Here is a 56839-nt window from a genome sequence, read left to right as displayed (position 1 = left end):
ACGCTATTTGGTAACAGATGCAGTTACTAGACAGCTAGTGTCAGATGTTCCACTATCTACCTTCTTATCAGGCGGTCTTGATTCAAGTATCATAACTGCCATTGCAGCGCAAGGCTTTAAAGAACAAGGTAAGGGTCAACTTCATACTTATTCTATCGACTATGAAGGAAACGATCTCTTTTTTAAAGCAAATGAATTTCAACCAAACGCGGATGAGAAATGGATTAATATTGTGACAAAAGAGTTTGCGACTAAGCATCATTTTAAAACAATTTCTCAGCAGCAATTAGTGAAAGACTTAACAGAAGCTGTTCATGTACGTGATTGTCCTGGTATGGCCGACATTGATTCATCCTTACTTTGGTTTTGTAAGGAAATAAAGAAGGACTTTGTTGTTAGTCTTTCAGGAGAATGTGCCGATGAGATTTTTGGAGGGTATCCTTGGTTCCACCGCAAGGAAGATTTAGAGAGACCTAGTTTCCCATGGATGCGTTCTGTAAATGAAAGAAATAATTTACTACGAGCCGATTGGCAGCAAAAACTGAAGTTAAAGGATTATGTTATTGAAAAATATAATCAAGCCATCCAGGAAACACCCAAATTGGATGGAGAGGGCATGGAAGAAGCAAAACGGAGAGAGCTTTTTTATATTAATATGACACATTTTATGACAACGTTGCTCGACCGAAAAGATAGAATGAGTATGGGAGCAAGTCTTGAAGTTAGAGTCCCCTTTGCGGATCACCGTCTTGTAGAATACGTTTGGAACATACCTTGGGATATAAAAATGGTTGATGGCAGGGAAAAGGGGATCTTAAGAAAAGCATTTAAAGGGATTCTTCCTGAGGAAGTACTTTATCGAAAGAAAAGTCCTTATCCAAAAACCCATAATCCAGAATATACTCTGGCTGTTCAACACCAATTGAAGGAGATATTAACAGATAAGACCTCAGTACTATACGAATTATTCAATCGTGATTTACTAAATGAACTTGTTGAATCTGCTGGTAATTCGTTCGAAGAACCTTGGTTTGGTCAGTTGATGTCGGGTCCACAGCTACTAGCCTATTTTATTCAACTAGATATTTGGTTTAAAGATTACAATATTAACATAGTAAATGGATAGAAGTTAATAGTTGGATTCACACCTTTATTCGATTAAAATGAGTGTATGGAAGGGGATTGAAGATGAAAAAAACCTGGATTACACTCATTTTAATTTTTACTTTTGTTATTTCATCAGTACCAGCATATGCAGAGATAGAAAGGGAGACCCGGGAATGGCAGGATGAAACGGTTTATTCTATAATGGTTGACCGTTTCTTTAATGCGAATACGAAAAATGATAAGGAAGTTAATACACTTGATCCATTAGCCTATAATGGCGGTGATTTTCAAGGTGTCATTGATAAGTTGGATTATCTAAAGGATATGGGCTTTACTACAATCCGGCTAACATCGATATTTGATAACACTGCAGGTGGATACCATGGCTATTGGGTAAATGATTTTTATCAACCTGATGAGCATTTTGGCTCATTAAAAACATTTAAGAAACTTGTTCAAGAAGCGCATAAACGAGATATGAAGGTGGTTATTGATTTTGTAACCAATAATGTCTCTACAGAGCACCCATGGGTAAAGGATTCCTCGAAGCAAAATTGGTTCCATGAGAAACGAGATATTAGCAACTTGAATGACCAGGATGAAATAGAAAATGGATGGGTGAATGGTTTGCCTGACCTTAATCAGGACAACCCTGAGGTGAGAAATTACTTATTGGATGCCGCTAAGTGGTGGATCAACAAAACCGATATTGACGGTTATAGTCTTCCAGAAGTAAATCATGTACCTGTGTCCTTTTGGAGTGATTTTTCAAAAGAAGTAAAGTCGGAAAAGGAAAACTTTTTTCTATTAGGGATAACCTCTCCCAACAGTTCAGTAGACCTTGATAAATATGAAAATGCAGGAATTGATAGCCTTACTGATTATCAACATAGTGAAGATTTAAGAAAAGTCTTTGCTGCCACCAATCAAACTTTTAGTAGTATGAATGATATTAAGGTTCAAAAACCGGAATTACAGCCACAATTTTTTGATAACGAATTTACGCATAGATTTACTAGAGATATTGTTACAAATAAACATTTTCCAGGGGCACGCTGGAAGACGGCATTAACTTATATTTACTCAACTCCGGGTATCCCTGTTGTTTTTTATGGCAGTGAAATAGCATTAAATGGGGGAGAAATTCCAGATAATCGCCAGCCAATGAATTTTCGAACAGAAAAGGAGCTCATTGATTTTATTACGAAGCTTGGTGAATTGAGAAATCAACTGCCTTCGTTGACTCGCGGAAGCATGGAAATGCTTTATGAAAAAGATGGGATGGCTGTTTATAAACGTGTCTACGAGAATGAAACAACGATTATCGCCATTAATAATACAAGTGAATCTCAAAACGTTTCTTTAAACAATGAGCAAATTGAAGGTGGTAAAGAATTACGAGGGTTGCTAAACGGAGATCTGGTTCGCAGCAATGATGATCAATATGATCTTATCATCGATCGTGATGAAGCAGAAGTTTATGTGTTAACCAAAAAAAGCGGCATTAATCTACCTTTAGTCGGGTCCTTAGTAGCAGTTTACATCTTGTTCACTGTTTTCATTTTAAAGGTTAGGAAAAGAAGTAAGTAAATCTTTGAAAAGTGCGATACTTCCAAATAGAAGTATCGCATTTTTAATTACGATTTTGAGATTGTATTATCCGTTTACAATTTTCCCTCCGTTTACGTGGATGATTTGACCACTTACGTAGGAAGAATCATCAGAAGCAAGATATACATAGCTTGGGGCAAGTTCATATGGCTGACCGGCTCTGCCCATTGGAGTATCTGTTCCAAAGCTTACGACTTGGTCTTCAGTGAATGTTGAAGGAATTAGCGGTGTCCAAATAGGACCCGGTGCGACACCATTTACTCTAATTCCTTGTGGTGCAAGGGATTTGGCGAGCGAACGTGTGAAGGTTACAATGGCACCTTTTGTGGCAGAGTAATCCAATAATTGTTCATGCCCAGCATAGGCAGTGATAGAGGCCGTATTGATAATAGTTGCACCTTTTTTTAGGTAGGGCAGGACCATTTTAGACATATAAAAGAAGGAGAAAATATTAGTCCGAAACGTTTTTTCAAGCTGTGCTGAAGTAATATTTAGCAAACTTTGCTGAGGGTGCTGCTCTGCTGCATTATTTACTAACACATCAATCTTTCCGAAATGTTCGATCGTTGTATTGACAGTTTCCTTACAAAAATCTTCATTGCCTATGTCACCTGCAAAGAGCAGGCATTTACGCCCCTCTGCTTCAACAAGTGCCTTTGTTTCTTCAGCATCCTGATGTTCCTCTAAGTAGACAATGGCAACATCTGCACCTTCTTTTGCAAAATAAATGGAAACGGATTTACCAATGCCACTATCCCCGCCTGTTATAATAGCTGTTTTTCCAGCTAATTTTCCAGCACTTTTATAGTTTGGATCCACTGAAACAGGACGAGGATTCATTTCACTTTCGATACCAGGCTGATGATTTTGATGCTGCGGTGGGAAAGCCTTCTTTTGCTGCTGTTGTTTGTTGTTGGTCATTCATTTTCTACCTCCCAGGTTATTTACCGTATTAGTTTGAGATAAAAGAACGAAAATATGACCAAATAAAAGGCGAAAAGGAATTCTTCCTTTTCGCTTGTAGATAAAAATCATCTATAGTTAATAAATTGAACATCGATGGTAAGGTCTGCTTCTCGTACCAACGAAATAATCTTTTGTAAATCATCACGGTTTTTGCCACTTACTCGAACCTGGTCGTCTTGAACTTGGCTTTTTACCTTTAGACCGCTATTTTTAATAATCGTGTTAATTTTTTTTGCATTTTCTTTATCGATGCCTTGAACAAGTTTTGCTCTTTGGCGAACAGTCCCACCAGAAGCTTTTTCCATTTTTCCATAATCGAGATTTTTAATTGGGACACCTCTTTTGATTAACCTGCCGAGCAAGACATCCTTAAGCTGATCCATTTTATATTCATCATCTGAAACTAGAACAAGCTCTTCTTTATCAAGTGTAACCTCACTTTTGCTTCCTTTAAAATCATAACGTGTTTTTATTTCCTTCATCGTTGCGGTAATTGCATTTGTAACTTCAGTAAATTCGACTTTGGATACAATATCAAATGATTCATCTTTGGCCATAGTAATAATACCTCCAATATATTTTTAATAACGTTATGTAATCCTGCTAAAGTTTCCCTTTATGGCTACATTATAGTAAAATATAGCAGTTCAAACAACCCTATGGAAAACGATAGGAAAGAAAAGGTGAGTTAATATGTCTTTACAAGAACTTATAGGTCAAACAGTTACCTTAACGGTAGCACGAAAAGCAGATTTCGGCTATTTTTTAACTGATGGAAATGAAGATGTTTTGTTGCATATAAATGAGGCAGACCGGGATTATGAAGAAGATGAAACCGTTGAGGTATTCCTTTATGTCGATTCCGAAGGCAGAACGTCTGCCTCTACAACCATACCTGAAATTGCAATTGGAAAATATGCTTGGCTTAAAGTTGTTGATACCAACCCTAATATCGGTGTGTTTTTAGACATTGGGATTAAAAAGGATTTATTATTAGGGATTGACGATCTTCCAGTCCATAAGTCAGTCTGGCCTAAGGCAGGCGATTTGGTTTATGTTACTTTAAGGGTGAATAACAACTATCTTTTATATGCAAGGCTTGCAACGGACCCTATTATAGAAACGATTTCAACAAAAGCAACTAGAAAAGATTTTAACAAAAATATTCAAGGACATATCTATCGGACAGCAAAGGTTGGAAGTTGGATTTATACCATCGAGGGCTTTAAAGGATTTATTCATGAGTCTCAAAGACAAAAAGAGCCACGATTAGGACAAATGGTGGAAGGCAGGATTATAGATGTTAAGGAAGATGGCACAGTAAATGTATCTTTACTGCCAAGGAAAGAGGCATCGCAGGATTTGGATGCTGAGCGTGTTTTTGAATATTTAATGAGTAGAAATGGAGCGATGCCTTTCAATGATAAGAGCATGCCTGAGGAAATACAAGAACGATTTCAGTTAAGTAAAGGAGCGTTTAAGCGAGCACTTGGGAAACTCATGAAAGACGGCAGAGTGTACCAAGAAGGCAGCTGGACTTACTTGAAAAAAGATTAATTTACAATACATACTCTACTCTAAATGACGGACACTAAACATTGAAGGAATTTTGAAAGGGGTATGGAAATGCCACATACATCTGATAATGATAAAAAAGCACAAGACAATAATGCATTTAGACATGAGAAGAATATGATGCGAGAAAAAAACCGTCAAGCTGGTAAAAATCAGTATTCTAAAAAAACAGACCATAAATAAAAATAAGCGGGCAACATCCCGCTTATTTTTTATTTTATTCTGATGGCAGTTTGCTGAGAAAGAAAATAGCAATTGCACCAGGTCCTGTATGGGCTCCAATTACTGAGCCTATATTAGAAATATAGGTCTCTTTAGGATGTAATTCTTCCTCAATTAATGATTTGACTTCTAATAGTGTATCCTCTGAATCAGCATGGCTAATTCCTACAACTTGATGACTGAAGTCTTCTCCACGTTCCTTCATGAGTTCAACTAAGCGTCGATACACTTTCTTTTTTCCACGTATTTTTTCAATCGGAACAAGTTTACCATCTTCAACATTCAAGATCGGCTTGATGTTTAGTAATCCACCTAGAAAAGCTGACGCTTTCGAAACCCGACCGCCCTTTGCTAAGTAATCTAAGTCTTCAACAGTAAAAAGCTGTTCCATATGCTGACTGCGGAATAAAACATCTTTTAAAATTTCTTCCTTTGAGACGTTTTCTACAGCAAGCCTTGCTGCTTCTTTCACGACTAGTCCGAATCCAAGCGAAGCACACTTAGTATCCACAATGGTTAAATTAAAGTTTGGATATTTTTCCTTCACTTGGTCAAGAATCATAACAGATGTCTGATATGTACCAGATAATTCTGAAGAGAAAGCAATATATATTCCATCTTCATTATTTTCAGCCATTTTTGTAAAGACTTCCTCAAATAATAAAGGAGAAACCTGGGAGGTTTTAGGAAGATCGCCGCCACGAATGGAGTCGTAAACAGTTTTAGGATCAATCGTTATAATATCCTCATATTCTTGTCCATTCACCTGCACCTTTAATGGAAACAATGTCACGTTATGATCAGAGTAAAAATTTTTCGGTAAATCGCTTGCGCTGTCAGCTAGTATTTTTACCGGCATGAAGCTCACCTGCTTTCAAGCTAATATAGTTAGTTTCAGTTTACCGGTTTCATCCAAAAAATACAATTATCTACATTGAAATGACTCTAAAAATGAAGGAGATGGTGCTTTTGTTTTGGCTCCAAACTAAAAAAACGGTAATAGTGATTATCGGTGCATTCTTAAATGCACTTGCAATTAATTTATTTTTAGTTCCGGCAAATATTTATTCCAGTGGATTTACAGGATTAGCACAACTGCTCTCGAAAGTAATAAGTGATCAAACACCAATTAACGTTTCAATGGGTCTTTTATTGCTATTGTTAAACATTCCAGTAGCAATTTTAGGTTGGTTGAAGGTTGGGAAGTCCTTTACTATTTATAGTTTTTTTAGTGTTGCCTTATCATCTTTATTTTTAGAATTAATCCCGATTACACAGGTATCAAAAGATATTCTCCTTAATGCTGTATTTGGAGGGGTAATATTAGCAGTTGGTGTCGGAATTACCTTAAAATGGGGGGCATCAACTGGGGGTTTAGACATTATTGCGATGGTTTTATCTAGAATGAAAGATAAACCGATTGGCAGTTATATGTTTATTTTAAATGCATTTATTATTATTACCGCTGGCTTTTTATACGGCTGGGAAAAAGCTTTATATACGATTGTTTCCTTATATGCCACAACGAGGGTGATAGACGCTATCCATACTAGGCATGCCAAGCTTACAGCGATGATTATTACAAAAAAAGCAGATGAACTAAAGAAAGCGATTCATTCAAAGCTAGTAAGAGGTATCACCATGATTCCTGCTAAGGGAGCTTTTTCTAATGAAGCAAGAGACATGCTGATGATTGTTATAACCCGCTATGAGTTATATGATTTAGAACGAATTCTTGCTGAGGTTGACCCAAATGCATTCACTAATATCATTCAAACAACTGAGATTTATGGATTCTTTAGGCGTGAATAAGGAGGAGGGGGTAAATCGTGAGAGGTGTTTTATGTGTGATTTTGTTTCTTTTTCCCTTTAGTTTAAAAGGGGAAGCAATTTATGGTGAAAACGATCACCGATTTCAGTTTTCAGTAATTCCCGTTGCTGGGCAGGAGAAGGTAGAATTTGAGCTCCTTATCAAGAATAACGAGGATACTCCATTGTATTTTGAGTTTCCTACCTCACAATATTTTGAGATTTCTGTTACAGATCCATCTGGGCATGAGGTATATCGATATTCAAAAGGGCGCTTTTTTTTACAGGCATTGCAAACCATTAAAATTGACCCTCATCAAACCTATAGAAAAGTAGAAAGTTGGGATTACAGAGTGAATGGTAAAAGAGCTCCTGCAGGGCAATATACTGTTACAGCCACTCTATTACCAAGAAAACTAAATGATCAACCATTAAGTAACAAACAAACAATTGTCAGCAAAATGAAATTTAATCTTCCAGCAGAAAATCCTGTTATTAGGAATGTGAAGGTGGAAGGGAGTAGTGGCAAATATTTAATAACTGGCGATACTAAGGGGTCAAATGGAACTCTTTATTATATCGTAGAAGATGGACATGTTGAATATATTGCAGAAAAACCTATTAAAACAACCGGTGGTCAGGATTGGGAGCACTTCAAAATTGAAGTTGATATTCCTAAAGAGAAACTTTCTACCAATGGTACATTACTTTTAAATGTGTATGAGCGCAGCAGTGAAAATCAAATAAGAAATAACTATCCAGTTATATTAGAAAAGTTTTATTAAAAAGGCAATGTTACCTCTGATGATATATTGCGATTAGAACCGTGTCAAGGGCTATTGGTGACCGAGATCTGGTTTGGAATAGAGAAACTGGTCACCAATGAGAGCTATTGGTGCCCGGGATCTAGTTGGAATGGAGAAACCGGTAAACAATGAAACATCATGATTACCGAAATCAGAAGAAAAATGAAAAAGAGGTAACCATAAAGTCTTCATGTTGACCGTAATCAAACACTTTATGAATTATCGTGAGCCGTCTCATTTATTTAATACCATATTTTCACTATAAAAACTCTACAATAGTAGTTAACAGAGCCATTAAAAAAGAAAAGCTGGCACGTTTCAGTAACGTGCCAGCTTTTCCGATTATTTTAGTTGTTCAAGCTCATTTTGCATTTCTTGGAGCTGACTTTGTTCTGCGAATGTAGAATTAGCGAATGCAGAACTTAATGCATTCTTTGCCTTCGAAACCACAGAATCACGATCAGCAGGGTCGGCGGATTTCGCCATCTCAACAAATCTTCTTGCTTCTTGGAACAACAGGTTTCCCATTGTTATATTCCTCCAAGCGAGGAGTCACGCACATTGGACATTTTCTGGGCTTCCGCTTCAGCATAGGTCATGTGGTAAGGAATACGTTCATCATGCTTACTGACAGTATCCACCCCTTGCTGGACAAAGCGTTTTGATTTGTTTCGTTTACCCATTGTAATCCCTCCAATTTGGTGAGCTTGGTGTGAAGCAGCGATAGTGCCTCACAGAAATAGTATGCTCTATTGAGAGTATTTCATTTAGGTAAACAATGGTGAAATATTGCACTTATTTTAAGTTTAACAAATCTGACAAATAAATTCCGATTCCATCTTCCTCATTGGTCAGGGTTACTTCGTTTGCGATATTTTTGACTTTATCAATCGCATTACCCATTGCAATTCCATGACCTGCATATTCAAGCATTTCTAAATCATTATCTTCATCGCCAAAAGCAATAATTCTTTCAGGCGGTATGTTGAAGTACTCTGAGGCTTTTTTTAAACCAACAGCCTTGCTTAATCCAGTCTTAATAATTTCAATTACATGCCATGGTGCCGCCCAGCTGCGGTGGTCAATTACTTCTGCATGAACTTCTGACAAATGTTTACGAATATTCTTTAATTCATCTTCCTCTGTATGAATTAACAAACTTGTAGGAGAATCATTTAAATAATTTCGCAAATCACCCGTGGTTACTTTTGGATTTCCCATACTAAAAATATCTAACAGTTTTTCATCATGATAGTGTAAATAAACATCATCAATGACTTCGGCAATAATATTGTGAAAGTGAAATGAACGGCACGCTTCCACAATCTCTTTGGCCACTTTTACATCGAGAGGATCATGAAAGAAACCCCAGCTTGAATCGAGCGGGTGATGCATGAAGGCACCATTAAAATTAACAATAGGAGTGTCTAATCCAAGTTCGTGATAATATGGTTCACTGGAACGATAGGGTCTTCCCGTCGCAATCATCACGACGTGTCCTTCTTCTCTCGCTTTACTTATAACTTTTTTTGTTTTCTCGGAAATCGTTTTATCATCTTTCAATAAAGTTCCATCTAAGTCCAATGCAATTAAATGTTTTTCTGCCATATTGACTCCTTTTTGAATTGTTTTCTAAACAATAAGTCTAAGCTTTAGATAAATGGTTAATGAAATGATACACTACAACTATGAAATTTCTTTTAATGTTGAAAAGTCAAACCATTATAATTACTATGTTAACAATTTTATACCTTACCTGTAAAAAAATTCACTTCATAAGATTTTGATTTCAGATATAATTAATTTGCCCAGGAGGATTTACCTAAATGATTATCGTGGAAAAAAGTTTTCTAAATAATATTCCCTTTCTACATATAGTAAATAAAAATGTACAACAAAAGAAACTTCCGCTCGTTATTTTTACCCATGGTTTTACCAGTGCAAAGGAGCATAATCTTCATTATGCGTATTTATTAGCGGAAAAGGGATTTCGAGTCATCCTGCCAGAGGCTATGTATCATGGTGAAAGGGAGCAAGGCTTAACGGAAAAAGATCTATATAGTCATTTTTGGGGAATTGTCATCAAGACTATCCATGAATTAAACGATTTTAAGGAATACTATGTAAATGAAGGCTTAGTAGACCAGGAGCAAATTGGACTTGCGGGTACTTCTATGGGCGGTATTGTGACCTTGGGTGCTTTGACCAAATATAAATGGGTCAAGGCAGCTGTCAGCTTAATGGGGATGCCAGCTTATGAGAAATTCTCACATTGGCAGTTAGAACAATTACAAAGCCTGGGAGTTAAACTTCCTTTTACTGATGAGCAAATTGCTGAGCAATTATCTGTACTTCGTCAATATGATTTGAGTCTGCAGCCAGAAAAGCTTGAAAATAGACCATTATTATTTTGGCATGGAAAAAGAGATCCAGTGGTACCTTATCCGTTAACGTATCAATGTTATCAATCCATTAAGGATGAGTATGAAAAATCACCAGGAAATATTCAGTTCATAACCGATGAACAGGCTGATCACAAGGTTAGCAGAGAAGGTTTAAAAGCAACGGTTGAATGGTTCGAGAAACATTTATTAAAATAAGAAAGAGGAGTGATTATAGATGAATGAAGAATTAAAAGAGAATATTATGGGTGCGTTAGAACTTGTAATAGATCCAGAATTAGGTGTAGATATTGTAAATTTAGGGTTGGTATATGATGCTGAGATGGATGATGAAGGAAATGTAACCATAACCATGACTTTAACATCAATGGGCTGCCCTCTTGCTGGAACAATTGTCGACCAAGTAAAAAGAGCGTTAGCAGATATTCCTGAAATAAAAGAGGTCGAGGTTAATATCGTGTTTAACCCGCCATGGAACAAGGAAATGATGTCTCGTTATGCAAAAATTGCATTAGGAATTCGGTAAGGAATGATGAAAAACAAGATAATTTTAGTTAGTTCAAACCAACTAGGCCGTGGTGACCAAGTTCTAGGTGAAAACATACTTGAAACCTATTTTACCTTAATGAAACAAAGAGAAGAACTTCCTGCAGCTGTATTTTGTATGAACAGCGGTGTGCTGACTATGACCGAAGATTCCTTCGTATCTGTTCATTTAAAAGAGCTTGAAGAAAAAGGTGTAGAAATCTTAGCCTGTAAAACTTGTGTTGACCATTATAAAGTGGAAGAAAAATTAACGGTCGGTAAAATTAGCGGAATGGCTGATTTTATTAACTTATCAGCTAAATATGAGGTTATAACTATATCCTAGAACAGCAGAATTTCTGCTGTTTTTTTTGACTTCACAAAGTGGACATATAATTTTGTAGGTAATGTGAGGTAGTTCACTTATCCATAGTGGAATCCCCTATATAATACAGGTAATAAGGCTGTTTGGTTTTGAAATGGCCGTTTTAGGAGGCGTTTCATATGGCTTTTGGCCGAGATTTTAATAAAGATCCATTTATTGTAATTTGGGAACTTACACGTGCATGTCAGTTAAAGTGTTTGCACTGTCGTGCAGAAGCCCAATATAAAAGGGACCCACGCGAGCTATCATTTGATGAAGGAAAGAACTTAATTGATCAAATATACGAAATGAATAATCCCATGCTTGTCTTTACTGGTGGAGACCCATTAATGAGACAAGATGTTTTTGATATTGCAAAATATGCAGTAGAAAAAGGCGTTAGAGTTTCCATGACACCAAGTGCGACACCAAATGTTACAAAAGAAGCAATTGAAAAGGCGAAAGAAGTTGGTCTTTCCCGCTGGGCATTTAGTATCGACGGGCCAACAGCTGCGGTTCACGATCACTTCCGGGGAACAGCAGGTTCCTTTGACCTTACAATGGAAAGAATAAAATATTTGCATGAACTAGAAATACCGATTCAGATTAATACGGTAATTTCTAGATATAATATTGAATACCTTGATGAAATGGCAAAAATGGTTGAAAACCTGGGCTGTGTACTGTGGAGTGTCTTTTTCCTTGTCCCAACAGGAAGAGGCCAAGAATCTGATATGATATCTCCAGTTGAGCATGAGAAGGTATTTAGATGGTTGTATGACCTAAGTAAACGAGTTTCTTTCGATATAAAAACCACTGCTGCTCAGCATTACCGTCGTGTAGTTATTCAGCAAAAAATGCGTGAAGCAAAAGAGAAGACGGATGAAATCAATTATTTAAGTGCCTTAACAGAACAAGGCTTAACAGGATCGATTGATGGACTTGGACGAGCACCAAAAGGTGTTAATGATGGAAATGGTTTTGTATTCATCTCACATATAGGAGATGTTTACCCAAGCGGATTATTACCAGTTAAAGCTGGAAATGTCCGCGAACAGCCGTTAGCAGAAATTTATCGTGAATCACCAATTTTCCAATCACTAAGGAATCCAGATCTCTACAAAGGGAAATGCGGTGTATGTGAATTTCGTCATGTATGTGGCGGTTCTAGGTCAAGAGCTTATGCGATGACAGGGGATTACTTAGAAAGTGAGCCGTTCTGCGTTTATATCCCAAAAGCATTAAGAGAAAAACAAGTTCAGTAAATAAAATAAAAATGGAAGCAATCATGATTGATTGCTTCCATTCTATTATTCAATGCTGCAATATACAGCTGGACAATTTTCACAGCCGATTTCATCTTTTAAAAACTGAAGATCTAAAATAGAGATTTTCCCTTTTTTAATATTGATGATCTTATCTTTTTTCAACTCACTTAGGATACGGTTTGTGCTTTCTCTCGAAGTTCCGCAAAAGTTTGCAAGTTCCTGGTTGGTTAACGGTAAATCAATTAATATTTCATTTTCCTTATGAATACCATAGCTATTAGACATTCGAATTAACGTAGAGAAAAGTGCTCCTCGTTTTCCATTTAAGACTAGGTCACGAAATTTTGTCTGTGTTTTACGGAAATGGTCACTCATCCATTTCATAAACTCGAAAGCAAGCTTACTATTTTGGAAAATTTCACTTTCAATCACATCTTTTTTGATGGCAACGATCTCACCTTCCTCTAAGATTTTTGCACTTAATAAATATCTTGGATTGTCAGTAAAAAGCGTTAATTCTCCACAAATATCATTTTCTCCACATATTCTTAACGAAAGTTCACGTCCATCTGAAGTAATTTTACTGATTTGAACTTTACCAGAAACAATAATATAAAGTTCTTCGGCGAGCATTCCTTCTTGAAATAAATAGGTTCCTCTTTCACTTTTAATTTTCCGATCTGCGAATTTGAGTAATTCTTTTATTTCTATTGAATGGGTAGGTTTTATTTTAGCTAACATTTTTTTCACCTCAAAGCCATAGTTTGTCTTAGACTCTTTTTCTGGATTCGTTAGTCTTATTTTAACTTAGGTTTTGACATTAGATAGGAGTAAACAATGACAATACAGTGAAAACTTATCGGAATATCTTAAATGAGGTATAGAAATATATTATAATTCGTTTATCTTGTGACGATATTTTTTTAGTGAATTTCTAACTTTTAATAAATCTACAATAGGTACGTTAAAAAATGTCAAAAGAAATGTTAAGATAGTGAATAAAGTAACAGTATTTTTTACAAATAGTTGGTACACTTGTTATATAATTCGCTTTTGAAAATAATGGAGTTGATATTAATGGAAAAGACCATTATTAAAGATAAACTGGATCGTCCTTTACGTGATTTAAGAATTTCGGTAATTGACCGTTGTAATTTCCGTTGTCAATATTGCATGCCTGCAGATCAATTTGGTGATGATTTTGAATTTCTGCCAAGAAGTGCGCTGCTGACATATGAGGAAATTGAAAGAGTAGCAAATGCTTTTGTTAGTGTAGGTGTGGAGAAAATACGTCTTACGGGCGGTGAACCACTACTTCGCAAAGATCTTCCGATTTTGGTTAAAAAGCTCTCTGATATTGATGGGTTAAAAGACATAGCTTTAACGACAAATGGAGTCCTTCTTCCCAAACTCGCGGATAGATTAAAAGAATCTGGTCTGAAAAGAGTGAATATAAGCCTTGATACCTTAAATGATGAACTGTTTGGTAAAATCAATGGACGTGGTGTTGGAACCCAGCCGGTCCTAGATGGGATTGAAGCAGCTAAGAAGGCTGGACTCAGGGTTAAAATCAACATGGTTGTTAAAAAAGGTCTTAATGATTCGGAAATAATCCCGATGGCAGACTTTTGTTTGAAAAATGGCTTGGAGCTTCGGTTTATTGAATATATGGATGTAGGTTCATCAAATGGCTGGAAAATGGATGATGTTATCACAAAAAAACAAATTTATCATCTACTAAAAGAGCACTATCAATTAGAGGCTCTTGATCCAGCTTATTTTGGTGAAGTTGCAAAATTATATAATTATAAAAATACAGACGTTAATGTAGGGTTTATTACTTCTGTCTCAGAGTCATTCTGCAGCAGTTGTACACGCTCTCGACTTTCTGCAAATGGACAATTTTTTACTTGTTTATTTAATGGAAATGGTCATGATATCCGTAACTTTATGAGAAACGGTGCAACAGATGAAGAATTAAGAAACCGAATCACAAATATTTGGGATGGTCGAAATGACAGGTATTCAGATGAAAGAACAGAAGAATCCGCAAAAAACCGCAAGAAAATCGAAATGTCCTATATAGGCGGTTAACCTCTCTTTCTCGAAAGAGAGGTTTTTTATAGAAAAAAGAGGCTGTTTTGGCAGCCTCTTTAAATATTTAGAAATATCTAGGGAATAGGATGTTATTTTCAAGATGTACGTGCATAAATGTAAGTCCTTCTAAGTCTTCTAGTCGCTTATACACTAAACGATACGTTCCACAAGCATCTAAAGGTAGAGCGTAATCAGAAGTTACGGCTCGAATCTGTCTTAGAATTTCGCCTGCATGATCATGTTCTTTTTCAAGTTCAACAATCATGTTGATAGCGTCTTCCCGATTTTCTACAGTACCATCAGCAAGTTGTTTAATTAATGGAAATACAACTGCTTCCTCTTTAGCCATATGCTCCATTAATTCTTTTTTGAATTCATAAAATAGCTCATAAACAGTTAAAAGCTCTGGATGGCTGTCACCATGCACACGAGAAACCTTGGTAACATAAGGGCTAAGTAGTAATAATTCCTCTTCAGATGTACGGTGATAATGGTTGATAACATGATCAATAATGGTAGTTGAATCTGATTTAGTCCAAACCTCTAAGTCAGTTTCAGTTGAACTATACTTTTCAAATACTGCTTTTAATTCATCCATCAGTGCTTCTTCATTTAATCCATTTGCTGCAATTGCCTCGGATAATGGAATATTACCCCCGCAGCAAAAGTCGATTCTGAATTTCTTGAAAACATCACTCGTTTTTGGCAGCTCATTCACGATATCTTTAACCAATGTATTTGTAGAAAAAGGGAAAGTAAACATATTTTCCTCCTAAGATTTTTGTTAGTTTCGTATTTCTATCTTAAGGATAAGGTATTCCTCAAAAAAAAGGGGTGACCTGAATCACACATTTAATATGATTTAACACTTTTTTGTTTAATGGTGTGATGTTTGCTATATTAGTGACTTTTAGATAGGCTTATAATGAAATATGTATCATCTAATTTATTTAAATTTGATTCGTTTCTTGCAGGAGTGATGGAATTGTTAGAAAGAAGAAAACCAATCCCGATTGGGGATGCAGTTAAAAAAATAATGGAATATCAGCTAAATGGTAAAACAGAATATGTATCAATCGATGAGAGCTACGGCCGCTTTTTATCAGAAGACTTAATTGCTACGAGTGACGTCCCTCATTTTGATCGAGCACCTTATGATGGTTTCGCTGTCCGGTCTAAAGATACAAAGGAAGCTTCAATCAATAATCCAGTAGAATTTATTGTGGTTGACCATATTGGTGCGGGAATGACGTCCTCTAAGATAATTAAAGAATACGAAGCAGTTCGAATTATGACAGGAGCAATGATGCCAGAAGGAACAGATGCAGTTGTCATGTTTGAAGTCGCAAAAGCATATGACAAAAATGGGACACCATTTATGTCGATAAAACGAAGCTTTAATAAGGGGGACAATGTATCCTATCGAGGCGAAGATGCCAAGGAGGGTGAAATCTTAGTAAAAAAGGGAACATTAATAAATCCAGGTATTCAAGCGATGCTGGCTACATTTGGCTATCACCAAGTTCCTGTTGCTAGAAAACCTATAATTGGGCTGTTTGCGACTGGAACAGAATTACTGGAAGTGGATGAAGAATTGGTACCTGGTAAAATCCGCAATAGTAATTCACATATGATCGCTGCTCAAATACAAAGAACTGGGGCAATTGTTCATTATTATGGTAAGCTTCCAGATGTATTTGAAACATGCTTTACAGCAGTAAAAAACGCGTTAGATAAAGTAGATATTCTTATTACAACTGGTGGAGTCTCTGTTGGAGATTTCGATTATCTCCCTGCAATATATGAAAAGCTAGGTGCTGAGGTTTTATTTAATAAAGTTGCGATGAGGCCTGGAAGTGTCACGACAGTAGCACAATTTCAAGGGAAACTACTCTTTGGTTTATCAGGCAATCCTTCTGCCTGCTATGTTGGGTTTGAGTTGTTTGCACGACCAATTATTCGTAAAATGCTGTTTTCTACTACTCCTCACCTTCGAAAAGAAAAAGCGGTGCTTGAGGTTGATTTTCCCAAAGCTAACCCATTCACAAGATTTGTACGCAGTGCATTTTCCATTAGAAATGGCAAATTAAGTGCGACACCAAGTGGATTAGACAAGTCCAATATTATTATGAGTCTTTCAGGAGCTAATTCCTTGATGATTCTTCCTGGAGGAACAAGAAGCTTTAAAGCAGGTGATGAGGTTGAAATTCTCTTGCTTGAAGACCAAGATGGCAGTGAATGGCCTTGGTAAAGCCAGTAATCTATCAGGTAGTTGGATACCAAAATAGCGGTAAAACCACTTTTTTATTAAAACTGATTGAAGTATTAAAAAATGAAGGTATAAAGACGGTTACCATCAAGCATCATGGGCATGGAGGAAGACCAACAGTTCCCCAAAAGGACTCAGCTAAGCACCTTGACGCAGGAGCAGTTGCTGCTTTGGTTGAAGGAGAAGGCAGGCTGGTTCTGCAAGCAGATAATTCCACTTGGACTCTTAATGAACAAATTAGATTTATGGATTTTTTTCGCCCAGATATTATCTTGATTGAGGGACATAAAATGGAGCCGTACCCTAAATTACTCATTCTTAGAGATGAAAACGATTTTTCTCTTATACCCAGGGTAACTAATATTAAGGCAGTTATTATCTGGAATAATGATTTAATGGCTGGCGTTCGGGAGCATTTAGAAGTTCCATTATTTCATATTTCTGAGGAAATTGCGGTGACAGAGATAGCAAAAGAATTAATAAAAACTTGTTCATAAGGTTGTTGGGAAAAATTAATAATATTATCAAAAATGTTACCTTTATCACTGTAGAAGAAACATATTTCCGTTAAAATACAAATTGGGGATTATATGTTTGTTAAATTATTTAAGTAGAGGTAAAAAAAATCGGTCAAGTGACCGATTTTTTTATTTAGTCTATTTTACAGATTTCTGTAGAACAGTCCTCACAATCAATTTCATACTTTAGATAATCTAAGTCATGGATTGTAATAGAACCTTTATCAATCGAAATAATTCCTGTTTTTCTTAAATCACTTAGCAATCGATTGACTACTTCACGTGATGTTCCGCAAAAATTAGCCAGTTCTTGATTCGTTAACGGCAATTCAATAAGGATTCCTTGATTTGTTTTTATGCCGTAGCTGTTAGTAATTCGAATAAGTGTAGAATATAACGCACCTTTTTTACCATGCAGGACGAGGTCTCTAAATTTAGTCTGTGTTTTCCGATACTGCTGACTCATCCATTTCATGAATTCAAGCGAGAGTTCATGATTCTTGGCAAGTTTATCCTCAAGAACATCCTTCATAATAACAGCCACTTCGCCGCTTTCAGCCACGCGGGCACTTAATAAATATTTGGGTGCTGGAGAAAATAAATCAAGTTCCCCAATAAAGTCTCCTCTTGAACACATTCTTAGTGTAAGTTCCCTGCCATCTAGAATAATCTTGCTAATTTGAATGATTCCACTTTGGACAATATATAATTCATTTGCAGTCGAACCTTCTTGGAACAGAAAAGTGCCTTTTTCAATTTTCTTCATATGGTGAACCGTATCAAACAGTTGTGTTAACTTTACAGGTATTTCTTTTATTGACTGCATAAGTATAACCACCTTTAAAGGGGCGAAATAAATCGCTAATTTGCTTTCCTAAATAAATGACAGTCAAGGTTTCATTTACTAGATAATACTATAATTATATTGTTAACAAAGCATATATATCAATAATTGTGGCATAAATTCATACAATCGTCAAAAATAATCCTCCTGATTGAAATGCTGGTATAATTTCATAATTATTCCTTTAATGACCCTAGATTAAATGGAAATAATAATGATGTACATGAAAAGGAGGGACAAAAATGGGGCAAAATCGTCAGTTTAGATCAGGACAAAAGGCACCAAATAATGGTGTATATATAGAAGTCGGCGATACAGGTGATAATGTAAATAAGCCAAAGAAGATAAGGCTAAAAGCAGGAGACACCTTTCCTGAAACGTCAAATGACGAACGCATTTGGACTTACCAGCGTAAACCTTAAATCATTCGAAAAAGTCATCCCCTTGGATGGCTTTTATTTTATATTTGTTTACATACTCGTATATAATAGAATCAAATAGGTCAAAAAAGGTCAAAGGGGTGGGAATATGGATTTAAATCGAATGACAGAGCGAATGCAAAAGGGTATTTTGGATGCACAGTCATTAGTAATAAAAAGCAACCATCAAGAGGTAGACGAACTCCATTTATTTTTAACACTTCTTCGTCAGGAGGAGAGTTTATTAAAAGCTATTTTAGAAAAAGCCGATATCCGAACGGAAAGTGTTGAAAAAGCATTACAGTCAGCCCTAGATAAAAAGCCGCAAGTTACAGGAAGCGGTGCTGAGCATGGGAAGTTATATATCACATCCAAGCTGCAACGACTTTTTGTAAGTGCTGAGGAATTTGCATCCAAATTTTCTGATGACTTTATTTCAATTGAACATATTTTATTAGCTGCTTCCTATACGAAAGATTCTGAAATGCAGAAGATATTAAGGTCAAATGGAAAAACCGCGGAATATATTTTGTCCGCAATTAAGGAAATTAGGGGGAACCAAAGAGTGACATCACAAAATCCTGAAGCTGTTTATGATGCACTTAATAAATATGGGAGAGACCTTGTAGCCGAAGTGAAAGCAGGCAAACTCGACCCTGTCATTGGAAGGGATGCAGAAATCCGTCATGTCATTAGAATATTATCTAGAAAGACTAAAAATAATCCTGTATTAATTGGTGAACCGGGCGTAGGGAAAACAGCGATTGTTGAGGGGCTGGCCCAGCGTATTGTAAGGAAAGACGTTCCAGAGGGTTTAAAAGAAAAAACCATTTTCTCATTAGACATGAGTGCGTTAATTGCAGGGGCTAAGTTCAGAGGTGAATTCGAAGAAAGATTAAAAGCTGTATTGAACGAAGTGAAAAAAAGTGAAGGACAGATTTTGTTATTCATTGATGAGCTTCACACGATTGTAGGAGCAGGAAAAACAGACGGAGCTATGGATGCAGGGAATATGTTAAAACCAATGCTGGCTCGTGGGGAGCTTCATTGTATTGGGGCTACAACCCTTGATGAACATCGTAAATATATTGAAAAAGATCCTGCACTGGAACGTAGATTTCAGCAAGTCCTTGTTCAAGAACCTAATGTAGAGGACACGATTTCCATATTGCGTGGTTTAAAAGAAAGATTTGAGGTTCATCATGGGGTAAAAATACATGATCATGCTCTCGTGGCAGCAGCAACATTATCTGATCGGTATATAACCGATCGCTTCCTGCCAGACAAAGCAATTGATCTAGTGGATGAAGCATGTGCACTTATTCGAACTGAAATTGACTCCATGCCGACAGAGCTTGATGAGGTTACACGTAGAGTGATGCAGCTGGAAATAGAAGAAGCAGCCTTGAGAAAAGAGCAGGATGACGCTAGTAAAAAAAGGCTTGAGTCACTTCTAAAGGAGCTTGCTGAGTTAAAAGATCAAGCAAATAGTTTGAAGGCTATTTGGCTGCATGAAAAACAAGGAATACAAAAATTGCAGGAGAAAAGGGAACAACTTGAGAAACTGCGAAGAGAGTTACAGCAGGCAGAGGATAAATACGATTTAAACCGTGCTGCAGAGCTTCGTCATGGTCAGATTCCATTGGCAGAAAAAGAATTGATGGAGCTTGAATCAGCCACATTGAATAATGAACGGTTACTTCGCGAGGAAGTTACCGGAGAAGAGATATCGAATATTGTTTCAAGGTGGACAGGAATTCCTCTTTCTAAGTTGGTTGAAGGTGAACGGGAAAAACTCCTGCGATTAGAAACCATATTACATGAACGGGTAATCGGGCAAAATGAAGCGGTACAATTAGTTGCAGATGCTGTTTTACGGGCACGTGCTGGGATTAAGGACCCGAACAGACCAATAGGATCATTCCTCTTCTTAGGACCAACAGGGGTAGGAAAGACAGAACTAGCTAAAGCGCTGGCAGAGGCATTATTTGATAGTGAAGAGCAAATGATTCGCATCGATATGTCGGAATATATGGAAAAACACGCTGTTTCTAGGCTGATTGGAGCACCTCCAGGTTATGTGGGTTATGAAGAAGGTGGACAACTAACTGAAGCCGTCAGAAGAAGACCTTATTCCGTTATTCTGATGGATGAAATTGAAAAAGCCCATCCAGAGGTATTTAATATTCTCTTGCAGGCACTTGATGATGGAAGAATTACAGATACACAAGGACGAATAGTAGATTTTAAAAATACAGTCATTATCATGACCTCCAATATTGGCTCTCATTTCTTGCTGGAACGAAATGAAAATGAAGTTGAAATTTCAGAGGCGACGAGGGAAAAGGTTCTTGGACAACTAAAGAGTCATTTCCGACCTGAATTTTTAAATAGGATAGATGAAACGATTCTATTTAAACCTTTATCGTTAACAGAAATAAAAGATATTGTAGTCAAAATGATGAAGGAACTTCAAAGTAGACTAAGGGAACAGGATATTGAAGTAACAATTACGGACAGTGCGAAAGAGTTCATCGCTGTAAATGGCTTCAACCCTATTTATGGTGCAAGACCATTAAAGAGGTTTATCCAACGAAATATAGAGACAAAACTTGCAAGGGCCATCATTGGAGGAAAAGTTCACAATCACTCTGTTATAAGCGTTACAACTGAAAATGGAGAATTAACAATCTCTATTGGTTAAGGTAATTAAAAAGGTCATCCAGTTTATGGATGACCTTTCTTAATTCTATTTAGTGTTTCTCTACAGGTTCATTTGGAAGTACTGCCGTTGCAATTACAATCAAAATGAAAACACCAACAGAAACAATTGCACCTGAATTGAAGTCGAAAACTCCACCTTCTGTCATAGAACTAACTACATATGAAAGCATTTGCACTAAAACAAACACCCAAAAAAAAGTCCAAAAATATCGCACTATCTTTCACCTCTACCCTATTTATCATCTCTAATAATATTACCATATGCTTTTGAAATAATAAACGCAAAAATTGAAAACACCCTTTGTCGGCACTTTAATGATAAAAACACTGGTTCCTTGAGGATACAATAGGCTATATTCCCTTTCATCTCTTGTGAAATCACATACAATATTTTGAGGAAATATGTAAAAGGAGATTTAGCGATGGAGAACCGGAATTTTCAGATGGATACCCAGTGGAATATCATCCATTACCCGGAAAAGCCCACAGGTTTTGGAATTTTAATAATTGGAGATGAAAGGCATTTTGTTGACGAAAGCATATGCTTTTGGACTCAGAATGAAGGTAAACTGGCCATTATCAACCAATTGAAAGAATCAGGATATACTATATTTTCCTCAAATTTGTATGGGCGAAACTGGGGAAGTGATCATGCTGTAGAGCTTGCACAAAGGCTGTATCAGCAAGTAATAAGAAGTGAAATTCTTAATAATAAAGTTCATCTAATAGCCGAGGGAATGGGAGCTCTTGTTGCCATAAGGTTAATGGAGAAGATGAAGGGACAATTAAGGTCAGTTGTTTTAATAAATCCCATTCTTTCATTAAAGAAACATATCGAACTTGAAAAGGAACACAAGTTTTTCTATAAAAAGTTAATGAGAGAATTATCAACTGCCTATAAGATGGACCAAGTCACACTAGAGAAAGAACTTCAAAATATGGAAGATGAAGTTAGATTGGATAGGGATATTCCAATAAAAATTATCCATGTTATGTTTAGCGGTAAATCATATAATCAATCAAAACAGCTGCAACAATTATTTACAAATACCAAAATTAGTCCAACATATATTGTTCCAGAAAAAAAGCAGCAGCTTGGAAATATGATGAAAAAGTTTTTCAATCAGTTTGAGAAGGTGCTATAAATACATCCTCCCCTTAGAAAGATATATTTCTTAATGAAACCGCATAGGATTCATTAAAGAACCATGGGGAGGCAGGAATAGTAATGGACAAGGTCGTTATTGTTGGAGTATTTGACTTTGTAAATTTTTATATATGCAAAGCATTACTTGATGAAGGGATTGAGGTCAGGGGAGTACAAATTGAATCAGAGGATACTGGGGATATTCTAGTGGAGAAAAGATTAGAAATCGGACGAAATGCTAACTTTACTGAGATTTCATTAGGGGATATTTCAAATGATTCATACGAAAACGAGACGATTGTACTCTCAGTTTACGACCTTTATATGCGATATAAGGAAGGATACTTACTAAACGAAGATATGTTAATCAATTTAATAAGTAAGAACCATTGGGAACAAATTGTTATTCTAGTTCCAAGCCAATTGTTATCAAATGTAATTGAATCAAAGGCTGAAGTTGTTATCGATGATTTCATAAAAAGGACCAGAGCCCAGAATAAAGATATCCAATTGCTCTATTTACCTACTATATTTGGACCGTGGCAGCCTGATACCTTTATGTTTCAACATTCTATTCTAACTGATATGAATAGGGAGAATGCATTTAAAGGGCTGCGGGAGGAGACAGGAGACGCCCTGTTTATTGATGATACAGTGAAATCGATAATAGAAATAATCGAAACCAAGGAGCCGGGAAGATTCCTACTCCAAAGTGGAAAGAATAATCAATGGGATTTATGTGCAGTCTTCCTTGGATTAAACAAACAAGGCATAAACGACCGAATTAAAGAAATAAAGGATGAGGATTTAACCAAATCAATCGTTAATAGTACCGTTCCTATATCTGTTGCGTTGACTATGCAAATAGACCATGCCCACCGCTTAAATAGGTGATTTTTACCGTGTAATTAATAGAAAAAAGCTGCCGATTATCAAGGCAGCTTATTTTTTCTTCAAAAATTGTTCTACATAAGGATAAACCATTTGTATTAATGGTTTTAAATTTTGGGAGGAATCCTTCAGTTTTACTATGTTTTCTATGATTGATTCTACATCAAATGTTGATGGTTTATTATTAGGTACCCCACGGTGATTGTGATTATGTGGCATAGCCCCATTTCGATCACCAAACATAAATTTTGAAAAGCGGTCATTCTGACTATGTGTTTGACCCTGTCTTTTCTTTTCCATAGTCCAGCCCCTCCTTTTTGTATGATTTCTCCATTTAGAATATGAAGTTTATGAACAAATGGTATGGACATAAGTGGGGGTATGGTTGATTTAATTGTTGCTTAATTATACTTTCATTTGATAAAATTAGTACCAAGTCATAATAATTGATAATAAAAATGATTATTTATATAAGGAGATGATTCCTTGAACGCTGGAATTGTTGGAATTGGAAGGTATTTACCTGAAAAGGTAGTTACAAATGCAGATTTAGAAAAAATCATGGATACATCAGATGAATGGATTCGAACACGAACAGGGATTGAAGAACGTCGTATCGCAGACGATAATACTAAGACTTCTGATATGGGGCTTGCCGCTGCTCAAAAAGCAATTGAAGACGCCGGAATCACTCCCGAAGAAATCGATTTAATTTTGGTTGCAACCGTAACACCTGATCTACCATTCCCTTCCGTCGCATGTATGCTTCAAGAACGATTAGGAGCTAAAAAAGCAGCGGCAATGGACGTTAGTGCTGCCTGCGCTGGCTTTATGTACGGTATCGTTACTGCGAAGCAGTTTGTTGAAGCTGGAGTTTACAAGCATGTTTTGGTAGTGGGTGTTGAAAAACTTTCAAAGGCAACCGACTGGAATGATCGAAACACTGCAGTCCTATTTGGAGACGGTGCGGGTGCAGTTATCGTTGGAGAAGTATCTGAAAATAGAGGGATTCTATCCTTTGAATTGGGTGCAGATGGCACTGGTGCTAAGCATTTATATCAAGATGAGTATATTATCATGAATGGACGGGAAGTCTTTAAGTTTGCGGTGCGCCAGATGGGTGAAAGCTGTATTAATGTTCTCGAAAAGGCTGGGCTGACAAAAGAAGATGTAGATTTCCTTATCCCTCATCAAGCCAATATCCGTATTATGGAGGCTTCTAGACAAAGGCTTGAGCTTCCGGTAGAAAAAATGTCAAAGACAGTTCATAAATACGGAAATACATCTGCTGCTTCTATTCCGATTTCGCTTGTTGAGGAAATAGAGGCTGGGAAAATTAAAGACGATGATATTATTGTTATGGTTGGTTTTGGCGGCGGATTAACTTGGGGCGCCATAGCGATTAGATGGGGTAAATAAAGGGAAAATAGTTTAGTATACAATGAAGTTGTATGATAGGAGATGTCTAAAATGAAAAAGCGTAGAGTAGTGGTTACAGGTGTAGGAGCGGTTACCCCGCTTGGAAACGATGTTGAAACGACATGGAAAGGGATTATTGAAGGGAAATCTGGCATTGGACCTTTAACAAGAGTGAATGCAGAGGAGTATCCTGCAAAAGTTGCCGCACAGATTAACGACTTTAATCCAGAATCCTTTATGGATAGAAAAGACGCAAGAAAAATGGATCGCTTCACTCAGTATGCCGTTGCAGCAGCACTGATGGCTGTTGAGGATGCAAAGCTGACCATTACTGATGAAAATGCCAATCGTGTTGGAGTGTGGATTGGTTCCGGCATTGGCGGAATGGAAACATTTGAAGAACAATATGAAATCTTTCAAAAAAGAGGATACCGCAGGGTTAGTCCATTCTTTGTACCTATGCTGATTCCTGATATGGCAACTGGTCAAGTTTCCATTACTCTTGGAGCAAAAGGATTTAACTCTTGTACAGTAACAGCATGTGCAACAGGAACTAATTCAATTGGTGACGCTTTTAAAGTAATTCAGCGTGGCGACGCTGATGCGATGATTACAGGTGGAGCTGAAGCACCGATCACGAAAATGTCGGTAGCTGGTTTCTGTGCGAATACAGCTCTCTCTACAAATCCAGATCCGAAAAGTGCTAGCAGGCCATTTGATAAAAATCGTGATGGATTTGTCATCGGTGAGGGCGCTGGTATCATTGTTCTTGAAGAGTTAGAACACGCATTAGCCCGCGGTGCAAAAATATATGCTGAGATTGTTGGCTACGGTGCAACGGGTGATGCTTATCATATAACTGCACCAGCCCCTGGTGGTGAGGGCGGTGCACGCGCGATGAAAATGGCCATTAACGATGCCGGACTAAATTTTGAAGATATCGATTATATTAATGCTCATGGAACTAGTACTGGGTATAACGATAAATTTGAGACGCTTGCAGTTAAGGAAGTTTTTGGAGTGCATGCATATAAGCTGGCAATAAGTTCAACCAAATCAATGACCGGCCATCTTCTTGGAGCTGCAGGCGGTGTTGAAGCAATCTTTACCGTACTTGCTATGAAAGATAGCATTATCCCTCCAACCATTAATTATGAAACAGCAGATCCAGAATGTGATTTAGATTATGTTCCAAATGCTGCCCGTCAAAAAGAAATTAAAGCCGCAATGAGTAACTCGCTGGGCTTTGGCGGTCACAATGCAACGATAGTATTTAGAAAATATGAAGGATAAATGGCTTGACCAGGAACGATCCTGGTCGGCTTTTTCTTTTTGGCTTTGTTAACATTTATGGTTGTATTTGATAAATCCGTGAGTGATAGCCGACAGGCTTTCCCTGTTTTTGTATGATTACAGTGCCAATTGCCTTTATAAGTGACCGGTTTTTCTATTCCAACAAGTTTACGGTCACTCATAGCCTTTATAAGTGACCGGTTTTTCTATTCCAACAAGATTACGGTCACTCATAGCCTTTATGAGTGACCACTTTTTAAATTTAAACAAGATTACGGTCACTCATAGCCTTTATGAGTGACCACTTTTTAAATTTCAACAAGATTACGGTCACTCATAACCTTCATGAGTGACCACTTTTTAAATTTAAACAAGATTACGGTCACTCATAGCCTTTATGAGTGACCACTTTTTAAATTTAAACAAGATTACGGTCACTCATAGCCTTTATGAGTGACCACTTTTTAAATTTAAACAAGATTACGGTCACTCATAACCTTCATGAGTAACCACTTTTTAAATTTCAACAAGATTACGGTCACTCATAGCCTTCATGAGTGACCACTTTTTAAATTTAAACAAGATTACGGTCACTCATAGCCTTTATGAGTGACCACTTTTTGAAATTCAACAAGATTACGGTCACTCATAGCCTTCTTTATAGTGGAAAAACCAAACCCGAACCTCTTTTCATATTATTCATAAATTATACAAAATGATAAAGTATGGAGTGAGGAAATGGGCATCATTCGAACGGATAAATGGCTGGAGGAGGAGTTTGATCGTCCAACAAAAATATGCGAAAAGCTGCTCCCTGATTTCAAGGGGCTTAGTGCTCCCAAAATATATAATCAATTAACTGATTTTGGAATGTATCGAGCATCTAGAATGACCAAGGAAATTTTCAAATCGATGAAGGAAAACTTGGTTTGGGAAGAAGTGGAATGGATTTTTCAGATTTATAAAAAGAAATGGGGAGGTCCAGATATTCCCATCTACCTTTTTCCAATCGGTCAAGATAGAAGTCTTTTTTCCAGACAAGAAGAAAAAGTTAAAGGTGGAGTGTCATACCCGGATAAAATGTTTTTATTTCTTTCGAATCGCATAACCTCGAAAGAGTTAGAGGCATTATTTGTCCATGAATACCATCATATTTGCAGGTTAAATAAACAAACTAAAAGATTCGAAGATTATACATTGCTGGATTCAATCATTATAGAAGGGCTTGCAGAATACACTGTTTTAGTTCATTGCGGGAGAAACTATTTAGCTGACTGGTGTAACATGTATACAGACACTGAATTGAAAAATTTATGGGACGAATATTTATATGACCATTTGGAATTAAAAAAAAGTGAAAGGAAACACGATGATTTATTATTTGGGTCAGGAAGGGTACCCAAATTACTAGGATACGCAGCTGGTTTTAAAATTGTTGAAAATTATTATCAAAATAATCATTATTCTCTAAAACAATCCTTTACACTATCTGCATCGAAATATGCTGAGCATAGCTTTACTAAAAAAAGCCGGAAAAAATAGGCTTTTTTTTTATACATTCCATCTAAGGAATAAATTAACTTATGTCTGCCCATACTGATTGACAAACAGTTTCTTGAAGTGAGGGGTTGTACAATGTTGTATCTTCATGATGTATGGGTAAATTGGTTTGAAGGTGAAGAAAACGGATATAATGTCTGCCACTTTCATGAATGGCGCAAAGATGACGGTGTAGAGCTGTTAGACCAAGCTCCTTTGTTAAAAGTAGAACCGATTCTCTTTAACTATATTGAGAACGATCTCTCAGAATTACCTCAACAGCTTCTAGATGATATTTTTCAAAAGGCATACTTAAGAAAAAACCACGAAAGAATTCAACTTGATTATTGCTTTGTAGTTACAGATGGAGTTGGAATACTAGTAATTGATACAATCGGATACTCGATACCGATTAGAAAAAGCAGGCTCATTCCGAGACAAGAGCAGCTAGTATACGAAATGATTGCCAATCATGAGGCAAAACAATATCATTTTCAAAAGAATTCAGTGGATAAGGATTTTCATATTTTATCACCTGAGCCTGAATTGATGACTGGGCTTACGCGTAAAGAGCGTCAGCTAAAACAGCTGTTATTTATGGCACTTGATCAATTACATACATCTAAGAACGAAGCAGAAGTGCGCTATTGGTTTACTGAATGGTGCCCAGAGCGCTACTTAGCTATTCAGGAATTAAACTTTGAGAATGCATGGCTGCAGTTGTTTGAGGAAACGAAATATGGTTGGTCTAGACGACATGAAACATTTTGTGAAAATTTAATAAAGGGTCAGCCATTTTTTGAAAAGCTATGGGAAATGGAGCACGGACCTAAAGTAAATTAAAAAGCCGGTCACGAAAGATAGTTATAGATCTTTCGTAACCGACTTTTTTTATCTTCTTTTTCTTCCTAATCCCATGGCATTTTCCATTTTCTTAAGTGTCCTGCTAGCAACTTGATTCGCCTTTTCAGCACCTTCATCCAAAATCCTGTCTAGTTCACTGGATTCCATTAAGTTATTATATTTTTCTTGAATCGGCCCAAATACATTAACAACTACTTGTGCTAAATCGCCTTTGAAATCACCATATCCTTTGCCATGATACATTTCTTCAAGCTCTGGAATTGTTTTGTTACCAAGAATGGAATAAATGGAAAGCAAGTTAGAGATTCCAGGCTTATTGATTTTATCAAATTTAACAATACCCTCAGAGTCTGTAACAGCACTTTTTATTTTCTTCGTAATTTGGTTTGGCTCGTCTAATGGTGTAATAAAAGCTTTCTTATTTGGATCAGATTTGCTCATTTTCTTTGTTGGTTCCTGTAACGACATAATCCGTGCGCCTACTTCAGGAATGCGAATATCTGGGATCGTTAAAACATCCCCAAACTTGTTATTAAATCTTTCAGCTAAATCTCTTGTTAATTCCATATGCTGCTTCTGATCTTCACCAACTGGGACTAGATCAGTATTGTATAAAAGAATGTCAGCAGCCATTAAAGGCGGATAGGTTAATAAACTTGCGGAAACAGCATCTTTTCCAGCTGACTTATCTTTAAATTGTGTCATTCTCTCTAATTCGCCTATATAGGCGATACATTGCATCATCCATCCTGCTTGAGCATGAGCTGGAACTTCTGATTGGATAAACAAGGTAGCCTTCTGTGGATCAATGCCAACGGCCAGATAAAGGGCTGCCAAGCTGCGGATGTTTTTTCTAAGCTCTAAACGATCCTGTGGGACAGTTATGGCATGTTGGTCGACGATGCAAAAATAGCAATGATAATCATTCTGCAATTCTACAAACTGCATCATTGCCCCAATATAATTTCCAAGTGTAATCGTACCACTTGGCTGAATTCCTGAAAAAATTGTTTTCATGACCAATATCCTCCTATTTTTCTATAAATAAGGCTGTGTTAATCTTGTCTGTTGCTTTCCGCTCCAGGCCCTTCGCTTTCCGCGGGTACTAACCGCCTCCTCGGCGCTAAAGCGCCTGTGGGGTCTCCCCAGCCCTGTCCTCCCGCAGGAGTCTTCGTGCCTTCCGCTCCAATCAACAGAGTGTCAAAATTCAATCATTAGCATTAACACAGCCATAAAAAAAACCATTCATCCCCACAACGATAGGGACGAATGGTTCGCGGTACCACCCTAAATTACTCAAAAGAGTCACTCAATTCCAAAACTATCTTGATTTGATAGTCAGGTATCCTTATAACGCAAGGGTACGTCTTTTCCTACTATTTCAATAGAAGTTCGGAAAAGAAGCTCAAAAGTCCATTCGGTATTTTTCCGTGTTTGTTTTCACCAGCCACAAACTCTCTGAATCGGTTAAAAATACGTACTACTCTTTGTCATTGCCAAATCGATAATTTATTTATTCATATTATAATGAAATGCATAATAGTAATCAAGTTGCAACAGTCTTGTCCGATAAAAAAAGGCGATTTCTAATGAAATCGCTCCCCATTGGGTCATTACTTCTTCTTATTGCCACCAACGCTTTTCCATTTTGTTTGAAACCTGGCGCTTTGTTCAACGAATTCAGAACGTCTTTTTCCTCCGAACACCTTTTCACCGAAACCATTGGTCATCACACCCATAAGTGCAGTAATACCAATAATTAATATAGCAACCATCGATAAATCCGCTATGTACCCAACCATGATAAAACCTCCATTTTTCAATTCAAAAGGTATATTAACTGTTTGTAATGTATAAATCCCCTCATAATTATTTTAAAAGAACTTGGCGATTATTAAAAGAGGGAAACGAAAAAAACAATAAAAGTCGATAAATAATAATGAATGCGTTTTCATTAATGGGATTTAATTGAGAAAATATTTTTGAAAAAGAAAGGATGAAACTTTTTCGGTTTTTATTCGTCTAATATAATGAAATTAATAAAATAGGCTAAAAGTTTGACATACAATAATTTTTGAAAAAGAGATACCTTTTTTAGAAACAGTGGTGTATAATTAATGATATAAATTACTTATTTATAATTATTTTAAACAAGCAACAAAAACTTAGATGGATTTACAATAGATTTGGATAGTAATTAAAAGAGGAGTGTGGAGACGAATGGTAACATTATACACTTCACCAAGTTGTACATCATGTAGGAAAGCAAAATCATGGTTAGAAGAACATGAAATACCATATACAGAAAGAAATATTTTTTCTGAGCCATTATCAATTGAAGAAATTAAAGAAATCCTTCGAATGACAGAAGATGGTACTGACGAAATTATTTCTACACGATCTAAGACTTTTCAAAAATTAGATGTTAACTTAGATACAATGCCATTACAAGATTTATTTGAATTAATTAAAGCTAACCCTGGATTATTACGTCGTCCTATTATCATCGACGAAAAGCGTTTGCAGGTTGGCTATAATGAAGATGAAATCAGACGGTTCTTACCAAGGAGAGTTCGTACATTCCAATTAAGAGAAGCGCAGCGTATGGTAAATTAAATTAAAAGATGAAGCCTTCATTCTGAAGGTTTTTTTTATACTCTTGTCTCCATTAAGTTTGAGATTTCTGTGTCATTTTGTTACAATGTAAGGAATATCTAATTAATAGGCAAATTAATGGTTTTTGCAATTAAGAGTAAATTTATTTCCCAATTTAATACTTTTGTCATAAAATGAAAGTACAAGGATTATATACTTTTTTACATCACAATAATGATCCTTCTACATTGGGAAATTGCTAAAAAGCATTGTCTGCTGGGGGTATTTTGTCCCTTCAATATGGAAACGGAAGGGAGAGGTAAAGATGGAAATCGAACGAATTAATGAGAATACAGTAAAGTTTTACATCTCTTATGGTGATATTGAAGAACGAGGCTTTGATCGTGAAGAAATTTGGTACAATCGGGAGCGGAGTGAGGAACTTTTCTGGGAAATGATGGATGAAGTACATCAAGAGGAAGAGTTCGTTGTGGAAGGTCCTCTGTGGATTCAAGTGCAGGCGTTAGAAAAAGGATTAGAAATTCTTGTAACGAAGGCGCAGGTTTCAAAGGATGGACAAAAGTTTGAGCTTCCAATTCCAAATGAAAAATTAAAGGATTTGTCTGTTGATAACAATTTTGAAGATATATTGGATCAGCATTTCAATCCTGGACATCGCGATGATGATGACCTTTTACCTGAAGATGAGTCTTTAGAGTTTTTAATTGCTTTCAAAGATTTTGAAGATGTCATTATGTTGTCAAATCGTGGTGGACTTGATGATTTAATCACTGTGTTGTACAACTTTAATAATAAATATTATTTATATACTGAGTTTCCTGAAGATTTGTTTGAAGAGGACGAAATTGATGATATCCTAAGTATCCTTCTAGAATATGGTTATGAAACACAGTTAACCATCCATCGTATTCAGGAGTATGGTAAAGAGATAATTTCTATGAATGTTTTTGCTGAAATTAGAAAACATTTTAAATAAACGTGCCGATTTCTATTTTTGAAATCGGTATTTTTTACATTGAATTAATTATTATTGGCGGTGATGAGACTGAAAAACACAGTAAGGGTTGTTTTATTTGTGTTCGTTTTATCCATACTTTTGTTTTTCTTTAAGGAGTATTTACATGGTGGAATTTTTGGTTTTCTGAGTCTTTTAATCACACTGTCAGTTATTTTTATTTCATTTGTAATTTTTTTGGAAAATCGCCATCCGACACAAACCATTACCTGGTTGGTTGTATTAGGGAGCTTTCCATTAGTGGGATTCTTTTTCTACCTATTATTCGGAAGGAGTTATCGTAAGGAGAAAATGTATCGGAAGAAATATTTCCTCGATAAACAAGCTTTTTTAACGGTTGAAGGTGAAAATGACCCGCGAAGTGAAGAAAAACAGAGTTTAATGGGGGAGCACCAAGCCAGGCTATTTTCTTTGGCACAAAAATTAGGGAATAGTCCTATATCCTTTGATACGTCAACAAAGGTATTAACCAATGGGGAGGAAACCTTTCATCATATTCTTGAGCAATTGAACAGAGCCAGACATCATATACATATGGAATATTATATTGTTAGAGATGATGATATTGGACAAGAAATAAAGAATGTCCTAATCAAAAAGGCTGCGCAAGGGGTAAAGGTACGATTCTTATATGACGCAGTAGGTTCTTGGCAATTATCCAAAAGATATATTAATGATCTGAAAAAAAGTGGGATAGAGACAGTTTGTTTCGGTCCTGTTAAGCTGCCGTTTTTAAATAATAAATTTAATTTCAGAAATCACCGGAAAATTATTGTAATTGATGGGATGATTGGCTTTGTAGGCGGACTTAATATTGGTGATGAATACCTTGGCAGAAATCAAACCTATGGTTTCTGGCGAGATACCCATTTGATGTTAAGAGGGGAAGCAGTTCGCTCACTACAGTTAATTTTTTTACAAGACTGGTATTACACGACCAACCATAGTTTTTTAACAGCGGAATATTTGTCCCCGCAAATTGATGAAAAAAATCATGGGGGAGTGCAGTTGATTGCTGGTGGTCCGGATAATGAATGGAGCGTTATTAAAAATATTTTTTTCTCGATGATAACATCGGCAAAAGAATCTGTTTGGATTGCCTCACCATACTTTATCCCTGATGAAGATATCTTTTCTGCCATTAAGGTTGCTGCCCTTAGTGGCATTGATGTAAGATTACTTGTTCCTAACCGACCTGACAAACGAATTGTCTTTCATGCTTCAAGGTCCTATTTTCCAGAGCTTCTTGAGGCAGGTGTTAAGGTTTACGAATATGAACGTGGGTTCATGCATAGTAAAATCGTGATTGTCGACCATGAGCTTGCTTCCATTGGAACCTCCAATATGGATATGCGTAGTTTTCATTTGAATTTCGAAGTAAATGCTTTTTTATTTCGAACAAAAAGTACTCAAAAGCTTGTGGCAGAATATCTAAATGACCTAGAATATGCGAAGCAGCTAGAATTAACCTCATTTAGGAAAAGACATATTGGCTTACGGTTACTTGAGTCAACAGCGCGGTTACTTTCACCGCTACTTTAAGTTCACAAACTCGTCATAATGACGAGTTTTATTTTTATCTATAAAAGGATTTCTTGTTAGGTAACACGAATCTAAGAAGCAAAAGGAGGTAGGTATCCATTTGTTAACGGCACGAACAAAATCAGGAACAATATTTAGCTTAGGTACGGAATATAAGAAAGAGACGCTATTGATTGTACGTAACAGTGAGGAATTTTTTTGTCCAGTTTGTGGGGAAGCTGTTTCCCTTAAATTAGGGAATCAACGAATTTATCATTTTGCCCATCGAAGCGGTACGGTTTGTAGAGATTTCCATGAAGGAGAAACGCTTTATCATATAGAAGGAAAACTACAGCTCTATCAGTGGCTTAATAGACAACAAATTCCTGCAGAATTAGAATATTATGATCCTATAATCGGGCAGCGTCCGGATATCGTGTTCCTTTACGATGGGAACAAATACGCATTGGAATACCAGTGCTCACCGATAACGGAAGAAATATTTATCAAGCGAACGCAAGGCTACTATCAACAGAATTACATTCCCCTCTGGATAATAGGCAGAAAGCATATTAAAGCAAAAAGGAGTAATGTATTCTCCTTGTCGGCCTTTGATTATTTCTTTATAAGAAAAACAAATGACAGGCATTTAATACTTCCTTCTTATTGCCCCGAAGAAAAACAGTTTAATATCCTCAGTTCGATTTATCCTTACTCCATAAAAAATGCAATTGCAAACTGCACTGTACATCCAATCCAAAACACTGAAATTAAAGATATTCTAGAACCCAAAGTAATTAATCAATTAAGCTTCTTTAAATGGTCAAATGAAATGGAGAAAAATACGATTAACTGGTCACTTCATCCCAGCCGCGACCGAAATCGATTTCTTCGCGAGATTTATAATCATAACCTCAACTTATATTTGCTCCCTTCAGAAATCGGCTTACCTGTCCGCCATTCCCTTTTAATTCAAACACCTGCTATTATTTGGCAAACCTATTTGTATTTAGATGTTTTGCTGGATAAATCACCTAATGACCTTATTAATTTGAAGGACGTAGAAAGAAATTACAACCAGAGAATAAAGAATAAAGAGATTGCGATTAGGAATGCTCCACAACTTGCGAATGAAAATTCTTTTCATGCAGTTAGTCAGTATTTTCTTCAACTAGAAAAACTAGGATTGCTGATGAAAAAAAGCGAGACTGTTTATCAACTCCAAAATAAAATCTTCATCCCGAAATCTAACAGGGAAAAGGAAGAACTCAGGAAGAAATTTATCAAAAAAATAAGTCCATACTTGTAAAATAATAAATGAAATATTACTTTAGGGCATAATATAATGGGTAAATCTAAATAAATTAGAGGAAATATCATCAAAAAAGGAGAATATTAACAAGGTTAAAATACTTTTCGTAATTCGTATAATTTTTGAATGGAGGAAGAAATATGGCAAACGAAGCTGCGGTAAAGGCGTTGCCTTCAAGAAGTGAAATACCTGTTGAAGATACATGGAGATTAGAAGATATCTTTTCTAGTGATGAAGAATGGGAAAAAGAATTTAAAGAAGTAAAGAGCCAAATTTCAGGAATTAAAGAATTTGAAGGGAAACTGGGAGAGAGCGCAGAGACTCTTTATAATGCTCTTCAATTTCAGGATAAGCTACTTGAAAGGATTGGCAAGCTGTATACATACGCCCATATGCGCTATGATCAGGACACAACAAATTCCTTTTTCCAGGGATTAGATGACAGAATGAAAAATCTGTACTCTCAAGCAGGTAGTCAATTAGCATTCATTGTACCAGAAATTCTTGCCCTAGAAGAAAGTAAGGTTAATGGATTTTTAAATGAGAAATCTGAATTAATGCTTTATGAGCATGCCATTGAGGAAATTAATCTGCAGAGACCACACGTTTTGTCTGCCGAACAGGAAGCATTGTTAGCTGAAGCTAGTGAAGTTATGGACGCTTCTAGTAATACCTTTGGGATGTTAAATAACGCTGATTTAAAGTTCCCTTCTGTTAAAGATGAAAATGGTGAAGAGGTTGAAATTACTCATGGACGTTACATCCGATTCCTAGAAAGTGGAGACCAAAGAGTCCGCCATGACGCCTTTAAGGCGGTTTACGAAACGTATGGAAACTTCCGTAATACTTTTGCCAGTACGCTTGGTGGAAATGTGAAAAAAGATAATTTTAATGCAAGAATTAGAAAGTATGATTCTGCTAGGCATGCCGCACTTTCAGCCAATAATATTCCTGAAAGCGTGTATGATAATTTAGTTAATACTGTAAACGATAATTTACATTTATTGCACCGCTACGTCAAACTCCGGAAAAAGGTGTTAGGGGTAGACGAACTGCATATGTACGATCTGTATACTCCTCTTGTAAAAGATGTGAAAATGGAAATTCCTTATAAACAGGCAGAAGAGCTTGTTCTAAAAGGGCTTGCTCCATTAGGTGAGGAGTATTCACAAATCTTAAAAGAAGGATTTGAGAATCGCTGGGTAGATGTTCATGAAAATAAAGGAAAACGCAGTGGAGCTTATTCTTCGGGTGCATATGGAACAAATCCATACATTTTAATGAATTGGCAGGATAATGTGAATAACTTATTTACATTGGCTCATGAATTTGGACACTCCGTCCATAGCTACTATACAAGAAAAAATCAGCCCTATCCGTACGGAAACTATTCCATTTTTGTTGCTGAAGTTGCTTCAACGTGTAACGAAGCACTATTAAATGATTATTTATTGAAAACCATCGATGATGAACAAAAACGTATCTATTTATTAAATCATTATTTAGAAGGTTTCAGAGGCACTGTGTTCCGCCAAACGATGTTTGCTGAGTATGAACATTTAATTCATCAAAAAGCTCAAAATAATGAGGCTTTAACAGCTGATCTACTAACAAGTGAATATTATGCTTTGAATAAGAAGTATTTTGGTGAAGAGGATATTGTAATCGATGAGGAAATTGGTTTAGAGTGGTCTAGAATTCCTCATTTCTATTACAATTATTATGTGTATCAATATGCAACCGGCTTTAGTGCTGCAACCGCATTAAGCAAGCAAATCTTAGAGGAAGGTGAGCCTGCTGTTAAACGCTATATTGATTTCTTAAGTTCGGGAAGTTCAGATTACCCGATTGAAGTACTTAAGAAAGCAGGTGTAGATATGACAAGTGCAGATCCAATCAAGGATGCTTGTAAGGTGTTCGAAGAAAAGTTAAATGAATTAGAACAGTTATTATCTTAAAAAGTTAGGGGATGGTACCGCGGGTACCATCCCTTTAAAACCCTCTAAATCTTTTTCTATCATTTAAGTAGAAAAGTAACATAAAAATTCCAATAAAGAAAAGTGGAATACTAATTATTAATGGGAAGACCTTCATAAGGGCAAGGATATGGAGGGAAAACCCGCAAACAATAAAAAGAATCATGAGGATAACAGGTAAATTCTTCATTGAAGTATACCACCTTTTTGTAAAAGTATGTACCAACCTATTTATAGTTTATTGTCCAACATAGAATAATATGATATTTTGACAATTATGTGAAATAACGCACAATCACATTGTCAATAGGTTCAAGCACATGTTATATTTTATACGTGAAGTTAATCACAACAAACATATACCCCTTTGTTTGACCGTGAAAAATTTCTCCCATCCCCTTTGTTCGTATTAATAGAAAAAGACCTTGCAGTTTTTGCTGCAAGGTCTTTTCACGTTCAAATATTATGTGCTAGTCTTCAACATAACGCCAAAAAGTTCCGTATTTAGCCGGAAGCTGCTCAACCTTTTGAAGTAATAGCAATTTTTTCATTTCCCGTTCAACCTGAGAAATTGACATATTATAAACTACTGAAATTTCCTTAGAAGCCACTAGTTTAAAATACTTCAAAAATGTCTCTAATGGCGGTGGCTGATTTTTTACTGGCTGTTCAGAAAGCATTTCTTCAAGAATTTGAACATAGACTTCATACGGGTAAGAACCTGTAATTTTAATTCCTTCATCTTCTGCATTCTCGTTAAAAAATACAAGGGTCGGAATTTCTTGTACCTCCATCTCAGTGGTGATTTTTAAGTCACACTGAAATGCTTTAGCCGAACTTTCAGAATGGAAATCAGAAATGAATTCCTCGACATCTAATCCGACGCTTTTTGCGCAAGTTTTTAGTACTTCAAAATGTGAAATATTTTGTTTATCAATGAAAAGTTCCTCTTGAAGCTTACGTAAAAACCGTAATCCAGCTCTTCTCCCTTGTAATTCAGCAGCCTTTATTGCAATTGAAGCAATATAAGGAGAAGCAACAGGATTTTCTAGCCATAGGCTCCCATCACAGGACATTCCTGATCTGCTTGCTGTCTTTTCCCATAACTCTGCAATCACTTCATAATTTTTCTTTTTGCTTACATTTAAATTTGCGATACGACCACTTAACACGTGTTTTATCGAAAAATATCGCCCGTATTCAATGTGCAGTTTTTTTAAGATAGGCTCAAGTGCCCAACACTCTGGGCATAAGGGATCGATGAACATATATATTTCAAGTGGCTTCTTGTCATTAGTGTAGAATTGTTGCTTTGATGTGTACCCTGGGTTAGTCACGAATTTTCACCTGATATCTTACTGCCATCTGGTATATTAATCATATGTTGTGCAGTAAGATAGAGCCTAGAATAAAATTCATCCCTTAGAGGACCCTCTAATCCAGTCTTGTCCATCGCTTGTTTCATGCAAGATAGCCATGCTTTTGCACGGATAGGAGTAATGGGAAAAGGCAAATGTCGTGCACGCATCATCGGATGACCATGCTCTTCAGTGTACAAAGATGGTCCTCCCAAATATTGTGTTAAAAATTGCTTTTGTTTCCGGGCAATTTCAGAAAATTCATTTGGAAAGATTGGAGCAAGATCAGGATGTTGTGCAACTAGACCATAAAAAGTATCCACAAGGCGATGTAAAGTATCTTCGCCAATGGACTCAAATGGAGTAGGCTTTTTCTCATTCATGTTGACAACTCCTTTTAATATGTTTGTATCTTTATTTTATCAATGCATATTTCATATCTCAAATAAACCGCTTATATTTTTTGCTGATAAAACCGAGCGATCTTATTTTGGGTTACCCGGAATGGTATACCATATTGTTCTAACAGCTCCTGAAATGCAAGTTGACCACTTTGAAAATCTTCCACTTCGTATTCAACCTCATAGTCTTCTGAATTTAGATAAAAGCTATGATCCAATACTAAAAGTCCATCTTTGTAGGGGAATTCAGCCCTTCTTGTTGTGAGAGAACCGAAATATTCTAAACTGTTAAAAGATATATCTAATTGTTCCAGTCTGTCATGAATGATTCCCTTAGGTAATATTCCCTTCTTAGTGGCTTCCATGAATTCATCTTCAGATAAATATTGTGTTGTTTCTAAAAGACCAACGGATGCTGGCTGCTTTAATGTCATCTCATAGTTAACATTTTTTTCCCTGATCCTTAGTGCAGAGCCTAATTCCTTTAATTTAAAATCAGATGTGTCAAAGTAATGATTTGTTTGGCTGATAATTTGGTTTACCTCTACTTTAAATGTGTTAAGAAGAGTTTCATATTCGTCTTTTGTGAGTATATTTTTAAATTCTATTTCAATTGTTTCTGACATTATGATCCATTCCTTTCTTTTCATATTTTTATTGTACTTAGCATTTGGTCGAACCGCAATTCTTGGGAGAAATGGATAGATTATGCTAAAATAGTAGAGTAAAAGGTGGAGGTAAAAATGATGAATAAAAGAATAACAATTAGCAATGCAAACTTTTCGGATAACAAGTTATTATTACATGCTAGTGAGTCGATTAACGGGTTAATCCCAACAGAACAAATTCTCGTTGATTCTAAGCAATTTTCATTTGTTTATCTAATGGAGAATCTAGAGGGTTATACATATATCGACATTCCTGAACCAATTTGGCCTTTATTAAAAGAGACATTAACAAAACGAATTCCAGTTTGGATCCATTTTAATGATGGAGAATTGGAGTTAACAAATTTTAATGAGGAATTAGAATATGTTATAAACAACATAAGAGGAAATAGTAATTATGGTGAAGAGATGGTCACAAAAGTAGAAGGAAATTTTTAACCATATTTTAGTTTTTTATTGAGGTGGAATAATGAAGCATTGGGACCAATTCTTAGCTCCATATAAACAAGCGGTATCAGAGCTGAAAATAAAATTAAAGGGTATGAGAGGACAATTTGAGTTGGATTCTAGCCATTCACCTATTGAATTTGTGACTGGTCGGGTGAAACCAATTGCAAGTATCCTTGATAAGGCAAATCAAAAAGGTATTCCACTAGATAAATTGGAAGAGGAAATGCAAGATATTGCAGGTATGCGAATCATGTGTCAATTCGTGGATGATATTCATCATGTTGTGGGCTTATTAAGAAACCGAAATGACCTAGAAATCGTTGAGGAAAGGGATTATATTTCACATAAAAAAACAAGCGGATATCGTTCTTACCATGTAGTGATACAATATCCGGTACAAACGATTCATGGAGAAAAGAAAATCCTTGCTGAAATACAAATAAGGACATTGGCCATGAACTTTTGGGCTACAATTGAGCACACTTTAAATTATAAATATAAAGGAATCTTCCCAAAAGATATCCAAATGAGGCTGCAACGTGCTGCAGAGGCAGCGTTTCGTCTGGATGAGGAAATGTCATTAATACGTGGAGAAATTCAAGAGGCTCAGGCGTTTTTTACAAGGAATAAAGAGTTTAAACAAGAGGAGAAAAGTTAATAGAAGTATGTAAAGCATATCAGTACAAGGAGCAAACTATTATGAAATTTGCCATAACATCCAAAGGAGATCAAAAATCAAATATCTTAATGCATAAGATGAGAACCTATTTACTTGATTTCGATCTTATTTACGATGAGGATCAGCCGGATATTGTCGTTTCAATTGGCGGAGACGGGACACTTCTATATGCTTTTCACCGATACAGCAGCCGCTTGGATAAAACTGCATTTGTCGGAATACATACAGGTCATCTTGGCTTTTATGCTGACTGGACACCTGATGAAATTGAGAAACTTGTGATTGCAATTGCCAAAACACCTTATCAGGTTGTTGAATATCCTCTGATAGAAGTAATTATTCGTTACCAGCATGCTGGTAAGGAATCTCGATATCTTGCCCTAAACGAATCAACTGTCAAAAGTGTCGAGGGAACATTAGTTATGGATGTAGAAATTCGCGGTCAGCACTTTGAACGTTTTAGGGGTGATGGCCTATGTGTTTCCACTCCCTCCGGCAGTACGGCATACAATAAAGCACTTGGTGGAGCAATTATTCATCCTTCTATTTCAGCATTGCAGATCGCAGAAATGGCTTCGATTAATAACCGGGTCTTCCGGACAGTGGGCTCACCGCTAATTCTGCCGTCACATCATACCTGTATGTTGAAACCGGTTAATCGTTTGGATTTTCAAGTAACCGTTGATCATCTTACTTTACTCCATAAGGATGTAAAATCCATTCAATTTAGGGTTCCTGATGAAAAAATCCGCTTTGCTCGTTTCCGTCCATTTCCTTTTTGGAAGAGGGTTCATGATTCCTTTATATCAGATTCGGACTAATCATCTTCCTGGAGGACACGGCATGAAACCAAATTTTGAACTTCAGTGGAAAATCAATGAACAGCAAGCAGGTCGAATGATCAAGGAATTCTTGAAAGAAAAGGAAATATCTCGGATTGCTCTAACTGATATAAAATTTAGAGGCGGAAAAATTCTAGTAAATAACACTGAAGTGAATGTTCGTCATGTACTAAAAGTGGGTGAAATCGTTACCGTTATTTTTCCTCTTGAAAACCCCAGTGAAGGTGTAGTGGGAGAAAAAATCAAATTAGAGATCCTTTTTGAAGATCCATATTTACTGGTTGTTAATAAACCAGCGGGGATGAGTACCATTCCATCTAGGGAACATCCAACAGGAAGTTTGGCAAATGCCTTGGTTGGTTACTATGAAAAAATTGGAATTAGAGCGACCTCCCATATTGTTACACGTTTGGATCGCGATACATCAGGGATTGTATTAATTGCAAAACATCGGCATGTTCATCATTTACTTAGCAAGCAACAGCAAAATGGTGATGTTAAAAGAACCTACGAGGCCTTTGCTGAGGGCAGTGTAAAGCTTAAGATGGGCATGATTGAGGAACCGATTGGCAGGAAGCTAGACAGTATTATTGAAAGAGAAGTCCGAAGTGATGGGCAATGTGCATGCACCCAGTACAAAGTCTTAAAATGGTATAAAGAGTTCACCCATGTTGAATTAGAGCTAAAGACTGGTAGAACTCATCAAATACGGGTTCATATGTCTTATATTGGTCACCCGTTACTGGGAGATGATTTATATGGGGGAAATCTTTTGCTTATTGAGCGACAGGCACTGCATTGTAGAAGGATTCGTTTCCTACACCCTTTTAGTGGTATGGATATGAATTTCACTGCACCACTTCCTTTAGATATGGATGAAATAATAAAGGCTGCCCTATAAAAGGTCAGCCTTTTGCGTTATTTGGTGATTTCCTAGGAAATTTGTCGATGTTCTTAGGAGTATTTACCCTATTTTTAAGTAAAGTCTTTAAACTTTTCTTTAATGTATGGCATAGTAGAATCTACAGAAACTATTTCCATCTCAGGGTACCTGAGCGCCGTTAACTTACCACCAAAAACGGCTCCAGTATCAATATTATATGTATGATTGATCACTCTTGGTTCTTTCACTGGGGTGTGCCCGTATACAATTATTGAATTACCAGCGTACTGTTTAGCCCAATCTCTTCTAACAGGAGAACCATCAGGGTGTTTTTCACCAGTTATATCTCCGTAAAGGACAAACGTTTTAACCTTTGAGTTTGACTTACCGATAAATTCTTCTTTTATTCCAGCGTGAGCAATAACTAACTTATTTTGATCTAATACTAAATGCAGCGGCGATTTTTCATAAAGATCAATGAACTTTTTTTTGATGGACTGCTGCTCTTTTTTTGGTAATGACTTATATTCTGCAACTGTTGTTTCGAGCCCGTGTGTTTCCTGGACCTTGTTGCCAAGAAAGTAACGATACAATTTATTGCAATGGTTCCCAGGTGTATAAAATGCCTGTTTCTGCTCGATTACAAGACGCCACACAATTTCAGCTACTTTTAAGGAAGATGGTCCACGGTCAGTTAAATCCCCAACAAAGCCAAGGAGCCTGTTGTCTGGATGAATCGGGATTCCGTTCTTCCATTGGTAACCGCATTCCCTTGTTAAAGCTTCAAATTCGGGAAAACAGCCATGTATATCACCAATAATATCAATTTTCATTGAAAAAATTCCCCCTTTATATTTTATTTTTTGTTAACATAGTGATTTTTATAAAAAGAAACCGAAGGAGGATGACATATGGAACAGCATGCTTCTGTAATATCCTTATTAGTTGTAGTGACAGTTGCATTTATAACGCCTATTCTTTTACACAGGTTAAGGTTAAATTATATCCCTGTTGTGGTTGCAGAAATAATTATGGGGCTTGTAATTGGAAAAAGCGGTTTTAATGTGGTTCATGAAGATATGTGGTTATCAACACTTTCTACACTAGGATTTATTTTCTTGATGTTTCTTAGCGGATTAGAGATTGATTTTACTGCCTTTACAGGCGGCAAGAAACACACCACGCTGCCTAGTGGTAAAAAAGAACCAAATACCTTCATGGTTTCAAGTATCATTTTTGCAGGTATATTTATCGTTTCATTAGGGTTATCTTATTTGTTTGTCTTTGCTGGCTTTATTGAAAATGCCTTTTTAATGACACTCATCATATCTACCATTTCTTTAGGAGTGGTTGTGCCAACATTAAAAGAAGCACACCTAATGAAATCAAATATTGGTCAAATTATCTTATTAGTTGCAGTTGTGGCAGATTTAGTGACTATGATTCTCTTGGCTATCTTTGTGTCTATCTATGACCCAGGACAGGGTAATACATGGCTGCTGCTCATTTTGTTTGCAGCTGGTGTTGTATTGTATTTTGTTGGAAAACGATTTAAAAATCGTCCTTTACTAGAATCACTGTCAAAAGGGACAGTGCAAATTGGCACTCGAGCTGTATTTATGCTCATTATCGTTTTAGTTGGGCTTTCTGAAACAGTAGGCGCAGAAAATATTCTAGGAGCTTTCCTTGCAGGGGTACTTGTATCGCTTTTATCACCAAATCAAGAACTGGTTCATAAACTAGATTCCTTTGGCTATGGTTTCTTAATCCCAATATTTTTTGTAATGATTGGTGTGGAGCTGGATATTTGGTCACTATTTGCAGATAAAAAGCTATTGTTATTAATCCCATTGTTATTATTAGGACTTCTGCTTTCAAAGCTTGTCCCGGTTTATTTACTGAAAATCTGGTACGATACAAAGACTGTGCTTGCTTCGGGTTTTTTACTAACATCTACCCTATCCTTAGTAATAGCTGCGGCAACTATTGGGGAGCGTATGGATGTCATTACTCCGGAGATGAGTGGTACTCTGATACTGGTTGCCGTCATCACCTCTATATTTACGCCGATTGCGTTTAAAAAGTTGTTCCCAAAAGAAGTGGCGGTCGTCCCAAAAGTAAGAATTGCCTTTCTAGGAGCAAACCAAGTAACATTGCCTGTTTCACGTGAACTTAAGTCGGGTCTATTCGAACCCGTCTTGTATCATACTAAAATGGATAAATCCGATAAAATGGTTTCAAATTCATTATTTGATATAGTCGAGATATTTGATTATTCATTGGAAACAATCGAAAAAAATAAGATTTTTGAAAATGATATCATTGTCATTTCTACAGGTCATGAACAAACAAATGCTGATTTGGCAATAAAAGCTAAGGAAATGGGTGTATCCAGGGTAATTGCTCGTCTTGAGAATCCCGAAATAGAGCAAAGCCTGAAAGAAAATGAAATTGAAGTTTTCTCTTCATTCATGTCAACAAAAACGTTGTTGCGGGCCTTAATTGAAACACCAAGTGTCATTAACATTTTAACAAATCAAGAAACATCATTATATGAAATAAGAATGCAAAATGAACAGTTCGACGGAATGACATTAAGGAGGTTTCCGTTTACTGGGGATGTTATTTTTGTACGGATTTTTCGGGAAAAAGACTCCATTGTCCCTCATGGTGACACAGAACTGCTATTAAATGATCGTCTGATTGTTACTGGATCGAAGGAATATGTGGATGAATTGAAAAGGGAGCTCGAATTCTAAATGCTATAAATGCTGCTGCTTTTCATTTTTTATAAAATAGTGTAATATTAGTACCAAGTACTAATAACTAATATAAATGTTCAAGTAGGGGGACTATTTTTATATGAATCTTTCTTTAGCTGGAAAAACATATGTTGTAATGGGTGTTGCAAATAAACGTAGTATTGCATGGGGAATCGCTCGGTCACTAAACAATGCAGGTGCACGTTTAATCTTTACTTTTGCAGGTGAAAGGCTTGAAGGCAGTGTCCGTGAATTGGCTGAATCATTAGAAGCAGAAGGAACTCTTGTGCTTCCTTGTGATGTAACCAAAGATGAAGAAGTGGCTAGATGCTTTGCTGATATCAAGGAAGCAGTAGGTACCATCCATGGTGTTGCACACTGTATTGCATTTGCGAATAAAGAAGAATTAAACGGAGAATATATGAACACAACAAGAGAAGGCTTCTTGTTGGCACATAATATTAGTTCTTATTCTTTAACTGCTGTGGCAAAAGAGGCTAGAGGAATAATGACAGAAGGCGGAAGTATCGTCACTCTAACATATTTAGGTGGAGAACGAGTCATTCAGAATTATAATGTAATGGGTGTTGCAAAGGCATCACTTGATGCAAGCGTTCGTTATTTGGCTGAAGATCTAGGCAGGGAAGGGATCCGTGTCAATTCAATCTCGGCTGGTCCGATAAGAACCTTGTCAGCAAAGGGTATTAGCGATTTTAATCTTATTACAAAGGTGATTGAAGAAAAAGCACCTTTACGTAGAGCAACAACGCCAGAAGAAGTCGGTGATACGGCACTATTCCTATTCAGTGATCTTTCTCGTGGAATTACTGGTGAGAACATTCACGTTGATTCAGGATTTCACATTTTATAATGGTAATGCCCGCTATTTAGTTAGCGGGCATTTTTTCTATTCTAATTTCCATGAACGAGTATAGGCAATTTGCATACATATAGAGTGTAGGGCTAGGTAAATGGAGGTGAATTGGATGGAGAAAAAGACAAAACGTGGACCGTTACTTTACGTCTCACAGACTTTTTTAGATACACCTATAAAAAACATGCAGGAAGTTTTTACAAACAGGCAGGAGGTTCAACTGCCGATTGAAGAACCACGGCTAGAGGAGGAAAGCAACAAGAAAAAAGAAGTCCTTGAGGTCTCACTGGCTAAAACTGACTTACCTAAAGAGTCTATAGTAAAAGAAGTGAAGCAGGAGATTGGACCCCAAACTAATCAGGAGATTAAACCCAAAACTAATCAGGAGATTAAATCCAAAACTAATCAGGAGATTAAACCTCAAACTAATCAGGAAAAACAACGTACATTTAATCGTGTAAAAGGCTTTAAGGAAATGGACCTAATGGAGCGTTTAGAATACCTGGATAATTTTCCAAAAGCATTACCATCTGTTCCATGCGTCTTTTATACCGAAGAAAAGAACTACCAAGGCTATTTAGTTGAATATAATGAACAAGATGTAACCATTCGATTTCCAAATCAAACAACTGAAACTATATCTTTCAAAAATTTAAAAGATGTAATGATGATTGGAATAAAGAAATAAACAAAAAAGCCAGCCGAAATATCGACTGGCTCATTTTATTACCAATTGTTAGTCACTAAGACCAAGATCTACATCGGCAATACACTGTATCGCACAGAAACAATTTAAATCAACTGTAATACAGTCATTGCTTGCGCGGAAGCGTTCAACTTGACAGACTCTTTCAAGGTTAATACAACATCTATCTCCGCCAGCAACAAGGTTAACTGGTACAAATCTTCCGTCGTCTCTGCGTCCTGGAATTAGAACACGAAGTGTTGCACAGCAGTTATCAAATACATCTTCAACGCGGAAGAAGATTGATACGCATGCATTGTTCTCGCCGCTAAAGAACGCGTGGAATGGTGAACCATCAGCGTTTTTTAATACAAATACACGAGTATCAGCGCGATCTCTTCTTGCTGGTGACACTAATGAACCAAGCGGTTCCAAGAAACAACTTGGGCAATCTACGCTCTCATCATCTACAGCATTATCTTGGATGTCATTAATTGCACGAACTACATCGCAGACACAGCCATTACTGCTGCGTGAGTCACTATTTCTGCCACAACCCATTAATTACTCCTCCTATCCGTGATATATATCTTACATTACTAACATATTTCAAGAGCACTAATTGGGTAACGGACAATCGCCTTCTCGATTAAAATTAGGCTAAGAAAAGGAAGGGACAGGAATTTATGAACATTGATCTTTTGAATTTTATTATAGTAACATTAGCCTGCTTCCGATTAACCAGGCTTTTTGTCTTTGATAAAATAACAGAGTTTCTACGTGCTCCTTTCTTCGATGAGATTGAAGAAGAAAATGAAGAGGGTACTAAGGAGGTATATTATCTTCCGAAGAAAACGCCAATAAAAAAATTTATTGGGGAGCTGCTCAGCTGTTATTGGTGTACTGGGGTTTGGGTTTCAGCGGCATTGGTAATTGGATACCTTTTTTTACCGGTTATTTTCGTGCCCATTATCCTCGTGTTTGCAGTTGCTGGTTTAGCAGCAATAGTAGAATCCCTTATTCAGCTTTGGTTATAAGTAAAATACGTTAAAAATGGTTGTCCGCCCTAGACAAGTTATTGATTTCTTTCATATCTTAACAGTAGTACTAAAATTTTGGAGTGGTGAAAAGTGAATACAGAAAATAAGAAAACTCAATCAACTAAAAATTCTCAAGCGAAAAAAACTACTAAGAAAAAAGGCTGCGGCTGCGGCAAAAAAACTCAAAGATAATTAGTAAACTGCCAGTTTTGATGGCAGTTTTTTTTTGCACAAATATTTCTAAATACAAAAGTTATGGCAACCTTGTCATAATTTCCGATATTCTCGAAAAAACTACTATGTAGTGATATTTCTATAATTTGAATAAGGGAAGGGAAAAAAATGGTCTACATAATTCGACTAATGTTAATAGCATGTGTAATTTTAATGGGCTCGTGTAGTCAGGATCAGAATGAGAAGGATAGCCAATTGGCTCTCATGAAAACGACCAATCCTAACCCGATTGTTACAGAGCAAAATAAAGGCGTGGACAAGGTAAAAAAAATTGAAAAGGAAGTAAGTAGTTTTGATGAGATTTATGATGTTGCAGTAGTAAAGGGCAAAAAAGCAACACTTGTTGTCTATAAAGTGAAGCATATGCAGCGATTCAACATGAAAAAAATTGAAGCCAACTTAAACAAAACTCTTGAAGAAAATTACCCAAAAGAAAACTTCACTGTGTCGAGTGACTATAAGATCTTTCTAGAAGCTGTACGGCTAGTTGAGAGGAAAAATACTGGAAAGCTTTCTGAAAAGCAGGCTGAGAAACGGTTAAATGAAATCATTAAAATGACATCAGATATGAAGTGAGAAGGGATGAATATCAATGGCGAGCAATCAGAAAAATATGACGCCTCAGCAGCAAAAGTATCAACAACTCCAACAAAGGCACGAACTAAAACGGCCTGTTTTAAAGAATTGCATTAGGGCCTTTTGGGTTGGCGGGTTGATTTGTATTGTTGGTCAAGCAATAAGTTATTTTTATATTTATTTTTTCAACTTTACTGAACAGAATGTCGGTAATCCAACCGTTGCGACAATGGTGTTTTTATCAATGCTGCTAACAGGATTCGGTATATACGACCGTCTTGGACAATTTGGTGGTGCCGGAAGTGCTGTGCCTGTAACTGGATTTGGAAATGCAGTGATTTCTGCAGCAATTGAGCATCGGACCGAAGGGTTTGTATTAGGTGTTGGTGGTAATATGTTTAAACTTGCTGGCTCGGTAATTCTTTTTGGAGTATTCTCGGCGTTTGTAGTTGCACTTATAAAAACGTTACTGGGAATGTGGGGGGTTTTGTAATTGTTAAGAGGTCATCAATCTTGGGTCTTTACTAATCGGCCAATGATATCCGCAACTGGTGTTTCCGGCGGTCCCTTTGAGGCAAATGGAAACTTAGCCAATGACTTTGACATTTTACATGAAGATTTATGGATGGGGATGGATTCTTACGAAAAGGCGCAAAGAGTTTTGCTCGAAGAGACTATAAGAGTTACATTAGCAAAAGCAAAAATGGAGAAAGAACAAATTGAATTTTTATTTGCTGGGGATTTAATCAATCAAATTACACCGACTAGCTTTGCAGCGAGGACCATACAAATACCTTATTTCGGGCTCTTTGGTGCATGCTCAACATCGATGGAAGGGTTGGCGTTAGCCTCCTTTGTGGTCAATTACCAAGGGGCACGTAACGTGTTAACAGGAGCCTCAAGCCATAATGCTGCAACTGAAAAACAATTCCGCTATCCAACTGAGTACGGAGGACAGAAGCCGCCTACGGCACAATGGACGGTTACAGGTGCAGGGGTAGCGCTAATTACTCAAAATGTCCCTGGTCAACAGCAGCCGGTTACCACATCAGCAACAATTGGAAAAGTCATTGACATGGGATTGTCTGATCCTTTTAATATGGGCGGGGCTATGGCGCCGGCAGCTGCGGATACCATTATGGCCCATTTTCGTGATATGGAATTAGATCCTTCCTACTATGATTTAATCATTACTGGTGACTTGGGTAGAATCGGACATGACACAGCCTTTGAGTTAATTAATAAAAGTGGACTCAAATTAGAACGTAAACAATTTCAAGATTGTGGACTATTAATTTATAAGGATGATCAGCCGGTTCAAGCAGGGGCGAGCGGTGCGGGATGCTCAGCTGTTGTTTTATATGGTCATTTGTTAAATCAAATGAAAAAGGGAGTATATAAGCGAATATTAATTGTTGCAACTGGTGCATTGTTATCGCCACTTAGTTTTCAGCAAAAAGAATCGATTCCTTGTATTGCACATGCGGTGAGCATTGAAATGAATGAAGTGGGAGGGTAATTCTTATGTTAGCAATGTATTTTTGGGCATTTGTGGTTGGTGGAATCATTTGTGTGATCGGACAGCTTTTATTTGATGTCGCTAAGCTAACACCCGGTCATACCTTAAGCTTACTAGTCGTGGCAGGAGCTGTCTTAGATGGTTTTGGTCTGTATGAGCCGCTCGTTGACTTTGCTGGTGCAGGAGCTACCATTCCAATAACGAGCTTTGGTAACTCATTAGTGCACGGTGCACTGCAGGATGCAGAAAAGCATGGTCTGATTGGAGTATTGACTGGTATGTTCCAAGTTACCAGTTCTGGGATCTCTGCCGCAATTATTTTTGGATTTATCGGTGCATTAATCTTTAAACCAAAGGGTTGAGAAAATTTCATAGGTTGTCTCTATAGGAGTGCACGGTACACTTTGATGCCTATTCTCATATGTTATTAGTGAGACTTACAAAGTGAGGTGACGCTTTATGTTCGGTGGATATGGTGGATATGGTGGATATGGCGGCTGTGGCTACGGCGGTGGATATGGCGGCGGTTGTTCAACATTTGTTTTAATCGTCGTATTATTCATTCTTTTAATCATCGTCGGTGCAAGCTTCTTTTAATCATTGTCGGTGCAAGCTTTTAAAAAAACTGCAAAGCTTGCAGCGAAAGAAAGACTGGCCATTTCAGTGGCCAGCCTTTTTCTTTTAATAATTGTTTTCACGTTTTTACCTATCCTTCATACAATATCAGTAGCCTATGAAGGAGCGTGATATTTACCATGGATAATGGTTTTTTTAAAAATGTCGAAAAGAAAACTGGCGTAAATATGAAAGATATTTTTGATTTAGCGAATTCCTTACAAAATGCAAACTTTAAAGATGAAAAAACGGTTCGTAATGTTATTCGCCGTGTTTCGGAAATTGCTAACAAACCGGTAAATCAAGAAACAGAAGATAAAATTGTCCAATCAATCGTTAACGACGGCAAACAACTTGATTTTAATACGATTTCAAAAATGATTAATAAGAAATAAGTGATGAAGACCTCTTTCCTTGATGGAAACAGGTCTTTTTGTTAATTTTTCTTTTTTTTCATTAAAGGTGATAAGAAACGCGAAGGGTTAGCCTTTTTGCCTCTGCGATTCTGGGGAACCGAAATAAGAAGCTCATGCTTTGCACGTGTCATAGCCACATAAAAAAGTCTTCTTTCTTCTTCAAGTGCTGCAAAATCGCCATTTCTTGAGCTGTCTAATGCGTAATCATGAGGCAGGCTGCCATCCACTGCTCCTATGATATATACGTTTTTGTATTCTAATCCCTTTGCCCGGTGGATGGTACTTAGACTAACGGCGTCAGGAAAATGCTTACTTAAATTTTTGATTTCCTTGTTCATGGCAGACATATGTTCAGCATGAGACAAGAAAGCTTGTATACTTGTAAAGCCTTTTGCTGCAACTTTTAAATCCTTTAAATCATCAGAGCCTTTATCTTGCTGATTAGATTCATTTCCTCGTTTTTTCAAAAAGTCAAGAAAACCCAGGTCCTTTTCAATAATTTCAATTGACTTTATCGGGGAGGGAAATTTCAACGAGTGAATCAGCTGTACTGCCTTTTTTAATTTCTTTTCTTGAAAAGCATGTTTTGTTTTTATATGGGATAGGGCCTCTAGATAGGTACAATCTTTAAGTATGCTTTCAGCCTTTAAATCTTTGAGCACAGTCTGACTCAAAAAAAGAATAGGTAAAATATCGGATAATGCCTGATTGTCATCCTCATCTAAGCTTATTTTTAGAAAAGCAAGAACGCTTTTTACAATGCGACGTTCATAAAAAGCCTCTGAATCTAAATCAATTTTAAAAGGCAGGTTTGAACTTGCCAGACGTTCAAACACAGCCCGGGAACCTGCATTCGTCCGATATAAAATCGCAAAATCAGATGGTTTTGCTCCTTGCACAATTTTCTCTTGGATGTCAGTTACTATCATGGTTGCTTCTTCCTCTTCATCAAAGGGGAAAAAAAGCATGGGGGACGTACCTGATTCAAATTGTGCTTTCATTTTCTTTAATCTTCTAACCTTATTCTTCATAATCATCTCATTGGCTGTAGAGACAATTTCATGGGAGGAACGGTAGTTTTGATCCAGTGAAACCAATTTTGCGTAAGGGAAGTCTTTTTCAAACTCTAACAGATAACTAGGGTCACTGCCTCTGAAGGAATAGATTGCTTGGTCATCGTCTCCAACAGCACAAACATTTTTATACTTGCCTGAAAGAAGCTTTATCAGTTCATATTGAACCTTATTGATATCTTGAAATTCATCAATGAGAAAATAATGAAAGCGATTCTGGTAAAGTTCAAGTAGAGATGGAGAGCTGCTCAGCAGCTGGTAGCAGCCAATCAGCATGTCGTCAAAATCAAATAAACCTTTTTGTGCTTTATATTCCTCATATTTTTTATAAAGGTAGGCTGCCTTTTCTTCCCATTCGCTTTCCGGTTTCACATTATGAGGGAATAGTAGTGAATTCTTCCAAAAGCCAATCTGCTGAAGCGCTAAATCATATGAAAATTCCTTTTCAGATAAATCGATTTCCTTACCTGCTTCTTTCAAAATCTTATCGCGCTGCCATTCTTTCTTCAAAAGACGCTCTGAGGACCAATTACTACCTTCATGAAACATAAGAATCCGATAAAAAATACTGTGGAAGGTGCCTGTCACCAAGTTGTTTATTTGGTCCTTTTTTATCTGCGGATAGGTGGTCAGACGATTCTTCATTTCACCAGCAGATTTTGAGGTAAAGGTGACGAGCATGATGTTACGCGGATCAATTTTTTTTACATTAAGCATATAAGCAGTACGTGCTGTGAGTACTCGTGTTTTGCCGCTTCCGGCACCAGCAAGGACTAATAATGAGCCTTCTGTTTCCACGACAGCAGCTGCTTGACTTTTATCTAGTATGACTCCATTTGATGCCAGTTCCCTTAAATAGGAGTCGTGTACAAGCTGGTTTGCTCCTTCATTCTTTTTAAATGAAATGGAGCATTCTATCGTTTTTGCAGGACTGAATAAGCTGGTGTTTTTTGTTGTTTCAATAATGGTTCTTCCTTGAGGGATCCGAAATCCATTCCGTTCCACAATGACCGGTTCCATTTCTTCGATAATTGGTTCCGGGCATGTATGTTGCGGAGATTTTATATGATAAAAATAAGGCTGCTCCTGTATGCCAAGAAATAACCGTACTTTTTCACTACAAACGGGGCAGGATAATTCGCCATTTTTTCCTTGCAAATATAATAATTGATATTGTTCTCTCGCTATTTGGTCAAGAACAATCCTTTGATTTTGATGCATAGCAGTTTTCATTTTTTAGCCTCTTTTTTCAAAAATACGACAAACTCTATCATAACAAAACCTGTTGATATCGAAAAGTGCCCTTATATTCTAGAAATGAAAAAAGCACTTGCCACTTAAGGGCAAGTGCATGAATTTAAATTTTTTTTATCATTGTTTTATGTGGAATTCCTGCGTCTAAAAATTCCTCTGAAACAACCTCATAGCCAAGACTAGCGTAGAAAGGGATAGCTTGTGTTTGAGCATTTAACTTTAATTTATGTAGTCCATTTTTGAAAGCATATGCCTCAATTTCACTCATAATCGCTTTTCCAGAACCAGTTTTTCTAGCTTCCTTTAACACACAAATTCGTTCTACCTTTCCATAACCATCAACAACACGAAAGCGGCCAGCAGCAACTGGTGTGCCTTCATGGTAGGAAACGAAATGTGTAGCGTCATCCTCAAACTGATCAATTTCTTCTTCTTCAGGTACATTTTGTTCGTCGATAAAAACGGTTCTTCTAACAGAAAATGCATCTTGTATTTCATTTTCATTTTCACAAACTTTTACATTCACAGGTGATTATTCCTTTCCTAGGCGAAATGTTTCATACACCGTCCAAGAACCATTTTCTAATTGATATAGTAAATGGAAGCGGTCAATTGTTTCTTCATGGTTTAATCTTTTCATCCTTAATGAGCCATAAACATCTGAATGCTCATCATTAGATAGGTTTTGACCAATCGTAATATGTGGAACGAAAGCATAGTCTAAATTTTGCTCACTAAATTCTTGATTAATTTCAGTATGCAATTGGTTTAACTCTTCAGTTGGCTCTACTTTAAAGTAGATCACATTATTTACTGGCTGAAAAGAGCTGATTTTGGTTGTTATTAATGGAAAGGCATTGGTATTACTTGAAATTTGCCGTAATTTATCTGCAAAATCTACCACTTCTTCCTCTGCTGCTTCAAAAGCATTTTTCAACGTTAAATGCGGTGTGATTAGTGAATAATGCGGGTCATAACGCTTACGATAGGAATTAGCTAAATCTTGTAGTTTTTTTGATGGAAAAATAACAACCCCAAATTTCATATGTCTAACCTCCATAACAAGAATTTTTCTCTGATCAATAGGTGCAGTCGTGGACCTTTCTAACATTATAGCAAATATTCAAAAAATATGAAATGACCTTTAAAACATCATCTTAATGGCTCTTTTTAAATCGGGCTGCCAATGTGCCCATGTATGGTCGCCATTGAATTCATCATAAAAGTATGTAATGGACTTACTTGTAAGGATCGTGGAGAGCTCACGATTAGGTGTAAGGAAGTCGCTTATTTTACCGTTAGTGGTTTGGACTTCAGTTTCTTGATTTCCCACGATGTGATATATTTCTAAAAACTCAGTTTTTGTGAAGCTTTTGACCATACCCATTACCTGCTCATCAACATATGGAGATTGCAGCAGCACTTTTCCAAAGGTGTGCGGGTATTGGAGGGCGGTCAGTAACGATACGGTTGCTCCAAGTGAGTCACCGATTAGCGCTCTTGTGGATCCTATCTGATAGGTTGGAAACTCCTGATCTAAGAACGGAACTAATTCATGTGCTAAAAAGCGAATGTACTGTTGATGTTGATCACTATCAGGATGGTATTTCCTACGGCGATCCTCAACATTCTTATAGGGTATCCCAACTATGATTAAATTTTCAATTTCTTTCGCAAAAAGATACTCATCTGCTAATCGTCCAATTCTGCCGAGTTGAAAATAATCTCTGCCATCCTGGGCAATTAACAGTGAGTATTTATATAATGGAGAGAAATTTGCTGGCAAATAGATGAGAAGAAGCATTTCTTCTCCCAGCTCGTTACTTTTAATAGTTAGTTCCTTTATCGTGCCTTTTGGTATCTTCATACGACAATTCCCCCAATGTTCGATTGATACAACTGCATTTTATCATAACTATGTTGGAAATGCTCAAGGGGAGAGAAGGATATTTTTGGGTATAGTTTTAGTGTAGGAAAGGTTCATTCGAGCGAGTATTTGGCATTAAGGATAAAATATTGTCCCGGCGAAAGGTGCGAACCTGTTTTCGGAGCAGACAATAAGCGCGAATGTACTCATCATTGACTTCCTTCACGAGTAATTTTCGTTGTGAAATCTGCTTGTTTTCCGATAAGTAAATCATCTCTAACGGAATATTTTCCTCTATAGAACGTAACAAAAGCCCATCCATGGTATATCCCGCCTTTCTGATATCTTATACTATTATTATATCCGAACATTTGTTCTTTATTCGAACTATTTTTGGAACGTGCGTTCTTTTAAAAAACTATTGACTTTTTACGTGTTTTTACTATAATTATATTTGTAGCTTAATAAGAGATCTGTTAGCTCAGCTGGGAGAGCGCAACCTTGACAGGGTTGAGGTCGGGGGTTCGAACCCCTCACAGGTCATCATAACAAAGTAGCGTATGAACCTTGTTGTATCAAGGTTTGTGAAGCAGATAGACCATTTGTAGAGCACAGCTACAAATGGTCTTTTTATATGAAATAAGCGTTTTGGTCACAGACTGGTCACAAAGCCTTCGAAAAGCGTTTCTATTTCGCCATTAGGAGTAACTTTATACGGTAAAGGTAAATTCAACGATTCAACCAATATTGAAGTAAGTGCTAAAATGGCCGATGGCAGCGTTCAAACATTTGATTCAATGAATAATTTCAGCGAGGATGAAGAGATAACAGTTAAATTTTTATCATCCACACCATTAGAACTTTCTAAGGTAAAATCTATAATTGTTAATGGTACGGAAATAGACCTTTAGCGATTTGTTCAAACAAAAGGGAATGGAACTATAATCTGCACTTAAACAAACTTGTTGGCATACTAAAAAAAATGATCATGTTTTGACCAAGTAAACAGAATCGTGAAAATCATTACTCCACCTACCAGATTGTGAAATTATGTACTTAAACTCCCATGAAAATAAAAACTGAAAAAGGGCATACAAAAATAGACCCAGAAAAACCAGTTTTAAAAAAAGGCTGATCCTCTAGAAGGATCGTATATAAGATTGGCTGGTAAATCGAGTTGTGGAACCTTTCTACTAAAAGTGAAATCAGGTAAAGCTGGCGCAACAACCAGAAAAAGGATTAATCTCCCATGAGTGCTACCCCTAAAGGGTGCGACAGTCGGTGGTACACCGTGGTAGTTGGAGTCAGACTAACGGATGGGCTCAATGGCACCATAGTTTAAAGACCTTCTTCGCCAGCATTAAAACAGTATGGACTGCCAGATCCATTTTCATTCTCTGTGGGGCAGCGCCGATTTTGCGCTGCATGGATGGCTAACGGGGCAGGTGTGCGGCCGAGCCTAGGTCGTATCATATAGCGGGTGGAATTCCCGTCGAGTAAGAACTAGCCATTCGCTCGTAGCGA

General features: G+C 36.8%; 64 protein-coding genes, 1 tRNA gene and 1 other annotated feature (1 of these 66 cut by a window edge). Of the genes, 41 read left to right on the top strand and 24 right to left on the bottom strand.

What is annotated here, in order from left to right; genetic code table 11:
* Positions 1–1126: the 3' portion of an asparagine synthase (glutamine-hydrolyzing) gene (asnB, locus tag TR08_RS16040; RefSeq protein ID WP_045519794.1), read on the top strand. 725 nt of this gene lie to the left of the window's left edge; 1126 of the gene's 1851 nt are visible here — the last part of the coding sequence; its start codon lies off the left edge, out of view; the stop codon is at positions 1124–1126.
* 62 nt (positions 1127–1188) lie between these two features.
* Positions 1189–2697, top strand: coding sequence for an alpha-amylase family glycosyl hydrolase (locus TR08_RS16035; protein WP_045519793.1), 1509 nt, complete (start codon positions 1189–1191; stop codon positions 2695–2697).
* 66 nt (positions 2698–2763) lie between these two features.
* On the opposite strand, the gene TR08_RS16030 is transcribed toward TR08_RS16035, so the two are convergent.
* Positions 2764–3639: an SDR family oxidoreductase gene (locus tag TR08_RS16030; protein ID WP_045519791.1), complete on the bottom strand. Its 876-nt coding sequence runs from the start codon at positions 3637–3639 to the stop codon at positions 2764–2766.
* Between the two features lie 110 nt (positions 3640–3749).
* Entirely contained in the window at positions 3750–4241 is a 492-nt protein-coding gene (locus tag TR08_RS16025) for a YajQ family cyclic di-GMP-binding protein (RefSeq protein WP_045519789.1), read from the bottom strand.
* A 136-nt stretch (positions 4242–4377) separates the two neighbouring features.
* Between TR08_RS16025 and TR08_RS16020 the strand changes: the two genes are divergently transcribed.
* Positions 4378–5241 (top strand): CvfB family protein, encoded by an 864-nt coding sequence (locus TR08_RS16020; RefSeq protein ID WP_045519787.1) that lies wholly within the window; start codon positions 4378–4380, stop codon positions 5239–5241.
* Positions 5242–5310: 69 nt separating this feature from the next.
* Positions 5311–5442, top strand: a complete 132-nt coding sequence (locus TR08_RS31120) for a DUF3941 domain-containing protein (protein ID WP_081954514.1) — start codon at positions 5311–5313, stop codon at positions 5440–5442.
* Between the two features lie 34 nt (positions 5443–5476).
* On the opposite strand, the gene TR08_RS16015 is transcribed toward TR08_RS31120, so the two are convergent.
* Positions 5477–6340 carry a DegV family protein gene (locus tag TR08_RS16015; protein ID WP_045519785.1) on the bottom strand — a complete coding sequence of 288 codons (864 nt, stop codon included), beginning with the start codon at positions 6338–6340 and terminating at the stop codon, positions 5477–5479.
* A gap of 101 nt (positions 6341–6441) precedes the next feature.
* On the opposite strand from TR08_RS16015, the gene TR08_RS16010 reads away from it, so the two are divergent.
* Both TR08_RS16010 and TR08_RS16005 read left to right on the top strand, forming a co-directional pair.
* Positions 6442–7293, top strand: a complete 852-nt coding sequence (locus TR08_RS16010) for a YitT family protein (RefSeq protein ID WP_193747763.1) — start codon at positions 6442–6444, stop codon at positions 7291–7293.
* Positions 7294–7310: 17 nt separating this feature from the next.
* The gene (locus TR08_RS16005; protein ID WP_052427484.1) at positions 7311–8075 is read left to right on the top strand and encodes a BsuPI-related putative proteinase inhibitor; all 765 of its coding nucleotides are present in this window, start codon (positions 7311–7313) and stop codon (positions 8073–8075) included.
* 363 nt (positions 8076–8438) lie between these two features.
* Here TR08_RS16005 and TR08_RS16000 read toward each other — a convergent pair whose 3' ends face one another.
* The 3 genes from TR08_RS16000 to TR08_RS15995 all read right to left on the bottom strand — a co-directional run bounded on the left by TR08_RS16000 (position 8439) and on the right by TR08_RS15995 (position 9704).
* On the bottom strand, positions 8439–8624 hold the full coding sequence (locus TR08_RS16000; protein ID WP_045519781.1) for a DUF3813 domain-containing protein: 186 nt from the start codon (positions 8622–8624) through the stop codon (positions 8439–8441).
* A 2-nt stretch (positions 8625–8626) separates the two neighbouring features.
* A complete protein-coding gene (locus tag TR08_RS32600) occupies positions 8627–8779 on the bottom strand; it encodes a hypothetical protein (RefSeq protein WP_179158304.1) in 153 nt (50 codons plus the stop codon).
* 112 nt (positions 8780–8891) lie between these two features.
* A complete protein-coding gene (locus TR08_RS15995; RefSeq protein WP_045519780.1) occupies positions 8892–9704 on the bottom strand; it encodes a Cof-type HAD-IIB family hydrolase in 813 nt (270 codons plus the stop codon).
* A 218-nt stretch (positions 9705–9922) separates the two neighbouring features.
* On the opposite strand from TR08_RS15995, the gene TR08_RS15990 reads away from it, so the two are divergent.
* The 4 genes from TR08_RS15990 to TR08_RS15975 all read left to right on the top strand — a co-directional run bounded on the left by TR08_RS15990 (position 9923) and on the right by TR08_RS15975 (position 12652).
* Positions 9923–10696 (top strand): alpha/beta fold hydrolase, encoded by a 774-nt coding sequence (locus TR08_RS15990; RefSeq protein WP_045519779.1) that lies wholly within the window; start codon positions 9923–9925, stop codon positions 10694–10696.
* 19 nt (positions 10697–10715) lie between these two features.
* Positions 10716–11024, top strand: coding sequence for a metal-sulfur cluster assembly factor (locus TR08_RS15985; protein WP_045519778.1), 309 nt, complete (start codon positions 10716–10718; stop codon positions 11022–11024).
* A 6-nt stretch (positions 11025–11030) separates the two neighbouring features.
* Positions 11031–11369 carry a DsrE family protein gene (locus TR08_RS15980; protein ID WP_045519954.1) on the top strand — a complete coding sequence of 113 codons (339 nt, stop codon included), beginning with the start codon at positions 11031–11033 and terminating at the stop codon, positions 11367–11369.
* 158 nt (positions 11370–11527) lie between these two features.
* Entirely contained in the window at positions 11528–12652 is a 1125-nt protein-coding gene (locus tag TR08_RS15975; protein WP_045519776.1) for a TIGR04053 family radical SAM/SPASM domain-containing protein, read from the top strand.
* 45 nt (positions 12653–12697) lie between these two features.
* Here the strand turns inward: TR08_RS15975 and TR08_RS15970 are convergent, their stop codons facing one another.
* Positions 12698–13396 (bottom strand): Crp/Fnr family transcriptional regulator, encoded by a 699-nt coding sequence (locus TR08_RS15970; protein ID WP_045519774.1) that lies wholly within the window; start codon positions 13394–13396, stop codon positions 12698–12700.
* A gap of 336 nt (positions 13397–13732) precedes the next feature.
* On the opposite strand from TR08_RS15970, the gene moaA reads away from it, so the two are divergent.
* A complete protein-coding gene (gene moaA, locus TR08_RS15965; protein ID WP_045519773.1) occupies positions 13733–14749 on the top strand; it encodes a GTP 3',8-cyclase MoaA in 1017 nt (338 codons plus the stop codon).
* Positions 14750–14816: 67 nt separating this feature from the next.
* Here the strand turns inward: moaA and ric are convergent, their stop codons facing one another.
* On the bottom strand, positions 14817–15515 hold the full coding sequence (ric, locus tag TR08_RS15960) for an iron-sulfur cluster repair di-iron protein (RefSeq protein ID WP_045519771.1): 699 nt from the start codon (positions 15513–15515) through the stop codon (positions 14817–14819).
* Between the two features lie 222 nt (positions 15516–15737).
* On the opposite strand from ric, the gene TR08_RS15955 reads away from it, so the two are divergent.
* Positions 15738–17003: a molybdopterin molybdotransferase MoeA gene (locus TR08_RS15955; protein ID WP_045519770.1), complete on the top strand. Its 1266-nt coding sequence runs from the start codon at positions 15738–15740 to the stop codon at positions 17001–17003.
* Entirely contained in the window at positions 16991–17518 is a 528-nt protein-coding gene (gene mobB / locus TR08_RS15950) for a molybdopterin-guanine dinucleotide biosynthesis protein B (protein ID WP_045519769.1), read from the top strand. Before TR08_RS15955 ends, mobB begins: the two co-directional genes overlap by 13 nt.
* A 154-nt stretch (positions 17519–17672) precedes the next feature.
* On the opposite strand, the gene TR08_RS15945 is transcribed toward mobB, so the two are convergent.
* Positions 17673–18365 carry a Crp/Fnr family transcriptional regulator gene (locus TR08_RS15945; RefSeq protein ID WP_081954513.1) on the bottom strand — a complete coding sequence of 231 codons (693 nt, stop codon included), beginning with the start codon at positions 18363–18365 and terminating at the stop codon, positions 17673–17675.
* A gap of 260 nt (positions 18366–18625) precedes the next feature.
* On the opposite strand from TR08_RS15945, the gene TR08_RS15940 reads away from it, so the two are divergent.
* Positions 18626–18805 carry a YjzC family protein gene (locus TR08_RS15940; protein WP_045519767.1) on the top strand — a complete coding sequence of 60 codons (180 nt, stop codon included), beginning with the start codon at positions 18626–18628 and terminating at the stop codon, positions 18803–18805.
* A 106-nt stretch (positions 18806–18911) separates the two neighbouring features.
* Positions 18912–21506 carry an ATP-dependent chaperone ClpB gene (gene clpB / locus TR08_RS15935; RefSeq protein WP_045519765.1) on the top strand — a complete coding sequence of 865 codons (2595 nt, stop codon included), beginning with the start codon at positions 18912–18914 and terminating at the stop codon, positions 21504–21506.
* 49 nt (positions 21507–21555) lie between these two features.
* Here clpB and TR08_RS15930 read toward each other — a convergent pair whose 3' ends face one another.
* Positions 21556–21741 carry a YjzD family protein gene (locus TR08_RS15930; protein WP_045519764.1) on the bottom strand — a complete coding sequence of 62 codons (186 nt, stop codon included), beginning with the start codon at positions 21739–21741 and terminating at the stop codon, positions 21556–21558.
* A 207-nt stretch (positions 21742–21948) separates the two neighbouring features.
* On the opposite strand from TR08_RS15930, the gene TR08_RS15925 reads away from it, so the two are divergent.
* Entirely contained in the window at positions 21949–22671 is a 723-nt protein-coding gene (locus TR08_RS15925) for a hydrolase (protein WP_045519762.1), read from the top strand.
* Between the two features lie 83 nt (positions 22672–22754).
* Positions 22755–23567, top strand: a complete 813-nt coding sequence (locus tag TR08_RS15920; RefSeq protein WP_045519761.1) for a hypothetical protein — start codon at positions 22755–22757, stop codon at positions 23565–23567.
* A gap of 48 nt (positions 23568–23615) precedes the next feature.
* Here the strand turns inward: TR08_RS15920 and TR08_RS15915 are convergent, their stop codons facing one another.
* Positions 23616–23864 (bottom strand): hypothetical protein, encoded by a 249-nt coding sequence (locus tag TR08_RS15915; protein WP_045519760.1) that lies wholly within the window; start codon positions 23862–23864, stop codon positions 23616–23618.
* Positions 23865–24050: 186 nt separating this feature from the next.
* Here TR08_RS15915 and TR08_RS15910 point away from each other — a divergent pair, with 186 nt between their 5' ends.
* From TR08_RS15910 to TR08_RS15895, 4 genes are all read left to right on the top strand, one after another.
* Complete coding sequence (locus tag TR08_RS15910; RefSeq protein WP_045519758.1) at positions 24051–24983, top strand: beta-ketoacyl-ACP synthase III; 933 nt, start codon at positions 24051–24053, stop codon at positions 24981–24983.
* Between the two features lie 51 nt (positions 24984–25034).
* Positions 25035–26276 (top strand): beta-ketoacyl-ACP synthase II, encoded by a 1242-nt coding sequence (gene fabF, locus TR08_RS15905; protein ID WP_045519756.1) that lies wholly within the window; start codon positions 25035–25037, stop codon positions 26274–26276.
* Between the two features lie 738 nt (positions 26277–27014).
* On the top strand, positions 27015–27818 hold the full coding sequence (locus TR08_RS15900) for a DUF2268 domain-containing protein (protein ID WP_045519755.1): 804 nt from the start codon (positions 27015–27017) through the stop codon (positions 27816–27818).
* 93 nt (positions 27819–27911) lie between these two features.
* Positions 27912–28658: a YjbA family protein gene (locus tag TR08_RS15895; RefSeq protein ID WP_045519753.1), complete on the top strand. Its 747-nt coding sequence runs from the start codon at positions 27912–27914 to the stop codon at positions 28656–28658.
* 48 nt (positions 28659–28706) lie between these two features.
* On the opposite strand, the gene trpS is transcribed toward TR08_RS15895, so the two are convergent.
* Both trpS and TR08_RS15885 read right to left on the bottom strand, forming a co-directional pair.
* Complete coding sequence (trpS, locus tag TR08_RS15890) at positions 28707–29696, bottom strand: tryptophan--tRNA ligase (RefSeq protein WP_045519752.1); 990 nt, start codon at positions 29694–29696, stop codon at positions 28707–28709.
* 241 nt (positions 29697–29937) lie between these two features.
* Positions 29938–30182 (bottom strand) — a binding site (T-box leader).
* Positions 30183–30292: 110 nt separating this feature from the next.
* Entirely contained in the window at positions 30293–30481 is a 189-nt protein-coding gene (locus TR08_RS15885; RefSeq protein WP_045519750.1) for a hypothetical protein, read from the bottom strand.
* A gap of 418 nt (positions 30482–30899) precedes the next feature.
* On the opposite strand from TR08_RS15885, the gene spxA reads away from it, so the two are divergent.
* The 5 genes from spxA to pepF all read left to right on the top strand — a co-directional run bounded on the left by spxA (position 30900) and on the right by pepF (position 37101).
* A complete protein-coding gene (spxA, locus tag TR08_RS15880; RefSeq protein WP_045519743.1) occupies positions 30900–31295 on the top strand; it encodes a transcriptional regulator SpxA in 396 nt (131 codons plus the stop codon).
* A 304-nt stretch (positions 31296–31599) separates the two neighbouring features.
* Positions 31600–32271, top strand: coding sequence for an adaptor protein MecA (mecA, locus tag TR08_RS15875; RefSeq protein WP_045519741.1), 672 nt, complete (start codon positions 31600–31602; stop codon positions 32269–32271).
* A 69-nt stretch (positions 32272–32340) separates the two neighbouring features.
* Positions 32341–33852: a cardiolipin synthase gene (gene cls / locus TR08_RS15870; RefSeq protein ID WP_045519950.1), complete on the top strand. Its 1512-nt coding sequence runs from the start codon at positions 32341–32343 to the stop codon at positions 33850–33852.
* Positions 33853–33952: 100 nt separating this feature from the next.
* Entirely contained in the window at positions 33953–35140 is a 1188-nt protein-coding gene (locus tag TR08_RS15865; protein ID WP_045519739.1) for a competence protein CoiA, read from the top strand.
* 143 nt (positions 35141–35283) lie between these two features.
* Positions 35284–37101, top strand: coding sequence for an oligoendopeptidase F (gene pepF / locus TR08_RS15860; RefSeq protein ID WP_045519737.1), 1818 nt, complete (start codon positions 35284–35286; stop codon positions 37099–37101).
* A 488-nt stretch (positions 37102–37589) separates the two neighbouring features.
* On the opposite strand, the gene TR08_RS15850 is transcribed toward pepF, so the two are convergent.
* From TR08_RS15850 to TR08_RS15840, 3 genes are all read right to left on the bottom strand, one after another.
* Positions 37590–38456 (bottom strand): ClpXP adapter SpxH family protein, encoded by an 867-nt coding sequence (locus TR08_RS15850; protein WP_045519733.1) that lies wholly within the window; start codon positions 38454–38456, stop codon positions 37590–37592.
* A complete protein-coding gene (locus tag TR08_RS15845; protein ID WP_045519731.1) occupies positions 38453–38860 on the bottom strand; it encodes a globin domain-containing protein in 408 nt (135 codons plus the stop codon). Before TR08_RS15845 ends, TR08_RS15850 begins: the two co-directional genes overlap by 4 nt.
* Before the next feature lie 71 nt (positions 38861–38931).
* Positions 38932–39504: a CYTH domain-containing protein gene (locus tag TR08_RS15840; RefSeq protein ID WP_045519729.1), complete on the bottom strand. Its 573-nt coding sequence runs from the start codon at positions 39502–39504 to the stop codon at positions 38932–38934.
* Positions 39505–39624: 120 nt separating this feature from the next.
* On the opposite strand from TR08_RS15840, the gene TR08_RS15835 reads away from it, so the two are divergent.
* Genes TR08_RS15835 through TR08_RS15820 form a run of 4 tightly spaced genes read left to right on the top strand, consistent with a single transcriptional unit; the run spans position 39625 to position 42418 of the window.
* Positions 39625–39984 carry a hypothetical protein gene (locus tag TR08_RS15835; RefSeq protein WP_045519948.1) on the top strand — a complete coding sequence of 120 codons (360 nt, stop codon included), beginning with the start codon at positions 39625–39627 and terminating at the stop codon, positions 39982–39984.
* A gap of 31 nt (positions 39985–40015) precedes the next feature.
* Complete coding sequence (locus TR08_RS15830) at positions 40016–40654, top strand: GTP pyrophosphokinase (RefSeq protein WP_045519728.1); 639 nt, start codon at positions 40016–40018, stop codon at positions 40652–40654.
* A gap of 41 nt (positions 40655–40695) precedes the next feature.
* The gene (locus TR08_RS15825) at positions 40696–41496 is read left to right on the top strand and encodes an NAD kinase (RefSeq protein WP_045519726.1); all 801 of its coding nucleotides are present in this window, start codon (positions 40696–40698) and stop codon (positions 41494–41496) included.
* 22 nt (positions 41497–41518) lie between these two features.
* Positions 41519–42418 carry an RluA family pseudouridine synthase gene (locus TR08_RS15820; protein ID WP_045519725.1) on the top strand — a complete coding sequence of 300 codons (900 nt, stop codon included), beginning with the start codon at positions 41519–41521 and terminating at the stop codon, positions 42416–42418.
* A gap of 74 nt (positions 42419–42492) precedes the next feature.
* On the opposite strand, the gene prpE is transcribed toward TR08_RS15820, so the two are convergent.
* Positions 42493–43233 carry a bis(5'-nucleosyl)-tetraphosphatase PrpE gene (gene prpE, locus TR08_RS15815; protein WP_045519724.1) on the bottom strand — a complete coding sequence of 247 codons (741 nt, stop codon included), beginning with the start codon at positions 43231–43233 and terminating at the stop codon, positions 42493–42495.
* 78 nt (positions 43234–43311) lie between these two features.
* On the opposite strand from prpE, the gene TR08_RS15810 reads away from it, so the two are divergent.
* The 3 genes from TR08_RS15810 to TR08_RS30355 all read left to right on the top strand — a co-directional run bounded on the left by TR08_RS15810 (position 43312) and on the right by TR08_RS30355 (position 46724).
* Positions 43312–45159 carry a monovalent cation:proton antiporter family protein gene (locus TR08_RS15810; RefSeq protein ID WP_045519723.1) on the top strand — a complete coding sequence of 616 codons (1848 nt, stop codon included), beginning with the start codon at positions 43312–43314 and terminating at the stop codon, positions 45157–45159.
* 103 nt (positions 45160–45262) lie between these two features.
* A complete protein-coding gene (gene fabI / locus TR08_RS15805; protein ID WP_045519722.1) occupies positions 45263–46033 on the top strand; it encodes an enoyl-ACP reductase FabI in 771 nt (256 codons plus the stop codon).
* Positions 46034–46148: 115 nt separating this feature from the next.
* Complete coding sequence (locus TR08_RS30355; RefSeq protein WP_052427483.1) at positions 46149–46724, top strand: CotO family spore coat protein; 576 nt, start codon at positions 46149–46151, stop codon at positions 46722–46724.
* A 48-nt stretch (positions 46725–46772) separates the two neighbouring features.
* On the opposite strand, the gene TR08_RS15795 is transcribed toward TR08_RS30355, so the two are convergent.
* Positions 46773–47282: a CotY/CotZ family spore coat protein gene (locus TR08_RS15795; RefSeq protein WP_045519720.1), complete on the bottom strand. Its 510-nt coding sequence runs from the start codon at positions 47280–47282 to the stop codon at positions 46773–46775.
* 125 nt (positions 47283–47407) lie between these two features.
* On the opposite strand from TR08_RS15795, the gene TR08_RS15790 reads away from it, so the two are divergent.
* The 7 genes from TR08_RS15790 to TR08_RS15765 all read left to right on the top strand — a co-directional run bounded on the left by TR08_RS15790 (position 47408) and on the right by TR08_RS15765 (position 51100).
* Positions 47408–47758: a DUF1360 domain-containing protein gene (locus tag TR08_RS15790; RefSeq protein ID WP_045519718.1), complete on the top strand. Its 351-nt coding sequence runs from the start codon at positions 47408–47410 to the stop codon at positions 47756–47758.
* A gap of 345 nt (positions 47759–48103) precedes the next feature.
* A complete protein-coding gene (locus TR08_RS15785; RefSeq protein WP_045519716.1) occupies positions 48104–48571 on the top strand; it encodes a sporulation protein in 468 nt (155 codons plus the stop codon).
* Between the two features lie 16 nt (positions 48572–48587).
* The gene (spoVAC, locus tag TR08_RS15780) at positions 48588–49064 is read left to right on the top strand and encodes a stage V sporulation protein AC (protein ID WP_045519714.1); all 477 of its coding nucleotides are present in this window, start codon (positions 48588–48590) and stop codon (positions 49062–49064) included.
* The gene (gene spoVAD, locus TR08_RS15775) at positions 49065–50090 is read left to right on the top strand and encodes a stage V sporulation protein AD (protein ID WP_045519712.1); all 1026 of its coding nucleotides are present in this window, start codon (positions 49065–49067) and stop codon (positions 50088–50090) included.
* A 5-nt stretch (positions 50091–50095) separates the two neighbouring features.
* Positions 50096–50452 (top strand): stage V sporulation protein AE, encoded by a 357-nt coding sequence (gene spoVAE / locus TR08_RS15770; RefSeq protein ID WP_045519710.1) that lies wholly within the window; start codon positions 50096–50098, stop codon positions 50450–50452.
* Between the two features lie 97 nt (positions 50453–50549).
* The gene (gene yjcZ, locus TR08_RS31115; protein WP_081954510.1) at positions 50550–50687 is read left to right on the top strand and encodes a sporulation protein YjcZ; all 138 of its coding nucleotides are present in this window, start codon (positions 50550–50552) and stop codon (positions 50685–50687) included.
* Positions 50688–50845: 158 nt separating this feature from the next.
* Positions 50846–51100 carry a stage VI sporulation protein F gene (locus TR08_RS15765; protein WP_045519708.1) on the top strand — a complete coding sequence of 85 codons (255 nt, stop codon included), beginning with the start codon at positions 50846–50848 and terminating at the stop codon, positions 51098–51100.
* Between the two features lie 41 nt (positions 51101–51141).
* On the opposite strand, the gene TR08_RS15760 is transcribed toward TR08_RS15765, so the two are convergent.
* The 5 genes from TR08_RS15760 to TR08_RS15740 all read right to left on the bottom strand — a co-directional run bounded on the left by TR08_RS15760 (position 51142) and on the right by TR08_RS15740 (position 55637).
* Complete coding sequence (locus tag TR08_RS15760) at positions 51142–53427, bottom strand: UvrD-helicase domain-containing protein (protein WP_045519706.1); 2286 nt, start codon at positions 53425–53427, stop codon at positions 51142–51144.
* 124 nt (positions 53428–53551) lie between these two features.
* Positions 53552–53974 (bottom strand): GNAT family N-acetyltransferase, encoded by a 423-nt coding sequence (locus TR08_RS15755; protein WP_045519704.1) that lies wholly within the window; start codon positions 53972–53974, stop codon positions 53552–53554.
* Between the two features lie 6 nt (positions 53975–53980).
* Positions 53981–54493 carry a YjcG family protein gene (locus tag TR08_RS15750; protein WP_045519702.1) on the bottom strand — a complete coding sequence of 171 codons (513 nt, stop codon included), beginning with the start codon at positions 54491–54493 and terminating at the stop codon, positions 53981–53983.
* 99 nt (positions 54494–54592) lie between these two features.
* The gene (locus tag TR08_RS15745; RefSeq protein WP_045519700.1) at positions 54593–55315 is read right to left on the bottom strand and encodes an alpha/beta hydrolase; all 723 of its coding nucleotides are present in this window, start codon (positions 55313–55315) and stop codon (positions 54593–54595) included.
* Between the two features lie 97 nt (positions 55316–55412).
* On the bottom strand, positions 55413–55637 hold the full coding sequence (locus TR08_RS15740) for a WYL domain-containing protein (RefSeq protein WP_045519698.1): 225 nt from the start codon (positions 55635–55637) through the stop codon (positions 55413–55415).
* A gap of 148 nt (positions 55638–55785) precedes the next feature.
* On the opposite strand from TR08_RS15740, the gene TR08_RS15735 reads away from it, so the two are divergent.
* Positions 55786–55858, top strand: a tRNA-Val gene (locus TR08_RS15735).
* Positions 55859–56653: 795 nt separating this feature from the next.
* Here the strand turns inward: TR08_RS15735 and TR08_RS33620 are convergent.
* Positions 56654–56788 carry a hypothetical protein gene (locus tag TR08_RS33620; RefSeq protein WP_274521017.1) on the bottom strand — a complete coding sequence of 45 codons (135 nt, stop codon included), beginning with the start codon at positions 56786–56788 and terminating at the stop codon, positions 56654–56656.
* Between the last annotated feature and the right edge of the window lie 51 nt (positions 56789–56839).

It is taken from the genome of Neobacillus niacini, assembly GCF_000759675.1.
GTDB lineage: Bacteria > Bacillota > Bacilli > Bacillales > Cytobacillaceae > Neobacillus > Neobacillus niacini_A.
The sequence above is the reverse complement of the archived record's forward strand: the minus strand, read 5'-3'. Positions and strand labels throughout refer to the sequence as shown.

Excerpts from the sequence above, each read along its gene's own strand:
- TR08_RS16035 (WP_045519793.1), top strand. The coding sequence starts at position 1,189 with ATGAAAAAAACCTGGATTACACTCATTTTAATTTTTACTTTTGTTATT.
- TR08_RS16030 (WP_045519791.1), bottom strand. The coding sequence starts at position 3,639 with ATGACCAACAACAAACAACAGCAGCAAAAGAAGGCTTTCCCACCGCAG.
- TR08_RS16025 (WP_045519789.1), bottom strand. The coding sequence starts at position 4,241 with ATGGCCAAAGATGAATCATTTGATATTGTATCCAAAGTCGAATTTACT.
- TR08_RS16020 (WP_045519787.1), top strand. The coding sequence starts at position 4,378 with ATGTCTTTACAAGAACTTATAGGTCAAACAGTTACCTTAACGGTAGCA.
- TR08_RS31120 (WP_081954514.1), top strand. The coding sequence starts at position 5,311 with ATGCCACATACATCTGATAATGATAAAAAAGCACAAGACAATAATGCA.
- TR08_RS16015 (WP_045519785.1), bottom strand. The coding sequence starts at position 6,340 with ATGCCGGTAAAAATACTAGCTGACAGCGCAAGCGATTTACCGAAAAAT.
- TR08_RS16010 (WP_193747763.1), top strand. The coding sequence starts at position 6,442 with ATGGTGCTTTTGTTTTGGCTCCAAACTAAAAAAACGGTAATAGTGATT.
- TR08_RS16000 (WP_045519781.1), bottom strand. The coding sequence starts at position 8,624 with ATGGGAAACCTGTTGTTCCAAGAAGCAAGAAGATTTGTTGAGATGGCG.
- TR08_RS32600 (WP_179158304.1), bottom strand. The coding sequence starts at position 8,779 with ATGGGTAAACGAAACAAATCAAAACGCTTTGTCCAGCAAGGGGTGGAT.
- TR08_RS15995 (WP_045519780.1), bottom strand. The coding sequence starts at position 9,704 with ATGGCAGAAAAACATTTAATTGCATTGGACTTAGATGGAACTTTATTG.
- TR08_RS15990 (WP_045519779.1), top strand. The coding sequence starts at position 9,923 with ATGATTATCGTGGAAAAAAGTTTTCTAAATAATATTCCCTTTCTACAT.
- TR08_RS15985 (WP_045519778.1), top strand. The coding sequence starts at position 10,716 with ATGAATGAAGAATTAAAAGAGAATATTATGGGTGCGTTAGAACTTGTA.
- TR08_RS15980 (WP_045519954.1), top strand. The coding sequence starts at position 11,031 with ATGAAAAACAAGATAATTTTAGTTAGTTCAAACCAACTAGGCCGTGGT.
- TR08_RS15975 (WP_045519776.1), top strand. The coding sequence starts at position 11,528 with ATGGCTTTTGGCCGAGATTTTAATAAAGATCCATTTATTGTAATTTGG.
- TR08_RS15970 (WP_045519774.1), bottom strand. The coding sequence starts at position 13,396 with ATGTTAGCTAAAATAAAACCTACCCATTCAATAGAAATAAAAGAATTA.
- moaA (WP_045519773.1), top strand. The coding sequence starts at position 13,733 with ATGGAAAAGACCATTATTAAAGATAAACTGGATCGTCCTTTACGTGAT.
- ric (WP_045519771.1), bottom strand. The coding sequence starts at position 15,515 with ATGTTTACTTTCCCTTTTTCTACAAATACATTGGTTAAAGATATCGTG.
- mobB (WP_045519769.1), top strand. The coding sequence starts at position 16,991 with ATGGCCTTGGTAAAGCCAGTAATCTATCAGGTAGTTGGATACCAAAAT.
- TR08_RS15945 (WP_081954513.1), bottom strand. The coding sequence starts at position 18,365 with ATGCAGTCAATAAAAGAAATACCTGTAAAGTTAACACAACTGTTTGAT.
- TR08_RS15940 (WP_045519767.1), top strand. The coding sequence starts at position 18,626 with ATGGGGCAAAATCGTCAGTTTAGATCAGGACAAAAGGCACCAAATAAT.
- clpB (WP_045519765.1), top strand. The coding sequence starts at position 18,912 with ATGGATTTAAATCGAATGACAGAGCGAATGCAAAAGGGTATTTTGGAT.
- TR08_RS15925 (WP_045519762.1), top strand. The coding sequence starts at position 21,949 with ATGGAGAACCGGAATTTTCAGATGGATACCCAGTGGAATATCATCCAT.
- TR08_RS15920 (WP_045519761.1), top strand. The coding sequence starts at position 22,755 with ATGGACAAGGTCGTTATTGTTGGAGTATTTGACTTTGTAAATTTTTAT.
- TR08_RS15915 (WP_045519760.1), bottom strand. The coding sequence starts at position 23,864 with ATGGAAAAGAAAAGACAGGGTCAAACACATAGTCAGAATGACCGCTTT.
- fabF (WP_045519756.1), top strand. The coding sequence starts at position 25,035 with ATGAAAAAGCGTAGAGTAGTGGTTACAGGTGTAGGAGCGGTTACCCCG.
- TR08_RS15900 (WP_045519755.1), top strand. The coding sequence starts at position 27,015 with ATGGGCATCATTCGAACGGATAAATGGCTGGAGGAGGAGTTTGATCGT.
- TR08_RS15895 (WP_045519753.1), top strand. The coding sequence starts at position 27,912 with ATGTTGTATCTTCATGATGTATGGGTAAATTGGTTTGAAGGTGAAGAA.
- trpS (WP_045519752.1), bottom strand. The coding sequence starts at position 29,696 with ATGAAAACAATTTTTTCAGGAATTCAGCCAAGTGGTACGATTACACTT.
- TR08_RS15885 (WP_045519750.1), bottom strand. The coding sequence starts at position 30,481 with ATGGTTGGGTACATAGCGGATTTATCGATGGTTGCTATATTAATTATT.
- spxA (WP_045519743.1), top strand. The coding sequence starts at position 30,900 with ATGGTAACATTATACACTTCACCAAGTTGTACATCATGTAGGAAAGCA.
- mecA (WP_045519741.1), top strand. The coding sequence starts at position 31,600 with ATGGAAATCGAACGAATTAATGAGAATACAGTAAAGTTTTACATCTCT.
- pepF (WP_045519737.1), top strand. The coding sequence starts at position 35,284 with ATGGCAAACGAAGCTGCGGTAAAGGCGTTGCCTTCAAGAAGTGAAATA.
- TR08_RS15845 (WP_045519731.1), bottom strand. The coding sequence starts at position 38,860 with ATGAATGAGAAAAAGCCTACTCCATTTGAGTCCATTGGCGAAGATACT.
- TR08_RS15840 (WP_045519729.1), bottom strand. The coding sequence starts at position 39,504 with ATGTCAGAAACAATTGAAATAGAATTTAAAAATATACTCACAAAAGAC.
- TR08_RS15835 (WP_045519948.1), top strand. The coding sequence starts at position 39,625 with ATGAATAAAAGAATAACAATTAGCAATGCAAACTTTTCGGATAACAAG.
- TR08_RS15830 (WP_045519728.1), top strand. The coding sequence starts at position 40,016 with ATGAAGCATTGGGACCAATTCTTAGCTCCATATAAACAAGCGGTATCA.
- TR08_RS15825 (WP_045519726.1), top strand. The coding sequence starts at position 40,696 with ATGAAATTTGCCATAACATCCAAAGGAGATCAAAAATCAAATATCTTA.
- TR08_RS15820 (WP_045519725.1), top strand. The coding sequence starts at position 41,519 with ATGAAACCAAATTTTGAACTTCAGTGGAAAATCAATGAACAGCAAGCA.
- prpE (WP_045519724.1), bottom strand. The coding sequence starts at position 43,233 with ATGAAAATTGATATTATTGGTGATATACATGGCTGTTTTCCCGAATTT.
- TR08_RS15810 (WP_045519723.1), top strand. The coding sequence starts at position 43,312 with ATGGAACAGCATGCTTCTGTAATATCCTTATTAGTTGTAGTGACAGTT.
- fabI (WP_045519722.1), top strand. The coding sequence starts at position 45,263 with ATGAATCTTTCTTTAGCTGGAAAAACATATGTTGTAATGGGTGTTGCA.
- TR08_RS30355 (WP_052427483.1), top strand. The coding sequence starts at position 46,149 with ATGGAGAAAAAGACAAAACGTGGACCGTTACTTTACGTCTCACAGACT.
- TR08_RS15795 (WP_045519720.1), bottom strand. The coding sequence starts at position 47,282 with ATGGGTTGTGGCAGAAATAGTGACTCACGCAGCAGTAATGGCTGTGTC.
- TR08_RS15790 (WP_045519718.1), top strand. The coding sequence starts at position 47,408 with ATGAACATTGATCTTTTGAATTTTATTATAGTAACATTAGCCTGCTTC.
- TR08_RS15785 (WP_045519716.1), top strand. The coding sequence starts at position 48,104 with ATGGTCTACATAATTCGACTAATGTTAATAGCATGTGTAATTTTAATG.
- spoVAC (WP_045519714.1), top strand. The coding sequence starts at position 48,588 with ATGGCGAGCAATCAGAAAAATATGACGCCTCAGCAGCAAAAGTATCAA.
- spoVAE (WP_045519710.1), top strand. The coding sequence starts at position 50,096 with ATGTTAGCAATGTATTTTTGGGCATTTGTGGTTGGTGGAATCATTTGT.
- yjcZ (WP_081954510.1), top strand. The coding sequence starts at position 50,550 with ATGTTCGGTGGATATGGTGGATATGGTGGATATGGCGGCTGTGGCTAC.
- TR08_RS15765 (WP_045519708.1), top strand. The coding sequence starts at position 50,846 with ATGGATAATGGTTTTTTTAAAAATGTCGAAAAGAAAACTGGCGTAAAT.
- TR08_RS15760 (WP_045519706.1), bottom strand. The coding sequence starts at position 53,427 with ATGAAAACTGCTATGCATCAAAATCAAAGGATTGTTCTTGACCAAATA.
- TR08_RS15750 (WP_045519702.1), bottom strand. The coding sequence starts at position 54,493 with ATGAAATTTGGGGTTGTTATTTTTCCATCAAAAAAACTACAAGATTTA.
- TR08_RS15745 (WP_045519700.1), bottom strand. The coding sequence starts at position 55,315 with ATGAAGATACCAAAAGGCACGATAAAGGAACTAACTATTAAAAGTAAC.
- TR08_RS15740 (WP_045519698.1), bottom strand. The coding sequence starts at position 55,637 with ATGGATGGGCTTTTGTTACGTTCTATAGAGGAAAATATTCCGTTAGAG.
- TR08_RS33620 (WP_274521017.1), bottom strand. The coding sequence starts at position 56,788 with ATGATACGACCTAGGCTCGGCCGCACACCTGCCCCGTTAGCCATCCAT.